The organism is Cecembia lonarensis LW9, assembly GCF_000298295.1.
Taxonomy (GTDB): domain Bacteria; phylum Bacteroidota; class Bacteroidia; order Cytophagales; family Cyclobacteriaceae; genus Cecembia; species Cecembia lonarensis.
Genome location: NZ_AMGM01000034.1, coordinates 1 through 42,602 on the forward strand (window position 1 = coordinate 1; position 42,602 = coordinate 42,602).

Here is a 42,602-nt window from a genome sequence, read left to right on the forward strand (position 1 = left end):
AAAGTAGCAAGAACCAAGAGACAGTCACGAAGACTGTCTCTTCGTATTTCAAATATTAGGCTTGAATTTTTCCACATAATTCTCCACGGGAGGTAAAGACTTTAAATAGGCAAAAATGGCCTCCAGATCACGTTCTTTCATGCCGGCATACATTACCCAAGGCATGATGGTTTGGAATTCACCTGGACCCACTTTTTCCGGCACATAATGCTCTCCATACATTTTGAATCTTTGCACAAACATTTCAGAAGTCCAGTTTCCAATCCCACTAGGATGGGGGGTGAGATTGGGAGTTGTCAGTATTCCATCAGGAAATTCAAAAGACCTACCTCCGGCCAATTTTTCACCAACATAACTTCCATTTTCAAATGCCGTGTGGCAATCTGCACAGGCAGAAGCATTGACCAGATAGCCTCCATAGGCCACTTGATCATTAGGGTCAGGTTTTTTGGTAAAAGAAGCTTTGGCTGGCATGGTCCTTAAAATCAAATTGAAGGGGAAATCCGCTTTTGATTTGGGATGATTGGTTTCTATGGGGTCTAATGTTCTCAAAAAGGCAATGACAGCTTCCACATCTTCAGGATCAATCAAGCCATAACTATGATACGGCATGACTGGGAAAATTGGGCTTCCGTCTTTCCTTACCCCTGTTGTGATAAGACGAAACAATTCTCCATCGGTCCAATCACCGACACCATAAGGAGTAATATTTGGGGAGATAAATACACCTGGGAAACCCATGGTCTGATCAAATCTTTCACCACCTGAAATTTCTGTTCCCGGAACTGGTGGACCAGAGAATAGGCTGTAGTCCCTCACTGAATGACAATCTACACACATCATCACATGGTAAGCCAGATATTTTCCATGCTCGACTTTCTCAGGGGTAATTTCTACTTTGAGATCTTCAGGAGCAGGTCCCACATTGGGTAGGGCAAAACTGATGTAAGAAACCGCTGCAATGATTACGATGAACAATACACTGACAGCATAAGCCAGAATTTTTAAAAACTTTTTCATAATGTCGACGGGTTTGTTGGTTTTGAATGTGGGATCCAATTTCCGTAAACCTGCTTTCAAATGAATCACCCATTTGGGTGATTTTAAAAGCTGACCAAAAAATCAGAAGCTTCTTAACTTATGAATCAAATCGGTTCTGTTCAGTGCATTGGTCTTGGAAAACACGTTTTTTAAATGGGTCTTTACTGTGTTTTCACTCACAAAAAGTCTGGCAGCTATTTCACTATTGGTGAGTCCTTCTTCCACAAGTCTTACAATCTCACTTTCTCTATTGGTGAGTGGACTCAATAGTTTGGTATTAATTTTTTTGAAATCCAGCTCTAAGCTGGGCCGGATGATTTCTGGCTGAACCAAAACAGGGCTGAGTTTTTCCTTTTTTCTGAATTTAAAAAAGTAATAAACTGTACCCAAAGAGGCCATGACAAGAAAGATAATCAGAAAAATGAATCGGCTTTTTTGAGACTTTTCTTTAGCCAATTGTAATTCCTGCATTTGGATGATTTTGTCTTTTTCAATCGTCTCAAATCTTGCCTGCATTTCTTCAATCGCCCATTGGCGCTGTTCATTATTGATGCTGTCATTGATACTGTTATAAGCCTTCCAATAGGCAACCGATTGGGAGGGCTGATTGAGTAATTCATAGGCAGTTGCCATTTCCCTATTTACCTGTCTTTGAAGCTCTAACCTTTCGGTTTCTTTAACCATTTCATAAGCCTCAAGCAGTTTTTGCATGCCTATTTCCGGAGCACCGGAACGCAATTCTATCATACCTAAATAGGTCAAGGCGGATATTTTTTCGAAGACATTAGAAGGTTTTAGCTTTTTTAACCCATCATTCAGGAAGGTTTTGGCATCCTCGTATCTATCTAAATTGTAGTAGGCAACGCCTTGGCCTATTTTTACCTCTGCAAGATTGTGTTCCTGCTTGGTGTTTTGTAATAATTTTTCAGCATCAGAAAATTCCTGAAGACTTTTATCATAATCATAGGTGTAAGAATGGAGTAAGCCTAAGTTATATTTGGAGTTAATGATGCCTATGGTATCTTTATTTGCCATCTTTATTTCTAGGGATTGTTGATAGATGTCCAACGCCCTTTTAAAATTTCTTCTTTGTCTGTGGATGACGCCGAGGTTATTGAGACTTTGTGCAATTCCTTCCTGATAATTTATTTTTTCCGAAAGTGTAAAGGCATCTTGATAATAAGCTATGGCCTCTTTTAGTCTGCTTTGATAGTAATGGGCTACTCCTAATGCGTTGATTAATTTGGACATACTTAAACTATCCTGAATTGCAAAGGAAATTTCATAAGCAGCCTGAAGTGAGCTTACGGATGCCTCAAAATTGTCCATAAATTCTTCTGCAAGTGCTTTTTGGTAAAGCGTCCAAATTTCCCCGCTGGGAAATCCCAGCTCTTTGGAAAGCTGTATTCCCAATTCGCTGAAGTATAGGGCGGAATCCAAATTTTTATCCAGATAGTAAAAAGCCAAGTCCCTATAAATCCAAACCATTTGAGTATCCCTTTTACTTTTTTTTAAATCATCGAGTAATTGAGGGATTTCATTTTGAGCGGATAATCTAAAGGTTATCAGACTTGTAAATGTCAATAGATAGAAAAATCTTGAAAAATAGGACTTTTGATTTTTAATATTTCTGGACAAATCAACCTTTTCCATGGTTATTTATTGATTTAATAATGAAGTAAAATCAGATTTTCAAAACTTTTATTTCGGTTTAATTTGTTTATAGAGAAAAAAATACTGAAAAATATGGAGTAAATAAAGCTTTTGTTAGTTTTTTTCGGCCGCGTTTCCTTTCTTTAAAAAATCAATAAGTGCTTTAATTTGGTGGAATTTGGTTTCATTTTTCCCATCCTTAAAAATCAACTCAAAGGGGTTCTCTTTCAAAATTAAATTTTGGTCTTCAGGTAATGTAGTGATATGGTTTTTTATTAAGGCCAGTTCAAGCCATTTTTTGATTGAAGCAGGGCCATCAATGTTGATTTTTAAAATTTCAACTTTCCTTTTGATTTTTCCGGAATCCCGGTCAAAATAAAGTTGATGGGATGGGAGTAAGAGGTCTAAGTTTTGCTGAATAATCAAATCCTCAGGTAAACCGGAAACCAATGGGCTGCCACATGGCATCAGCCAGAATTCATCTGCAGTTTCTATGGCTATTTCCAAGTCATGGGTGGTGATCAAAATGGCCTTGTTTTCTTCACGGGCGATACTTTTTAACAGGTGCATGATTTCCAAGCGGTTTACCAGATCCAAATGGGCGGTAGGCTCGTCCAATAATAAAATTTCTCCATCCTGTGCCAAGGCCCTGGCAATCATTACTTTTTGCAATTGTCCGTCACTCAATTCAGTAAGGGGTCGATCGGCCAAATACAGAATATTTGTTGCTTTAATGGCATTGTCCACCTTATTTTGATCTTCAGGCGCTAATTTTCCCAACCAGCTGGTATGTGGGATGCGCCCAAGCTCCACCAATTGTCTGACGCTAATTGAGCCCAATCGGATCTTGTCTGTGAGCACTATTGCGATTTTCTTGGAAATTTCCCGCAGACCGTATTGCTGAATGGGCTTGCCTTCCAAGTAAATCTGCCCATGAAGAGGTGGCAACTGACCCATGATGGTTTTGATCAAGGTGGATTTTCCGACCCCATTGGGCCCCAGTAGACAGGTAAGTTTTCCTTTTTCCAATGCAAAATCAAGATTTTCGGCAATGGTATTGACCTGTTTTCCCTTTAGGTAGCCTAAGTTCAGGTTGGACGCGGTCAATATGATTGGATTACTTGCCATCAGAATTCTTTGGAAAAATTTCTACGTAAAATCAACCATATCACCATAGGCGCCCCGATAAGGGTAGTTACCGCATTGATGGGCAAGGTCTGTGCAGATCCCGGGAGTTGGCTGATGGCATCGCAAAGTAGCAATATAATCGCCCCCACCAATGCAGACCCTGGAAGTAGAACTTTGTGGTCTGCCGTTTTGAATATCAATCTGGCCATATGGGGTACTGCAATTCCAACAAAAGCAATTGGGCCACAAAAAGCTGTTGCACTTCCAGCCAAAATTCCCGTGCTGATGATCATTGCCCAGCGTAAACCTGAGATATTAATGCCCATGCTTTCTGCATAAGCTTCTCCCATTAACATGGCATTGTAGGATTTCACCCTATATAGTACAGGAATAATCCCAATGAGCGAAGCAATAGAGAAGCCGGTCAATTGAGCATAGGAAGTGCCTCCCAGACTGCCCATGGACCAAATGGTAAATAATTTCAATTGCTCTGCCTCAGAAAAGTAAGCCAACACAGAAATCAATGCCGAAACTGCAGAACCAAACATTAGGCCGACAATCAGTAGGGTCATGCTGTCTTTTACCTTCCAGGCGGTTAAGCTGATGAGGAGAAGTACCAAAATACCCCCCAAACTGGCAGCCAGAATGATGGACCATATGCCCAAGCCTCCCTGATAAATGGCCCAACCAAAAGCGGAACTTGCCATCAACAAGATGGCAACACCCAAACCTGCACCTGAACTGATGCCCAACACATATGGGCCAGCCAATGGATTTCTAAAAAAAGTCTGCATTTGTAAACCACTTACCGATAAACTGACCCCTGCCAAGATAGCGGTCAATGCCTTGGGAAGGCGATATTCTATCAGGATCGTTTCCCATGAGGTTTTTGGAAGCGGTTTTCCTATCAGCCTACCTGCAATTTCCGAAAATGGGATTTGCACCGAACCTATGGAAAGGTTCAGTACAAAGAGCAGCAAACAAAGCAGCAGGCCCAAAAGGAAAAGCAGGTATGGGGGATTATTTTTCATCCAATCGGGTGTAAAAATAAAGACTATAATTGGGCAATTGCTCCGGATAAAGAATTTTGATCAAGTCCTGCAAGATCAGATCAGGGCGTAGATAACCCAGTTCGAAATACTCAATACCACCTGTCGCCCCTTTCTTGAGTGTGTAAGTATATACCTTGCCTTCCTGAAAAGCTTTGAAATATTGATACCTAGGATCAGCCTGTCCCATATCAAATAGTGTTTTATGGTCTGCAGCGCCAATCCAAATGCTTGCGTCTTGGGCTTTTTCAAGTACGTATTCATAACTCAACTGAAGACTTCCTGTGCCTGGTTGGGTCTTAAAAATATAATCTCCACCAGCCGCCTCTAATAATTGAGCACCCCAACTTTCCGCCCCAGGAGCATACCAAATGTCATTGTACATGATCCCCGATATTACTGTTGGTTTGATGTTTTCCCCATCTTGAATAAGTTCAGAAGCGTTAAGATAGGCCATTTTTATTGCTTCAAAAATGCTGTTTGCCTTTTCCCATTTCCCTAACAATGTACCTGTAAATTTGACCCATTCTGCCCTGCCCAATGGGTGTTGTTCCAAATATTCCCCATTAATCGGAGCGGCAATCCCCGCCTGTTTGAACAATTCCAAACTTCTCAAGTCTTCTCCTAAGGTTGAAATCATGATCAAGTCTGGCTCTAGGTCCACGGCCAATTCAAAATTGGTTTGGGCCCCTCTGCCCAAATCCTTTATCCTATTTTGGGCAATTAAGTCACGTACCTTTTCCGAAGAAATCAAGTCGAGGTTAGGGAAGCCCACCAATAGTTCTGATTGATCCAGGTACTCCAGATGCGGGATATGGGTGGTGGAAGTAAGTATAACCTTTTCTACAGGCAAAGTAATGACTGCGTCAAACTTTCCTTGCGGTTTATCACTCTCTTTATCCTCTTTAATCAAATATCTAAAGGGTTCATGGCTTCCGGGGAAGGCCTGCGAAACTTCGATCAGTTTGTATCCATTGCCCTGAAAAACCTTGAATCCCTTGGCAAATTCCATAGGGATTTCTTCCAGATCAACATCCAATTTCCCTGGTGGAGCATGGCAGGAAAAAAGAAGAAAGGAAATAGAAAAGATAATTAAAAGGATAGTCTTTGATAGTAAGCCACTCATGTTGAGGATTTAAATTTTAGTCTCAAAGATAGTCAGTTAGATTAATTTTAATATGTTTGCAAAAGGAAAACGGTTCCCGAACCTTTTTGAAGCTCGGGATTAAAAGGGAATCCGGTGTAAAACCGGAGCTGTCCCCGCAACTGTAACCCCATCCTGCACTGCAGGTTAGTGACTTGCCATCCGCTAAGCCATTGCTCCGATTGATCGGTGTGAGAAGGCCGGTAAGTCCAGGGAAGCCAGGAGACCTGCCATTTTTCTCCATATTCAAAGCTTTCGGGTGAAAGGCTGAGGTAAAATCTACTGATATGACTACTTTCTTTGCTGTATTTTCATCAAGAAAGCAAGCGCATTCATTTCATTCTATCTCAATGATTTACACGATGTGGCTTTGGATTAAATAAGTGTTTCACTTCATTTAATTCGAAAGGCATTGATGGTTTGGTTGTTTTATCTAGTTCTGGGTTTCAATTCCTTGGATTCGCAGGCAGCTTTTAGCGAAAAGGCTGTAAGTCGATTTCTTGCGTCTTCAGTATTGCTTGATGAGCAGGCAATAGGAGATACAGTAGGATTGGAAGTGGTGGAGGTATTTTCTCCATCTTTGGATAAGTATACCTATGGGCAACAGGTGAAAACCATCAATCAGGAAGATCTAAGGGACTTTCAGGGTTTGGGTCTGTCTGAATTGTTACAGCAGCGCACAGGGCTTTTTTTGAGGCAATATGGTCCTGGCATGTTGGCCTCACTTGCCATAAGGGGGACTTCTGCCGGTCATAATGCGGTTTTTTGGAATGGACTGCCCATCAACAGTCCCTCTTTGGGGCAAACAGATTTTTCCATTTTGCCGGTAGGGGCATTTGATGAAGTGCAATTGCACTTTGGGAGTGGAGGCGCTTTGTACGGAACGGATGCTATCGGTGGTGCGGTTCATCTGAATTCCAAACTGAAGTTTGGGCGGGGGCACTCGCTTCAGACGGATAGCAACTTCGGTAGTTTTGGAAGGTGGAACCAGGAGCTTCAATATACCTTTTCTAATGATAAAATTTCTTTGCGGACAAGGGCTTACAGAAATATAGCCGAAAATGATTTTCCATTCCGGAATTTATCCAGACCAGGTACCCCTCTGGAAAGACAAGAACATGCAGCTTTCCAACAGGAAGGATTCTCCCAAGATCTGGCCTTTCAAATTAAGCCGAATCAGTTGATAAGTAGCTCCTTTTGGTACAATCAAACCGAAAGGCAAATTCAGCCGGTCATGGGTTCCAATACCCAAGATTTGCAGGAGGACAGGAACCTGCGTTGGGTCTTGGATTATTTCAATTTTAAGGAAAATAAAACCTGGAATTTTAAAACCGGATTGGTCAAGGATCAATTGAACTTTAATGCCAGCGAAAACAGTACAAGCCAGTTCTTTCTAATCGGGGATTTGGACTGGAGTATCAGTCCTGTTATCTCAAGCAAATCAGGAATACGCTATACCCATGTCCAAGGTAGATTAAGTTCCTACGCAGCGGAGGAAAATAGAATAGAGCTTTATCAAAATACCAATTTACATTTGAGGGAGGACCTTAATGTTTCTATTAACCTTCGTCAATTTATTTATGATGGGACATTTGCACCCTTTACCCCAAGTCTAGGGGCTGAGTGGAAGATTTTTTCCCAATCCAAAAATGAATTGAAACTACAAGTAAATGGTGCCAGGAGCTTCAAAATCCCCACTTTAAATGACAGGTTCTGGGAACCGGGAGGAAATAGGGATTTATTGCCGGAGTCTTCCTGGAGTGCTGAGTTGGGCTTCTCTCATTTATTCAGAATGGAAAATCTTCAGGTCAACCAACAACTCACTCATTACCGGATGTGGGTGGACAATTGGATCATATGGTTGCCAAGAGGGAATTTTTGGTCTCCCGAAAATATAAGAGAGGTTCATAATAAAGGATTGGAATATACTTTAGATGCCATTTATAAAATGGGTAGTTGGGGTTTAGAAATCCAGGGAAATTACAACTGGGTAAGGGCAATCAATCAGACCAATACCTCTGAAAATGATAGGAGTATTGGCATGCAACTGCCCTATACACCCATCCATAAATTTCAATCACTTTTAGGTGTAAGCCGTGGACTGTTTCAAAGCTATATCAACTATCACTTCACCGGGTCCAGATTTGTCACCACGGACAATATATCCCAATTGCCTGACTATGCCCTTTGGGATTGGGGCCTTAGGATGGGAGAGTGGGAGTTAGGTGCAATTCAAGGGAGGCTGGGCTTTCAGATAAATAATGTTTTTAATACTTCTTACGAAGTGTTACGCCTTAGGGCCATGCCGGGAAGAAATTATCAATTAAATATACAAATCAGACTATGAACAGATTAAAGCAACTCTTCGGGAAATTTGGAATGGTATTCTTGTTACTGTTTTTTATCAGCGCCTGTATGGACGATAATCCACCAATTCCATTAGGAGAATTTGAAAAAGGGGTATTGATTATGAATGAAGGAGCTTTTGGTGCCAATGATGGTGAGGTGTTTCATTATGATCCTTCCTCAGGTGAAATCAAGGCAAATATTTTTGAAAGCAAGAATGGAAGACCCTTCGCAGGGCTATTACAAGATATGGTTGCAGCAGAAGGTAGGTTGTATCTGGTTGCCAATACAGGAAAAGTAGAGATCGTGGATCCTAGGGATTTTGCCAGTATGGGAGCTGTAAGTTCGGGATTGGATATCAGTCGGTCCATAGTTGCAGCCAATGAGAAATTATACATTTCAGATTGGGGGCCTTATGATGCCAATTTCAATAGCCCAGACTCTTACATAGCAGTTGTAGAAAGCCTTAATGGAGGTGAAATCAGCCAAAAAATCCCGGTATCCAGTAGACCGGAAGGCATGTTTATGGTTGGAAATCAGCTATTGGTTGCCTGCACTGCAGGTCAGAAACTGGATGTGATTTCCCTGAATACCGATGAAAAAACCAAGTCATTGGAAGTAGCAGGAAGGCCAACTGGGTTTTTTGAGGCAGAAGGGAGGCTATATTTGTTTGCTAGAGATGGCGAAAATGTGTTTTTCCATGAAATCAATAAGTCCAGTGTAGAAGTTATAGGAACAGTCACTGTTAACTTACCATTATCAACTTCTAATTTTGCCCTGATGGGTAATGGTGAAATGTTGATCATAACTTCAACGGGTTGGCCGGATTATAATGATGCCATTGCTAGGGTAAGCCTCAGTAACGGACAGGTATTGAATGCCTCTGTTTTTACTGGTTCTGGGCTTTATGGGATCGGTTTCCATAAAGATCGGGGAGAAATTTATGTGACGGATAATAATGGTTTCCAAGGTAATGGCACAGTGATAATTCTAAATAAGGAAGGTCAACAGCAAAAAACCTTTGTAGCGGGACGGGGGCCTTCAGGTTTTAAATTCAATTAAGGTTTAAACCATAGTAACAGATGAAACGGATAATTCCTATTTCATTGGCCTGGTTGGGGGGAAAAGATTCAGCCTATGCCCTGTACCACCTGAATATGACTCGTGGCTATCAAGTTGTTCGTCTGCACACCACATTTGGTGAAGAGACAAAAAGGGTGGGACTGCATGGTATCGATGAATCTTTGATTCAAAAACAGGCAAGTCTGCTCGGTCTTCCTTTGTATAGTATTTATTATCCAGCGAGTGGGGACAATCAGGCTTATGAAAAAGCCATGGCAGAATATTTAGAACAGCTTAAGCTTGAAGGGATTTTTCATCTTGCCTACGGAGACATCTTCTTGGAGGACCTCAAGCAGTATAGGGAAAAGCAATTGGAGAAAGCAGGTGTTCAGCCTGTTTTCCCGCTTTGGGGAAGAAATACGCTTCAATTGATCAATGAATTCATCCAATTGGGGTTTATGACAGCGATCTGTGCAGCAGACGCCGATAAGGTCGGTGAAGGCTGGTTGGGAAAGGTATTGGATAAAGAATTTCTAGACGCTTTGCCCCCTTCTGTAGATCCCTGTGGAGAACATGGGGAGTTCCATACTTTTTGTTTTGATGGCCCCATTTTTTCAGAAAAAGTACCCATTGAAATGGGTGATACCTTGAAGAAAAGTTATTCTTTTAAGGATAATAAAGGTAAGATACACAGCAAACAATTTTGGTTTAAAAACATTAAGCTGATAGATTAGCATTTAGTAGTGCCTCTTCTTTATTGTCAAAATCTAATGGTTAAATCGCAGAAAGATGTCAAATAATGCCTTATATATCGTAACCGGTTCAAGTAAAGGGATAGGACAAGCCTTGGTACAACAACTTCTGGAGAATCCGGATAATCAGGTTATCGGAGTAGCCAGATCCCAAGAAGCGTTGCCTCATCCTAGGTTCCAAGCCATAACCATAGACCTTTCCAATTTTCAGGAAATTTTGGACCATATCAATGGAATATTTCCGGAGGGGGACTTTTGGAAAGTGGTCCTGGTCAACAATGCGGGATGGATAGGGGAGATTGAGCATTTGGGGAAGATGTCACCGGAAAGTATATATAAGACTTTTGTCCTGAATACCATTGCGCCCACCCTATTGATGAATGCCTTTATCAAAAAATATGGGGATCAAAAAGATAAGCAGAGGCTTATCATAAATATAAGTTCTGGAGCGGCAAAGAAAGCCGTTGATGGATGGGCCTGCTATTCTTCTTCCAAAGCGGCCATTAATATGCTGAGCGAAGCAGCAGCTCTTGAGGCGGAGTTGGATGAAACCGGAATAAGGGTATTTTCTGTGGCACCTGGGGTGGTAGATACGGCTATGCAGTCTGATATTCGTGCGGCTGACAAGAAAGCGTTTTCCTTATTGGATAAATTTGTAGGCCTAAAGGAAAACCAACAACTCAGTACGCCGGAGTATTCTGCTTCAAAACTTATTGAATTGATGGATAAGCCCAATAAATTTCCTGCAGTTTTGCAGGATGTAAGGGAATATTGATTTTCATAGCTGTTACAAATTAAAGATTTAAAAAAATAAATGTTGCGCTGCCGAACAGTTAAGGTCCGCTACCATTGACAGAACTTCACGCCCGTCACCCTGACGAAGGAAGGGTCTCCCAAAATATGGGGGATCCTTCATCCTTCCCGCTTAGCGGGACAGGCTGTTCCTCGGATTCAGGATGAGGGTGGGGAATGTCATTACCTTTCTGTAAATGCCAAATTTTAAAAACTCAGCATGACGCGTAATTTTGTCATTACCCTTTCTGTATTTTTTCCAAAATGTTAAAAACTCAGGATGACGGATCAAGTGACGTCATTGCCTTTCTGTAAATAACAAATTTTAAATGTTTATCCGATTTTTTTGGGATAATCAAAGAACCAGACCTTAGCTTTTTTGGGGCTGATTTCTGACCAGTTTTCAATGTCCAATTTGAAGCCAAACTGTCCTGAAGTGGGCAGGTTGTCTATTGCTCCTCCCAGATGATGGATCAGCTCGTTGAATCCAGGGTTGTGTCCAAAAATAAACAATGTATCGATAGCTTTCTTTGTTTTTTTGACCTCATTGAGAATACTGTTCACTGAAGCATGATAAAGCTTTTCTGTAAACGCTATATTATTTTTTGGGAAGTGGAGGTTCTCAGCGGTAATAAGAGCGGTACTTTTAGCGCGTTCTGCATCTGATGAAAGCATGGCATCCGGGTAAATTTCTTTCTTTTTCAATCTTTGGGCCATTCGAGGAGCATCACGGTAGCCCCTTTCTGCTAAAGGTCTCACATGATCATTCAAAAAAGGATCATCCCAGGAGGATTTGGCATGTCTGATTATCACTAGCTTCTTCATTTTAGCAATTTAACAAAATTATTTTTTGTTTTTTAAGGAAGTATATTTACATTTAAAATACATTTAACCACATAATTCTAATATTTATCATGCTTACCGGAACAGTTAAATTCTACAATGATGCCAAGGGATTCGGATTTATAGTTGATGACGAGTCACAAAGCGATGTTTTTGTCCATGCCACTGGCTTAGTAGACAAAGTAGCCCAGAATGACAAAGTAACCTATGAAGTAAAGGATGGGAAAAAAGGCCCAAATGCTATAAATGTTAAAAAGTTACAGTAATAGTATTTATTCAGGTTATTAAAAAAGGCCCTTGAGTGGGCTTTTTTATTTTCTTATATTCTTTTTCTCGATCCGGTTCAATTCGGACTGAAGTTTTTCTTGATTTATCCATTGACCACGTAGCATTACACCACTTATGTTTCTCAATTGATTTAAATCTTCCAAGGGATTTCCTCTGAGTAGGACAAAATCTGCTGATGCATTTTTTTCAAGAACTCCAAAATCACCCTCCTGGTCAAAATAGCGTGCAACATTTCTCGAACCGGATCTCAAAATATCCAAGGGTCTCATTCCAGCATCGTGCATGGATTTAATTTCATTATGAATAGAAAAACCCGGCACATTGAATACCTGAGGAGAGTCAGAACTCAATAGGATTGGTACATCTGCATCATATAGCGTTTTTAATAGCATCTGTCGGAATTCAAGGTATGGTTTGACATTTTCTTCTTTAAGTACACCTTGGTTTTCCAATAATTTTTTCTGATTTACCCATTGTTGTACCTGAATTCCCGGCATGTATTTCATATCCTCTTCCAATCTGAATTCATCGGCAGGTATATATCCGAAAAATCTTTCAAATAACGTAAGTGTCGGGGCTATCCAAGCTTTTGTATCTAGGGTAAGTTGAACCAATTGAGGAAGTTTGCTTAAGTCTGCTTCTTGTACTAAAAGCATGCTGAAAGGACCTGCAATTTGTGGGTCTAAACGTGATTTGTCGACAATGAGAGCCTCAATATAGCCATCAATATGTTCTACAGAATGGTATCCATTATTTAGGGAATTTTCAAGCCCTACATCAAGGGAAACATGCCCTCCAAATTTAATCCCTACCTCTTTGGCAGTATTGGCTATGGCGAGGAAACGGGGCATATCCAATCCAGGATGGAGCTTCAAGTGGTCAAATCCCGCTTGATGTTGTTCCTTGACCATTTTAGCACCTATTTCCGGTGATTCAACAGACGAACCGTTAAGAGATGGGCCGGCTGCAAAGATTCTTGGGCCAGTTATTTCACCTATTTCGATTCTCTTCTTTAATTCCAAATGAGATGGGTGGCCTATCATTCCCCTTACATTCAAGATCCCATTGGCTAAATAAAGCCACATCACATCTTCGATGTAGGAAAAATCATTGGTATCCGTTGTAGGTATATGGGAATGCATCTCTGCGAGTCCTGGGAAAACATAGCCACCCATACCATCAATAGATACGAGTTCTCTCAATCCAACAGGAATATTGCTTTTTGGATAGAAATCAATGATCAGACCATCCTTGATATGTATGGTTTGATCTTTTTTTACCGATGTATCATCCAAGGTGAGGATATGGACATTTTTCACCAGTAGTTCTTGGGCTTTCAACCCTGTGGACAGGAAAAACACCAAAATTGTAAGGGATATCATCGTGTTGAATGTTCTCATATGGTGCGGGATTTATTTTTCAAAGAAAGCCAATCTGTATGAACAGGAAGTTCTTGAGGATCATCTTTTCGGATATATGTATGGGCGCCGAAATAGTCTCTTTGGGCCTGAATAAGATTTGCTGAGGAGTTTTCGGTAATCCGGCCTAATAAGTAATTCAACCCGGCAGACATGGAAGGTAATGGGAAATCATGCTGTAAGCCCAAACCAACCATGTAGGCAAGGTCCGGTTTCCATTCTTTGATTTTTCCCATCATGGCTCGATCCTCTATAATACTTGGGCTATTTTTGAAAAGTGTAGCCAACTCTTCCATCAAACTGGAACGAATGATACAGCCATTGGTCCAGACTCTGGCAATTTCTGAAAAATTTAATTCCCAATCCAAAGCTTTTGACACTTCCTGCATCAAATGAAATCCTGTTTCGTGATTGATGATTCTGGAAAGTGCATAAGCATTTTTTAGATGGTCTAATAGCAGTACTTTGTCTTCAGCAAAAGCCCCAAAGCGGTGATTATATAACTTTGCAAACCTTGTCCTATCTGATTTATTAGCTGATAATTGTCGCGCAGTCACAGCCTCAAAGAGTGCACTATAGGGAATTTGAAATTTAAGGGCAGTAGAGATAGACCAAGTTCCAGTACCTTTTTGTTTGGCTTGATCTAGAATAAGATCCAATAAGAATTCATCATTTTCTTTAGTTTCAAGTATGTCGATTGTAATTTCCAACAAGAAGCTTCTCAGTCCACTGGATAGCCAACCTTTCAATACCTTTGCGGCGTCCTGAGGACTCAGCTTTAATCCAAAACGGAGTAGATGTACCGTTTCTGCGATAACTTGCATCTCGGCATATTCAATGCTATTGTGCACCATTTTAACAAAATGACCTGCTCCATCAGGTCCCACATAAGTAACGCAAGCTTTACCTTGGGCATCTTTAGCAGCAATTTTTTGAAAATAAGGATGCAGCATTTTATATGCTTTTTGATGGCCTCCAGGCATCAGCGAAGGGCCTTTTCTCGCCCCTTCTTCACCACCTGAAACACCCATAGGTAGAAAAGCAATGCCTTTTTCAGTAAGTTCTTGAACTCTTTTGTTAGAATCTTCATAGAATGAATTGCCACCATCTATAAGGATATCCCCTTCTTTTAAAAATGGCAACAATTGATCGATTTGCTGGTCAATGGACTTCCCTGCCGGAATCATCAATAGGATTTTTTTTGGACTTTTAATATCAGCTAAGAAATCATCCAGCTTATCAAAGCCTTTAAGTAATGGAAATCCTTTGTTGGAACTGGCGAAGTCACTTGCGACATGCTCTTCCTTTCCAGGCACATGTCTATTGTAGACGGCTACAGGAATGCCTTTCTCAACAAAATTCAAAGCAAGACTTTTCCCCATTACCCCCATGCCGATTATGCCAATATGTGAGGGTGCTTGAGTGGTATGCATATAGTCAAATATTATTTTTGCCATCTCCTCTGGGCTATTGTTGATGTCCAAATGAAGCCCATATGCCGGCTGTTCCCAGGTTTCTAATTGAGAGTCAAGGAGTCCGGGTGGCATGTAGTGATTTTTTCGCTTTTTCAATCTTTCTTCCAGGATCAACCGCTCTCCCTGAAGATGTATCCAGTAAATTTCAGGAATGGATTGAAGGATTTGCCTGTAACTTTCCTTCAATGCGGAGCATGCCAAGACAGCACCTCCACCTCTCTCCCAGTCTTGTATTTTTTCCGCCAAATGCTCGAGCCAAGGTATTCGGTCATGGTCACTGAGGGGGATACCCTGGGACATTTTTTCCACATTTTTACCAGGGTGAAAGTCATCTGCATCAAAAAAAGGCAGATGGGTTTTTTCTGAAAGGAGCGTGCCAATGGTAGTTTTACCACTTCCTGAAACACCTGTTACGATAAATATCATGTTCTAAGTTAAGAAAATTAATTATTTTCACCTTGCTATCTTTATGGTTATGGATCCCCAAATAGGAATTGAATCAGCTCATTTTTACTCAAAAAAAGTTGGAGACTTACATTATCGGGGCCTACTGATTTGCAACGGTCAAAGTACGGTATTTCAAGTAGCGGCTTTAATGGCAAAAGAAAAGGTTTCCTGTGCCTTTATAGGAGGTTCAGAGGGTGAAATTGAAGGCTTTGTTACTGATATTATACTCAGAGACCGCGTCTTGGCAAAAAACCTCAAGCCTGGTATTGCAGTCAGGGAAATCATGGATACGGGTATTTTTCATATTGAAAAAAACGCACTTTTATACGAGGCACTGCTACAGATGTTTCAAGCCAAAATCAGGTACCTGTTGGTGAAAGAGGACAACCATTTTGTTGGTTGGATCAGTAGAAATAAGATTTTAACAGAGCAGTATCAAGGCCCTTTTATTTTTATACAATCTTTAAAGCAGGCATTGGATGTGGAGGAGTTAAAGCAAAAATGGCGTATAGTGCCATTGATGGTACACCAATTGGTGGAAAAGGGTATCCGTGCCTCCATTATCAATCAAATTGTTTCGGCTGTGACCGATACGATTACACAGCGGGTAATAGAAATTCAGTTTGATCAAATGGGGCAAGCACCGGCAAATTTTGTATTTATTGTTTTGGGTTCAGAAGGAAGGGGAGAGCAGACTTTAAAGACAGACCAGGACAACGCCATCATCTATGAGGATAAAGCCAATGAAAAAAGAGAACTTGTCCGTGCTTATTTTCTTGAGTTTGCGGAAAAGGTATCCACCGAATTAAATGACATAGGCATTGATTTTTGCAAAGGGGACTTTATGGCCAAAAACCCAAAATGGACCCACTCGCTTTCCCACTGGAAAAGAAATTATGAAAATTGGATTCAGCAATCTACTACTGAGACCATGATGAAATATGCTACATTTTTTGATTGTAGGGCTATTTTTGGGGATTATGATTTGTGGGAAGAGCTAAAGTTGTTTATGGGGCAGCAACTCTTGAATCCAACAGAGAAATTCTTTATGAATTTAGGGTGGAACGCCCTTCAATACGAGCCTCCGTTGACTTTTTTTAAACGCAACATCAAAACTTTTAAAATTGACGGAGAAGAGCATTTCAATATAAAAAAAGCCATGACCCCAATAGTAGATTTAACCAGGGCTTTTGCATTGAAGCATAGGATTTTTGAAACCAATACAGGAAAACGAATGGAAGCTTTACGGGATCTGGGCATATTTTCAGAAAAAGAAACCAAAGAACTCTCACATGCCTACTATTACCTCATGTCATTAAGGTTAGAAAAGCAGGCACTTCAAATCATTGAAAAGGGTCAAAGACCAGTCAATTATGTTGCAATCAATCAGCTTACAAAAGTTCAGGTTGTAACTTTGCTAGAAATATTTAAAGTAATTAAGGAGTTTCAGCTTAAGATTAAAATTGAATTCACAAAAAATATATTTTAATTAATCAAATTTATCTTTTATAAAAAATTTATAAAAGTGTATGATTTTTACACAAAGTTTTTTTATTTTGTAAAAAATAAAACCAAAACGCGCAACTATGCTCAGCAACTATCCCCTTTCTGATGTTGAAAAAGCCTTTCAGGCTGAGTCTGGAATTACTTCTATCAATTCTAAAATCCCTTATCTTACTGTTGATAACTTTCCTAAACTAGGGTTGATTACAGCATGTAGATTTCTGGAGTGGGCTGCGGAAAACCCTCAGGGGGTAATCAGTTTGCCTACAGGAAAGACCCCTGAATACTTCATCAAGTGGAGTCAATATTTATTGGAAAACTGGGAGAGTAAAAGGGGGAAGGAAATCAGGGAAAAGTATAATTTGGGAAAGACCAAAAAGCCAGTGCTTAGTGAACTTACCTTTGTACAGATTGATGAATTTTACCCGATTTCATCCAAACAAAACAATAGTTTTTTCCACTACGTCAATAAATTTTATTTAGAGGGTTTCGGACTTAGTAAGGAAAAAGCCATCTTAATCAATTCAGATGAAATTCCATTGGCTGGAGGCAAGCATTACAAAGAAATTTTCCCTGATCTTAAAGTGGATTTATCATTAAGGTTTAGGGATCCCCTAAATCCTCTCGAGAAAATGCAACAGGAATCAATTTATCTAATAGATCAGTGGTGTGCTGAATATGAGCAGCGTATCAGGGATTTGGGTGGTATTGGTTTTTTCCTGGGAGGTATTGGTCCAGATGGTCATATAGCTTTCAATACTAGAGGGTCCCACCTTTTTTCTCCCACCCGATTGACAGAGACCAATTTTGAAACGCAGGCAGTAGCTGCAGGTGATCTAGGAGGCATTGAGGTTTCCGCTAACCGATTGGTTATTACAATAGGTTTGGAAACAATTACATATAACAAAGAAGGAGTTGCGATCATTATAGCAGCAGGTGAGGCCAAGGCACAGATTGTAAAAGATTCATTGGAAAGTAACTTGAGTAACGTATACCCTGCAACGGCACTTCAGAAATTGAAAAATGGCAGGTTTTACCTTACCAAAGGTGCAGCAGTACGTTTGACCGATTCTGTGGACAATTATTATAAAGCCGGTGAGTGGACTTGGGAAAAAACGGAGCGTTCTGTCATTGAGCTTTGCAAGAAATTAGGGAAATATGGGCATAGACTAAAGCTTGAAGATCTTAAAAATGACAAATATACCTCGCTAATTCCTAACCTTTCCGAAGACACGGTTAATCAGGTAATGCAGAGCACTGTTGAAAAAATCAATAAGGGCACATCAAAGGAGAAAAATGAGGTCATATTACATACGGGCCCTCATCATGATGATATTTCTCTTGGTATTTTGCCCCATATCACCAATCAGTTGCAGGAGAATACCAATGAAGCACATTTTTCAGTACTGACATCTGGCTTTACTGCAGTTACAAATACTTTTGTGATTGATACATTGCTTCATACAAAAAAATTGCTGGATGAAGGTCAAATTCAGATGGTGCATTATGATGATTTTTTTGAAATAGGCTATAAACTCAAAACGGATAAAGACGTTTACCATTACCTGACGAAAGTTGCTGCTGAGGATACAGAAGGCAGAATGAGAGGCTTGTGCCACAGGGTAGTAAGGGCCTTGGTGGAAATTTTTGAAGTAAAGAATAAGCAAAAATTAAGAGAGACCATCAATGATGTCATCAGTATTTTGAGAAACAGCTATGATGGAGAAAAGAATCCCTCGAAAATTCAGAAGCTGAAGGGGATGATTAGGGAGTTTGAGGAAGAGCTTGTATGGGCGCATTTTGGCGTACAGGTCAAAAATGTTCATCACTTAAGACTTGGTTTCTACACCGGGGATATATTTACCGAGCAGCCAGATAAGAAAAGGGATGTCGAACCAATTGTTGACATGTTTCGAAGGGTCAACCCAACAAAAATCTCCTTGACCTTGGATCCGGAAGGCTCAGGGCCTGATACACATTATAAAGTATTACAGGCAACCGCCGAAGCGGTAAGGCAGTGGGGAGAGGAAAAGGACTTAAGCGAATTAAGGATTATTGGTTATCGAAATGTCTGGTTTAAATTTGAGCCTCATGAGGCCAATGTTATAGTCCCTGTTTCATTAGGGGACATGTCCGTCATGGAGGATTCTTTTGCAAACTGTTACCTTAGTCAAGTCAATGCCTCATTCCCCAGTTATTCCCATAATGGTAAATTCAGTACAGTGGCAAAGAGGGTTTGGGTGAGTCAATTGAATGACATACAATTACTTCTAGGTAAAAACTATTTCTACCTTCATGATACCGCCAAAGTAAGATCAAGCCATGGTTTGATATTCTTTAAGGATATGAACGTGGAGGAGTTTTTGGCACATGCAAGAGAGCTTGAAAAATCAATTGAGGGAATGTTGTAAAAAATTCAATTTTGAATGCTTGGTAAGGAAGGAAGGTTTGTTTCTTTCTTCTTTACTTTTCTATAAACCTATTAACCATAAGCGAAATGCTCACAACCTCTCAAACCATTTTGGGTCTTGATATTGGAGGAACTACCATGAAGGCAGGTGTACTGGTTCATGGTAAGTTGGAGGATATCAGAAGCATCGATACGCCCTCTTTAGAAAGCCAGGAGTGTATTTTAGAAACCATTGTTGACTTTATATCCAATTATTTGGTTTATGATTTTTCGGCCATTGGAGTAGGGATTCCTGGATTGATTGATACAGAGAAAGGAATAGTGCTTAATTTGGCCAACATTCCGTCTTTTACCAAAGTACATTTGAAAGACTTTTTGCAAGAAAAATTTAACAAGCCTGTTTTTATTAATAACGATGCAAATTGTTTTACGTTAGGCGAGTATAAATTTGGGGCTGCTCAGATATACAATCATGTAGTGGGGATTACTTTGGGAACAGGCGTGGGAACGGGTATTATCATGAATGGTCATCTCTATTGTGGACATCATTGTGCTGCAGGAGAGTGGTGTTCTGTACCTTATTTGGAAAAAGATTTTGAGTATTATTGCAGTAGTAAATTCTTCATCAGAAAATATGGTAAAAAGCCAAAGTCATTGTACAAAAAAGCCCTGCAAGGCGACTCAATAGCCATTAAAGCTTTTGAAGAATTTGGATTCCATTTAGGTGAACTCATAAAAAATGTTCTTTATGTACTGGCACCTCAGGCAATTGTTTTGGGAGGATCTATCCGAAAGGCTTATCCTTTTTTCAAAGAAAGTATGTTGGCCAGTATCTCGCAGTTTAAATATCCTTCTGTGAGTTCCAATTTAAACATCCTCATTTCAGATTTAGATGAAACAGCCATTCATGGTGCAGTGGCTTTGGTGGACGAATTCTATGTTGCCGTCAAGACAGTTTAAAAAAATGCCTGATTAAGATTTTATTTCACATGTCTAATCAGGCTTAATTTTTCTATTATTTCTCAAAATATTATTTGGATTTCGGGATTAGGTTTCGTCTCTGCAGCAATTTATTTGTAAATTGCACCTTTATTAGAGCTAAGAAAGTTATGATTTACAATTCTATCATTGAGACGATCGGAAATACCCCTATGATTCGATTAAACAAAATCAATAAGGGGATAAAGGGTGATATCTTGGTAAAGGTTGAATACTTCAACCCAGGAAATTCCATGAAAGACCGAATGGCAGTTAAGATGGTAGAAGATGCAGAAAAGGAAGGGATTTTAAAGCCTGGTGGGACCATCATTGAAGGAACTTCAGGAAATACCGGTATGGGGCTGGCTTTGGCAGCCATTGCTAAAGGATATAAATGTATTTTCACGATGGCTGATAAACAGTCTAAAGAAAAAATAGATATTCTTAAAGCAGTAGGCGCAGAGGTGATCGTTTGCCCCACCAATGTAGCCCCAGAAGACCCTAGATCTTATTATTCTGTAGCAAAGAAGCTTAATCAAGATATTCCTAATTCATTTTACCCCAATCAATACGATAACCTATCTAATGCTCAGGCTCATTATGAAACTACAGGCCCGGAAATCTGGGAAGATACAGAAGGGAAAATCACACATTATGCTGCAGGTGTTGGTACTGGAGGGTCAATGTGTGGGACAGCCAAATTTCTTAAAGAAAAAAATCCTGGCATCGTCACAGTGGGCATCGATACATATGGTTCGGTTTTTAAAAAGTATAAAGAAACAGGAGTTTTCGATGAAGATGAAATCTATCCCTACTTGACTGAAGGGATTGGCGAAGATATTCTTCCAAAGAATGTAGATTTTGACATGATTGATCATTTCATCAAAGTAACTGATAAAGATGCAGCGGTCATGACAAGGAGACTTTCAAGGGAGGAAGGCCTTTTTGTAGGTTGGTCATGTGGGGCTGCTGTTCATGGCGCCTTGGAATATGCCAAAGCCAATCTTAAAGAGGGAGACCGGATGGTAATCATTCTCCCTGATCATGGTACGCGATATCTAGGTAAAATTTATAATGATGATTGGATGAGAAATCATGGCTTTCTTGAGGACAAAGCTTATGGGACAGCTAGGGATATTATTGCCTCTAGAAATGGCAATTATGAATTGGTGGTTTCGCAAAAGTCTGACAAAGTAAAAGACGCCATTTTCTTGATGAACAGTAAGAGTGTTTCGCAAATCCCTGTCATGGAAGAGGGGCAAGTGATAGGAAGTATTACAGACAATAAAATACTCAGTAAAATTATAGATAATCCTGCATTGAAGGATGCATCGGTTTCGGATGTAATGGAAGACTCTATGAAATTCGTTGCTTTGGACAGTACTTTGGATGTGCTCTCCTCAATGGTAGACAAAGAAAAAGCAGTGCTGGTGAGAGATGATCAGCATCAGATCCATATCATTACCAAGCATGATATTTTGGAAGCGATTACCAAGCTCTAAAAAGTCTGATGCCATATGAGTAAAGATAAATTAGCTGGCTTAAGGGCTAAGGGATATGATTTTGACATCAATAGTATCCTCGAGAGAGGATTTCGGATGTTTTTGGTCCAACCGCTTCTCAGCATTGCTTATACCTTGCTGATCATTACGATTCAGTTTATGTTTGCTATGTATTTGCCAGAGTGGACTTTTTTATATGCTTTGTTACTAGCACCTCCCTTGTTTACCGGGTTTTATTTTGTAGCCAATAAAATTAGCCAAAACCAAGCCGTTGTTTATCCGGATTTTTTTAAAGGTTTCAGCGTAGCTTGGGCTGTAATAACCATATGGCTAATTGGTCAGTTAATTACTGCCTTGGGTATTTTCGCCTTTGTTATTCCCGGTATTTATTTGGCGGTTGCTTATAGTTTTTCCGTGTTGATGGCCATCTTTGGTGGCTTTGATTTCTGGACAGCCTTGGAAGAAAGTAGAAAACTGATTACCGTTAGGTGGTGGAAGTTTTTTTTGTTTTCACTGGTTTTATTACTCTTCAACGTGATAGGAGTACTCACCCTGTTTATCGGGTTGACAGTAAGTTTGCCTGTGACATTTTATGCCACATACATTTTGTTTGAGGATTTAACCCGGGATATATTTGCCGAGTAAGTAATTTAATCCAAAAGGAAGTTGTTGAAAAAGGTACTTTTCAAGCCTAACCAGCCGAGAAAAAAGAAAATTCCCCAAAATAGGTAAGCCCGATAAAAGTCCACCGTTTCTTTATATCTGGATTCGATGATTTCCGCTTTTTCCAAAGTATCTATTTCATCAAAAATGTTTTCAAGAGCCGTATCATCTGAGGCCCTATAGAACCTTCCTCCTCCAATTTCTGCAATTTCCCTGAGTGTGGTTTCATCTAGATAACTCTCAATCATCTGTGGCCTGCCAAAAAAATCTACCCCATATGGGACCATACCATCTTTGCCAACTGCAATGGTGTAAATCTTAATGTCCAGGGCAGCGGCAAGTTGGGCAGCAAAAATGGGATCAACATTTCCTGCATTATTTTCCCCGTCACTCAGGAGAATCATTACTTTGGATTTAGATTCCGACTCTCTCATGCGGTTGGTTCCTGCAGCCAATGCGCTTCCAATGGCAGTACCTTTAGCATCCATCATATTAAAGGTGATGTCCTTTACCAAGTCAGTAAGCAAGGTATAATCTGTGGTAAGAGGGGCAAGTGAATAGGCCTCCCCGGCAAAAATGACCATCCCGATTCGATCCCCAAAACGTCCGTTGATAAAGTCTATTGCAGTTTCTTTGGCCGCTTCAAGCCTGTTAGGCTTGAAGTCTTGAAGGTCCATGGATTCTGAAATATCCAAGACAATCATGATGTCAATCCCTTCGGTGTATTGCTCAACCCGTTCGTTAGTTCTTTGAGGTCTTGCCAGTGATATTATCACCAACCAAGTAGCCATTAAAAAAAATAAGCCAGGGATTAACCTTAAGTAAGTCCATGGATTACTTTGAGAGACGCTACCGGGTAGGGAAAGCTCCAGTACAGGATTTTTTAAAAATTTAATGAATTTACGAAGCATAAAAAGTAAAGGAATGATCCAAAGCAAATGTAAGGCCCAAAGGTTTTCCCATTCAAATGAACGAAGGGTTTCAGGCGAGAACCAATAAAAAGAAAAAAAATCAGCAATATTATTGACGCTCATCGGTGAGGGTGATTTTTTGTTGGTAGGAATCGGAACAAATTTTCCACAGGTTTTGGCAAGCTTGGGGTAAATCTTCACTTGTTTTCCCCGCATAGATAATCATTTCAATATCCCTGAAATCCTTGACAATTGCTTTGTTTTCCAAGAATTCGGCAATTTCGGTTGTTGTCCACTCCCTGAAGGGTTTGGCTTTAAGATGCTCCATGTAGGTTTTCCATAAGCCCAATAACTCATCAGCATGGTCCATATCGGGTTGTTTTTGGAAGGCTCCTTCAGCTTCTCTCCATCTTTTTTCAAACCTTCTGTACCGTCTTTTTTCCATCCAAATATCCCACTTTTTCTGAAGCTGATTGCCGAAGAAAAAGAAAATGGCAAATGCTAAAACCAAGGCAACTACAAACATGGCTATCCATAGAGGGTAATTGAATTCAGTGGGTATGGGTTGATAGATATTGTTGTCTCTGAATGCCAATTCCTCAGGAATTTGATCAATTACAAGCTGTAATGCAAGGGAGGAGGTAAGTGGCTGATGAGTTAAACTATCATATTTGAAGACTTCAAAAACCGGAATGGAGAATTCCACTACTGGGTCTAATGAGAAGTTGGAAACATAATAGACTGCGCTGTCCAAAGTGATGCCTCCTTGGGTGGAGGATATAAAAGTTTTCTTTTCCAGAAGAACAAAAGGAGAGTAATCAAAGGTTGAGTCTGGAAATACGATATTGTGCCCAGGACCATATTTCGCTTTCAGGACATAGGGTATCCGTTCTCCAAGTTTGGCAGAGTCTTTCATAAACTGTCCTTCCACTTGGACTTCCTGAGCCCAAAGGACGAAGGGTAGGATAAAAGCAATTAGCGTAAAGACGATATGTTTCAATATATTAGCCACGTTTCATGGTACGGTTTCTTCTTTTGAACAATTCAATTAAGGGAAGGACGATGTCTTCTTTGGTATTGATATTGAGGTAATTGATCTGATTTTTTTTGCAGATTTGTTGTAAATGTGTCCTTTCTACTGTAAAGGTATCAGCAATTTTCTTAGAAAATGAACCGAAGGCAGTATTTACCCAGGTGGTTCTTCCTTCTTCCTTGTCGTATACAGGAATGATACCTAATGAAGGCAATGCTGACTCTCTTGGGTCTGTAATCTGTATGGCTACCAAGTCATGCTTCTCGGCAAGCGCCTTGAAAGGTCTTTCATATCCTTCATCTATAAAATCAGAAATAATAATGATGATACTTCTTTTTTTGATGTGGTTCAAGGCAAAGTTAAACATCTCCCTAAGGTTTGTTTTTAGAGATTTATTTTTGTGATGGAATATCCCTTGAATAATCTTAACACCTTGTTTGGGGCCTTTTCCAGGAAGAATAATTTTTTCTTTCTGGTCAGAAAACGAAATCAAACCTGCCTGACTACCTTCAAAAATAGCTGCCAATGTGAGTACTCCCGCAATTTCTTTTCCAAGATCGATTTTCTTTCTTCCTTTTTCCCCAATATCCTGTGAACCTGAAATGTCAAGTAGAAAATATACGGACTGATCCTTATCTTCTTTGAATGTTTTGACAAAGGTGCCATGCCCTTTGGCTGAGACCTTCCATTCAATGGTACGTACATCGTCTCCATATTGGTACGGCCTTAAGTCGTCAAACTCCAAACCAGCTCCTTTGAATATGGAGCGGTAGTCTCCTTGCAAGTGGTTATTAGCCACTTTGCGGATCATAATTTCATATTTGCGGAGTTTTTTGAGAAGTTGCTTCATCTATGACTTATTCGGGAGACTAAGTTAATGTACAACGTGGAATAATAAAAAACGTAATTGAAAAGCGCCCTTTTCTTTTCCTCAATTGGTTAAAATTTAAGATAATTTAAGAATGCAGATATGGAATGGGGTTTCTAAATCTGCTAAATATATTTATTAATCGTATTTTTACGACGTGAAAAAAATAATATCCCTGGTTATATTAATTACCACCTTACTCTCCTGTAACAAGCAACGCTTACCAGATGGAATTTTGGATGAGGATAAAATGGTTGATTTACTCATTGATATCCATCTAGCTGAGGGATTGGTCACCAGTTTTCCCATACATTATGACTCTTCCAGAATATTATATCCCCTATTTGAAAAAGAAATATTTCGAAAACATCAAGTGCCCGATTCAGTTTTTAGGAGGAGCTTTGAATATTACATGAGAGATGCAAAAGTAATGGACAGGCTATATGCAAGGACTATAGATTCTTTGCACGTTATTGAAAAATCAGGCAATCAATAAAACACATGTTGTATCCAAAAAATCTGGAAGAGAAGATAAATTTCCAAAAAATAAGGGAGTTGCTCAAAGAAGAATGTACAAGCACTTTGGGGATGGATTTTGTGGATAAAATGACCTATTCTAAAGACTTCAGGTTGGTCAATAGGTTATTGGATCAAACAGAGGAATTTAAGCAATTGATCTTATCCGGTGAATTATTTCCTTCTTCTAATTTCACGAATATTCACCCATATCTGGAAAAGTCAAAAATTGAAGGTACTTATTTATATGAAGATGAATTTCATGAGGTGAAGTTGGCATTGTTTACGCTGAGTAGGTGTATTGAGTTTTTTTTAGATCATGAAGCCGAATATCCACAATTGTTCCAATTGTTAGGTTTAGTGAACCTTAACAATGATCTTTTGAGGGCGATTGAAAGCATCATTGATGAAAAAGGTAAGATTAGAAATAATGCATCTAAAGAGCTTTCAATTATCCGTTCTCAAATCTTATATGAAGAGAATAGGCTTAGGAAGGTTTTAGAGCGTATTTTTAGAGAAGCCAGGTCAAAAGGGCTTACGCCTGATGATGCTTCCATCACGATAAGGGGTGGAAGAATGGTAATCCCTGTTTTGGCTGAGAATAAAAGGAAAATCAAAGGCTTCATCCATGATGAATCTGCCACTGGACAGACCGTTTTTCTTGAGCCTGCGGAAGTTCTTGATATCAACAATGAGTTGAAAGATCTTGCCTATATGGAACGTAGGGAGATTCAGAAAATTCTCACAAAACTTACTGATGAACTAAGACCCTATATTCCAGAGCTTCGCAAAGCGTTTCATTTTTTAGGTTTGGTGGATTTTATCAGGGCTAAAGCCCGATATGCACTAAAGACAGGAAGTAATAGGCCTAACTTGGAAAAGCAAAGGCAGCTTAACTGGTCAAACGCAAGACATCCGTTGTTAGAGGCAGCGCTTAAGCAACAGGGTAAACAAATTATTCCGCTTAATATTCAGTTGGATCATAATAGGAGATTATTGATAATATCTGGACCCAATGCTGGAGGTAAATCTGTCAGTTTGAAAACGGTGGCCATGGTTCAGTATATGCTGCAATGTGGACTTTTAGTGCCCATAGAATCATATTCTACCTCTTGTCTTTTTGATCATTTTTTTATTGATATAGGTGATGAACAAAATATTGAAAATGATCTCAGTACTTATAGTTCTCATCTGATGAGTATGAAATACTTCACCCAATTTGCTGATAAGAAAACAATATTATTTATCGATGAATTTGGAACAGGTACTGAACCACAATTTGGAGGAGCGATAGCTGAAGGTATTTTGCTCGCGCTTAATAAAACTGGGGCATATGGTGTAATTACCACGCATTATGGTAATCTTAAACAAATAGCTGCAAAGAATCAAGGCTTGGTCAATGGGGCAATGCGTTATGATGTTGATAAATTGGAACCCTTATATCAACTTGAAATCGGGAAACCAGGCAGCTCATTTGCTTTGGAGATAGCATCAAAAATTGGAATTTCTAAAGATATTATTGAGTATGCAAAAGTGAATATAGGGGAAGAAAGGGTGAAGTATGATAGACTCTTGACCAAGTTGGAAAATGAAAAAGTCAAATACGAGCAAATTCTTTTGGAAAATCAAAAAAAGGAAAGGCTTTTGGATCAACGCTTAAAGGAATATGGACTGCTAAAAGAAGAGCTTGAAAAAAACAAAAAGCAATACATACAGGAAGCGAAAGTAGAAGCAAAAGCTTTATTGGATCAAGTCAATAAAAAAATAGAAGCGTCGATTAAAGAGATAAAGGAAAGCAAGGCAGATAGCAAGGTTTCCAAAAAAATCAGAGAAGATATTGAATTCTTGAAACGGGAAGTAAAACCGGATCAACCTGTGGTTTCTGTTGCTGATGTTAAAGTGATTGGAGGAGAGATCAAAGAGGGAGATTTTGTCAGATTAAAGGATAATGGCGCTCTTGCTCAGGTTTTGACTTTAAAAAAGAAAGAAGCAGACATTAGTATTGGGGACCTGAAATCTACTGTGAAGATTAGCCGGCTAGAGAAAGTCTCCCATGGAGAGGTTAAAAAAGAAAAGAAATCCTTTGCAAAAAGAACGGGTTTTGATACCCACACTAAAATGATGGATTTCTCGCCCAACTTGGATATAAGAGGTAAAAGGGGAGAAGAAATACTTCCTATTGTTCAAAATTTTATTGATGATGCCTATATGTTGGGTTTGAGAGACCTCAGAATTGTCCATGGTAAGGGTGATGGTATTCTAAGGGATATTGCCAGAAATATTTTAAGAGGTATGAAACCTGTGGCCAAACTTGAAGATGAGCATGCAGACAGAGGAGGGGCAGGGGTTACCTTAGTGACTTTAAGGGCATAGAAAAAAAAAGTCTGGGCAATATTCCCAGACTTTGACAAATAAGGTTGGTGGTTTTTTTAATTGCCTTATTGTTTTCTTCTCAAGTTAAAGGTGTAGCTTCCTGCTACCGCTTGAACTCTAGCTCCAGCTGGAGCTGGTATATTAAATTGTAGGGTTAAATTATTATTGTTTCTGGTGAAGGAAACTTCCTGTCCTGAGGCCGGAGCAGATCCGCTAAGTACAAAAATATCCACCCTTCCTTGAGCAAAATTCCAGTTGCCGTTGGCATCAAAAAGACTATTGCTGTTGGCTGTTTGGTAGGTCCTATTTGTGTTAAATGTGATTTCAAAGTTTTGGTAAATATTCGTCTCTGAGCGGCCATCCCTTTGGACTGACCCCCCCCCAGCCACAGTCCAAGTTTCAGAGGCATTACCTGCAAGGTCTTCCGTAGCCAGCTCTTCCGGTGTTTTTTGAGGTTCAGGGTCTGTTCTTGTTTCATCACAGGAAAACAAAAAATAATTAGACCTAAAAGGGCTAAAAGGTTAAAAAAAGTGTTTTTCATATTAAATCGATTTTAGTATTTCTGTAAAATTAGATAATTGATTCAAATTTCAAAGCCTTTGGCTAAGCTTATAATCCTCAATATGAATTTTGTTTTGACAAAAGCCATATTCCCTTTCATCATTGGAGCAAATCAAAACAGTTTTGCCTTTTGCAAAGTCTCCTATCAATTCAAGATACCAATGTAGTCCTTTTTCATCCAAGTTAGAAGTGGGTTCATCCAATAGAATTAAGGGAACGTCAGAGAAAAGGCATAATCCCAGCTTTAGCCTTTGCTTCATACCCGAACTGAACTGACTGATGGGCTTGGATTTATGGGTACTGAGGTACATTCTGTCCATCATTTTAGTAAAAGAAATACCTTCAACAGTTTTTTTGAACTTGAAATGAAACTGAAGCAATTCCGATAATTGGAATTCTTCTGGGAGTTCCATGTAGGGGGCGCTGATTACCAGATAGTTGAAGATTTCTGATTCAGGAATGTTTTGTTTTTTGTAAGTGTAAGTGATTTTGCCTTCCGTAAGAGGGTTTAAAGCGGCCACGCATTTCAACAAAGTAGACTTGCCGGAACCATTACTTCCGGTGATGGCAAGAGCTGAACCTTCTGAGATAGTTTTGTTAAGATTTTTAAAAATCCAGTCATATTGAAAGCGTTTTCCCGCAGAATCCAGCTTGATTTCCATTGAAATTAATTGATATACCCTTTCATCACGCCTCTTTCTGAAGATCGGATAAAGTTTACAATTTCGTCCCTTTCTTTGGTTGCCGGAAGGTTGATTTCAATTTCTTCCAATGCCCGGCTATTATTAAGACTGTTTAGGAAGAGGTATCTGTATACTTCTTGGATGAGGCTGATGGTTTCGGATGAAAAACCTCTTCTTCTTAGGCCTAAGCTATTGACGCCTGCATAACTTAAAGGTTCACGTGCAGCTTTGGTGTAAGGTGGCACATCTTTCCTTACAAGCGATCCACCGGAAATCATGGAATGTATACCAATTTTTACAAATTGGTGTATGGCACTGCTGCCTCCAATAATAGCCCAATCATCTACCACCACATGTCCTGCCACTTGTACTGCATTAGCTATAATGACATTATTTCCGATAATGCAATCGTGCGCAATATGAACGTAGGCCATCAGTAAGCAATTGCTGCCAACCTTAGTTGTTTTTTTATCCAAAGTTCCCCTACTGATGGTCACACATTCTCTGATGGTAGTATTGTCACCTATTTCTACGGTTGATGCCTCTCCTTGAAATTTCAGGTCCTGAGGGATTGCAGCTATGACCGCACCTGGAAAAATCTTGCAGTTTTTTCCAATTCTTGCTCCAGGGTAAATGGTGACATTTGAGCCAATCCATGTTCCTTCTCCAATTTCTACATCTTCATGGATCATGGAAAATGGATCGATATGTACATTCGGCCCTAAAGTGGCATTTTCGTGGATATGGGCTAGTTTACTGATCATGATTCTTTTCTTACAATGCTGGCAGTCATTACGGCTTCACAAACCAAAGTGTTCCCAACGAAAGCTTCTCCTTTCATTTTGGCAATTCCTCTTCGTATTGGAGCGAGTAACTCACATTTAAATACGAGTGTATCTCCTGGAAGCACCATCTTTCTGAATTTACAACTTTCAATTCCGAGGAAATAAGTCCAATAATTCTCCGGATCATTTACGGTACTTAAAACCAAAATACCGCCTGTTTGGGCCATAGCTTCCACCTGTAAAACTCCTGGCATCACAGGGTTGTTAGGGAAATGTCCCATGAAAAAGGGCTCATTGATGGTTACATTTTTGACACCTGCTACTATGGTGTCGTCTAAATAGATGATTTTGTCCAAAAGTTGGAATGGATACCTATGGGGCAAAATGTTGCTGATTTGGTTGATATCCATTACAGGGGGAAGTTTTGGGTCATAATGAGGGATGTGGTTAGGACCTATTTTCTCCCATGCCCTTTTCAGTTTTTTGGCAAAAGCCACATTGGCTGCATGGCCCGGTCTTGCTGCCAAAATCTGCGCTTTTATAGGTCTGCCTACCAACGCGAGATCACCTACCACGTCAAGGAGTTTATGCCTGGCTGGTTCATTTTTGTATCTTAATTCCACATTATTAAGAATCCCCTCTTTGCGTACCTCAACTTTTTCTTTATTGAACATTTTGGCCAGATGCTCTAACTCAGAATCTTCTATAACCCTATCTACTACCACAATGGCATTGTTTAGATCACCACCTTTGATCAGGTTTTGGTTGTAGAGCATTTCCAGCTCATGTAAAAAACAAAAGGTCCTACATGAAGCAATTTCATTTTTGAACTGACTGATGTCTGTAATGGAAGCATGCTGACTTCCCAAAACGGGGGAGTTATAATCTACCATAACCGTTACCCGATAATCATCGAGGGGTAGTGCCGCCAATTCCACTTCTCTGGAAGCATCTCGGTAACTGATACTTTCAGGGACTTCAAAAAATCTTCTTAAGGCATTCTGCTCTTCCAATCCGGCGTCTTCCAATATTTCAATAAACTGCATGGAAGAGCCGTCCATAATTGGGGGTTCCGGTCCATCCAGTTGCATCAATACATTATCAATTTCCAAGCCTACCAAGGCTGCCAGTACATGTTCTACTGTAAAAACCCTCGCCCCGCTTTGCTCCAAAGTAGTTCCTCTTGAAACATCGACTACATTATCGACATCTGCATCTATAATAGGCATTCCTTCCAGATCTATTCTCTGAAATTTAAAACCATGATTGGGCGGTGCCGGTAAAAATGTCAAATTTGAAATTACGCCTGTATGCAAGCCGACTCCTGAAACTGTAACCTGTTTTTTAATTGTATGTTGTTTTACCCTCATCGGATTTGTTTTGTGCTAATTTTATTTAGCATGCAAAGTTATTGTTTTTTTTCCAGTTCTTTAATCCGATCCTGTAGTGCAGGAAGATTTTTGAATATTGAGTAGGACTTAAGGAAGTCTTTGATCTCAAGCCCCATGTAGCCAAAAATTGTTTTTCCTGGATTTTCTATGCTTCTGGTAATGCCTGTTTTTGCTCCGATCGTTGTCTTGTCAGCAATCTTGATGTGCCCGACAAGTCCGACTTGTCCAGCAATAACACAGTGGTTGCCAATTTCTGTTGAACCGGAAATGCCGGTTTGGGAAGCAATAACAGTGTGTTCGCCGATGATTACATTATGTGCAATTTGTACCAAATTATCAATTTTAGCCCCTTTTTTGATCAAGGTACTGCCCATGGTGGCACAATCGATGGTAGAATTGGCGCCTATACTCACATGGTCTTCAATGATGACATTACCTATTTGCGGAATAGGTTTGTAACTGCCGTTTTCCTGTGGCGCAAAGCCAAAACCATCCGAACCTATCACCGCTCCCGGATGAATTTCGCAATTGTTCCCTATAATGCTGTCATTACATATTTTGGCACCTGCGTGTATAATGGTATTGTCCCCTATTTTTACATTGTTGCCGATGTATGCATTTGCATGAATTTTAACGCCTTTGCCAATGATGCAGTTTTTTCCAACATAGGAAAAGGCGGCTCTATATCCTTCTTCTCCTTGTTGACTGGAGGCATCAAAATAGGAAGGCTCTTCTATTCCCAGCTGACTGGCTTTACTAAAGTTGGCATACGCTTCCAATAACCGGGTGAATCCTGTATAAGCATTTTTGACCCGGATAATCTGACAAGAGAACGGTTTCGAAGCTTTGAATTGTTCCGAAACAATGACAGCAGTAGCATTGGTTTCGTAGAAGTGAGATTCATATTTGTCATTGGCTAAAAAGCTGATTCCTCCTGGTTGACCTTCCTGAATTTTATCTATCCTTCTAACCTTTAGGCTACCATCTCCCTCTACTTTTCCATTGAGTATTGCTGCAATTTGGTCTAGCGTAAATTCCATACTATTTTAGTAATATCTGCCTACAAAATTAAACTTTTCGATTGGCAAACGTAGTGCTTTTTGACAATTTTGCTCATTGCCTTGATATTTGGCAGATCGGCCGCCTGTGCAACATCAATGATTTTTCCTTTTTTTGTCAAAATATGAATTCTCTCCTTGTTCAGATAAGCGTAATTACTAATCGATCCATGGGTGAAGAAATAGTGCAAGTCTTTGGCGGGAATATTTAATTTTTTCAATGTTTTTGTCCTCATAGCCACCAACTCTTCCTGATCAAAGGCCTCATTTCTTAGTGTGATTTTGAATAGGCTCCTTGTCAGAAACATTTGGGAAATATTGCGTAAGATGTAATCGGACTCATTTTTCCACATTTTTATAGCTCCCCAAATGTCAAAATCATCCAGGCCAAGGAAAGCTTTCAGCAGACTTGGAGACTTTTCAAAATCTGCTAGGCGAAAATCATTTTCTAAAAAGTGAACCAATTCATCTGTGGCCTTGATTTTGCCCCTACTTTGTTGAATTTCTTTTGCCCGGGTGATGAGGTTGATCAGCATTTTTTCCGCAGATACTGTAGTCTTATGCAGATAGACTTGCCAGTACATCAGTCTTCTGGCGCTTAAGAAGTTTTCAATACTATATAAACCCTTTTCTTCAACGACCAATTGGTCGTTTTTAATATTCATCATTTTGATTATTCGATCTGCACCTATAGTTCCCTCTGATACTCCGGTAAAAAAGCAGTCTCTCTGTAAATAATCTAAACGGTCTATATCAAGTTGGCTGGCTACCAGCTGGTGAAAAAACCTCCTTTCATATTGGTTTTTAAAAATTTTCAGGGCCAGTTCCAATTTACCGCCAAATTCCACATTGAGTGCATCTATGATCAATAAAGAAAGGGATTCATGGGGAATATTCTGAAGGAGGCTAAATTCAAGGGCATGAGAAAATGGACCATGCCCAACATCATGCAGCAAAATGGCGATTAAAGCCGCTTCATATTCATCATCAGAAATTTCATTCCCTTTGTTTCTTAGGTTATCCAAAGTGATACTCATCAAATGCATTGCCCCTATGGCATGGTGAAATCTGGTATGCAGCGCCCCAGGATAGACGAAGTCAGTTAAACCAAGTTGCTTGATTCGACGTAACCTCTGAAAGTAAGGATGATCAATAATTGAAAAAATCAGTTCGCTTGGGATGGTTATAAACCCATAAACGGGGTCATTCAGTATTTTGTGACTTTTCAATGTCTCTGACATTTGATTGGTTTCAAAAGTAATTATAATTTTAAAAGAATTAAACCGAATGATATGCAAAAATCTAAAATCCTATGGGCTGACGATGAAATAGATTTATTGAAGCCTCATATTCTTTTTTTGCAGCAAAAAGGCTATGATATAATAACGGTCAATAGCGGTGTGGACGCTATTGATTTGGTCGAAGATCAGAATTTTGATGTGATTTTCCTGGATGAAATGATGCCCGGAATGACAGGGTTGGAAACTCTTCAGCAAATAAAAATGATCAAACCACAAATTCCAGTTGTCATGATCACCAAAAGTGAAGAGGAACATATTATGGATGATGCCATTGGAGGACAGATTGCTGATTATTTGATAAAACCCATCAACCCCAATCAAATTTTGTTGTCTGTCAAAAAAATCCTTCAAAATAAGCAATTGATTTCCGAGAGAACCAATTTGTCATACCGGCAGGATTTTATGAATATCAGTATGGCCTGTGATGATGCTTCCACCCATCAAGAATGGACAGACATTTACAAAAGACTGACCTATTGGGAGCTTGAGATTGATAAAACGGAGAACAAGAGCATGCAGGAGGTCTTGGAAACCCAAAAGACGGAGGCCAATTCCACTTTTGCTAAATTTATCAAAACCAATTATTTGGACTGGATCAATGATTCCCGGTCTGAAGCACCTCTTCTTTCCCATAAATTAATGAGGGAAAAAGTGTTTCCCATGCTTAAGGAAGGTAAACCCTTGTTTTTTGTTGTTATTGATAATTTGAGATTGGATCAATGGGAAATCTTAAAACCTTTGGTTTCTCCCTATTTCAATATGCAGGAGGAAAGCACTTATTTCAGTATTTTGCCTACTACCACTGCGTACGCAAGAAATTCGCTTTTCAGCGGTTTAATGCCTTCGGAAATGGCGAGGTTTCACCCCGAACTTTGGGAAGGAGAAGATTCTGACGAAGGGAAAAATAATAAAGAAGAGGAATTCTTGGCGGAGAACCTACACCGAAATAGGTTAAATATCAAATTCAGTTATCATAAGATTCTGCAAGCCTATCAAGGAAAAGCTGTTTTGGATCAGCTGCATAATTTGTTGAACAATGATTTGAATGTATTGGTATACAATTTTGTGGATATGATTTCTCATGCCCGTACTGATATGAAAATGATCAGGGAACTAGCCCCAAATGAGTCGGCCTACAGGTCATTGACAAAAAGTTGGTTTGAACATTCATCATTATTTGAATTATTTAAGAAAATCAATGACTTGGGTGCAGAAGTTATCGTAACCACAGATCATGGAACCAAGCGGGTGCATAAACCCTATAAAATCATCGGTGATAAAACTGTGACTACCAATCTTAGGTACAAACAAGGCAAGAATCTAAATTATGAAAGTGGGAAGGTTTTTGAGGTTTTAAAACCAGAAGATGCAAAGCTTCCAAAATTTAATGTATCCACGAGTTATGTTTTTGCGGTGGAAGATTATTTCTTTGCATATCCAAACAATTACAATTATTATGTAAATTACTACAAAGATACTTTTCAACATGGAGGAGTGTCTTTGGAGGAAATGATAGTGCCGTTTGTTCATCTTGTTCCAAAGAATATTTGACCATTTTGAAAATTATCCGTTGTGAAAATCTAGCACAGCTAGATCAGGTTGCCGAAAAAGTCATACAGTTTTGTAAAAGGGATAAAGTATGGGTGTTCAAAGGGCAAATGGGAGCAGGGAAAACCACATTGATTAAATCCATTTCAAAAAAATATGGGATTGATGATGTTGTTTCTTCTCCTACATTTTCAATAGTGAATGAATACAGGAATGCTCAGGATGAAATATTTTACCATTTTGACTTTTACAGGATTGAAAAACCTGAAGAGGTATTGGAAATAGGAATAGAAGAATATTTCTACAGTGGTCGAGTATGTTGGATTGAGTGGGCTGAGAAAATTCCGGATTACATACCCTTGGATTTTGTCCACATCAAAATTGAAATAGAAGAAAACGGGGCCAGGAATATTGTATTACAAAGGGTCATTAATGGCGAAATCCATGGTTGAATTAACAGAAAGCATTGTATATCCAAAAGAAGCGCCTGCTAAGGTGAAGATTTCTAAAAATTCTTTGGTCATTGGCATACCGCGAGAAGTGGCCGCTCAGGAGAAAAGAGTGGTGCTCACACCTGAAGCAGTGGGGCTCTTGGTAAATAATGGACAAGAGGTGGTTGTAGAAACCTTGGCAGGACAAAATGCCAAATTTACGGATAAAGAGTATTCGGATGCTGGTGCAAAAGTTGTTTATTCAGCCAAAGAGGCATTTGATGCGGAAGTCATTTTGAAAGTGGAGCCGCCAACCTTAGAAGAAATAGGCTATATGCGTGGAGGAGCTTGCCTGATTTCCGCCCTTCAGTTAGGTAAACAACATGCTGATTATATCCAAGCTTTAAATACCAAAAGAATTACAGCAGTTGCCTTTGAGAACTTGGAAGATAAAGTAGGCGGTATGCCCGTTGTAAGGGCCATGAGTGAAATTGCGGGTAGTACCGTAATGCTCATAGCTGCAGAATATCTCAGCAGTGTGCATGATGGTAAGGGCTTGATTTTGGGAGGGGTCACCGGTGTCCCCCCAACAGAAGTGGTGATAGTTGGGGCTGGAACAGTTGCAGAATATGCTGCCAGAACAGCTTTAGGTTTGGGTGCGACTATCAAAGTTTTTGACAATCATATTTATAAGTTAAGGAGAATAAAACAGCTCTTGGGTCAGCAGGTCTATACCTCAACAATAGACAATTATACGCTTGGCCAAGCACTGAAGGAAGCTGATGTGGTTATCGGTGCTTTAAGGGCGGAAAAGGGAAAAAATAAAATTGTCGTAAGCGAGGAAATGGTTGCTGCTATGATGGATGGTAGTATCATCATAGATGTAAGTATAGACCAAGGAGGCTGTATAGCAACGGCAGAAATGACTTCTCATGACAACCCATCCTATGTAAAACATGGTGTCATCCATTATTGTGTGCCTAACATTGCCTCAAGAGTTGCTAGAACAGCCTCTGTAGGACTTAGCAACATATTCACGCCAATATTACTTCAAATGGCTGACCTTAGAGGTGCAGAGGAGATGATTTTTAATTATAAATGGTTTATGAAAGGTGTATATACCTATCGAGGAAGTCTCACTAATGCTTATTTGGCGCGTAAATTTTCAATGAACCACAAAGAGTTGCAATTGCTGCTTGCAGCAAGGTATTGAGCTTAAGTCTCAAGGTTTTGCCTTTGGCTTAGTTCCAGATCCTGTTTCAATAGCTGCGCTTCTTTTTTTAGAGATTTAACTTTTTTTCTAAGACAGTATGTCTCAAAAGCATTCCTGATGATGTTTTTGAAGTAATTTTCTTCCCATGGCTTTGTCAAATAGTGATAAATAAGACCATTATCAAGGGACTCTTGGACCAATTGACTATCTGAATACGCAGTCAATAAGATCCTGATAGGTTCTGGATGTGTATCTTTTATGGATGTTAAAAAGTCTATACCAGTTTCAGTAGGCATTCTTTGGTCAGTAATCACAATATGTACGGCATTATTGCCGAGCAATTGACGGGCCTCTTTGGCCGACTCTGCTAGTAAAATCTCGTAATCATGCTTAAAGGTAGTTCTAAAAGCTTGTAGATTGATTTTTTCATCATCTACATACAAGATCTTAATTTTTTCCATGATGATATCTGACATCTGCGTTATATTGGACCTTTTCTTTTTGTAAAGTATTTATTTGGGATAAGTCAAGATCATTATTTGAGATCTTATCCCAAATATGGGAAATTTTATATTCAAAGCCTTATATCAAGCAAAGTTGTTGCCAAATTTAGTAATACTATCATTTCTGTAAATTAAAAATTCAACCTTGGTGCTTTTTATAAAAATACTATCTCTTTTGTGAAAAGGTTAAAATGGACGTAATTTGCAAGTCAATTAAAGAAAAAGTTAATAGTTTTTAGTTATGATCAATCCATGGCACGATGTGCAAATAGGAAAAGAAGCTCCTGAATATGTGATGGGAGTGATAGAAATACCCAAGGGAAGCAAGGGTAAATATGAATTGGATAAAAAAACGGGTATGCTGTTGTTGGACAGGGTGTTGTTTTCAGCAGTTCATTACCCGGCTAATTATGGTTTTATCCCCCAAACATTTTGTGATGACAAGGATCCCTTGGATATTCTTATTATTTCCCAAATTGATATTCCTTCCATGACTTTGGTAAAAGCCAAGGTAATCGGAGTAATGCGTATGGTTGACGGAGGGGAAGCAGATGATAAGATCATTGCAGTTGCTGCAGATGATCAGTCAGTCAATTACATCAATGACATTGACGAACTGCCTCCACATCTGATGAAAGAAGTGCACAGATTCTTTGAAGATTATAAGAAATTGGAAAGCAAAGAGGTGAAAGTTGAAGATTTCCTAGGTAAAGAAGAAGCTTTCAATATCATCAAAGAAAGTATCGAACTTTACGATAAGAATTTTAGAACACGTGTTTGATTAAATTTGCCTGAATTTTGAAATTCAGGCATTTTTACTTTATATGAAGATAGGCTGGTTGTTTATATTTTTAATTTTTACTTATTCTGCTTTTGGGCAAGCGGATGATAAGGGCAAATTAAAATTTACAGGTTATTTGGAAACCTATTATGCATATGATTTTAATCAGCCTGATGATCAGAATAGGCCTGATTTCCTATATAATTTTTCCCGACATAATGAGTTAAGTTTTAACCTGGCAATGTTAAAGGTAGCTTATGAGTCAGATGGTATCCGGGCTAATCTGGCCTTAATGGCGGGCACCTATGCACAATTCAATTTGGCTGATGAGCCAACATGGGCACAATTTGTAAATGAAGCTTCGCTTGGTATTAAATTGCATGAAAAACTCTGGCTGGATGTGGGGATAATGCCTTCTCATATAGGTTTTGAATCATGGATAGGCGCAGAAGGCTGGCATTTAAGCCGAAGTTTACTAGCAGAAAACTCTCCTTATTTCCTTACAGGAGCTAGGTTGACTTATGCGCTAAAAGATAATTTGGATTTGACATTATGGGCAACCAATGGCTGGCAAAATGTCCAAAGAGCTGAAAGAAGCAGAGGTATCGGAATTGGGCTTGGTATTAATCACAGACCAATTGAAGGATTGGAAATCAATTATGCAAATTATTTTGGGAATGAAGGGCTTGATCCGATCAGGCTATTGCGTTTTTTCAATAACTTCTACACCCAGTATCAAATTGGAGCATGGGGGCTCACTTTTGGAGCAGATTACGGTATTCAGGAAGCCTATTTTGGCAACCCTAATAACTGGTATGGTTTGACTTTATCTCTAAGAAGAGAGGTCAGCGATAAGTTTTTTCTTGCAGGAAGGGCAGAGCATTATTCTGATCCCCGGGGAATTATTTTGAGTAGAGGGCTAGAGGTTTCTGGTTTGTCCTGTAATCTTGACTATCGATATAATGCCACCACTTTATTTAGATTAGAAGGAAGGCAGTTTATCAGTCCTAGGGGTGTTTTTTCATTACCCGGAGGGACATTCAGTAAGGGCAATACTGCAGTTACTGCTTCTTTTTCTTTGAACTTTTAGCTTTTTGCAAAGCGCTGACTTTTTTTTGCGGTAATTTTTTTAGCAGGTAATTTACGAATTCATCGTAATTGACATGTTCATGGTTACTGATGGTAAAAGAAAGCTGATCATCAAATGCTATGGTAAGCTGTTTGAACTCTCTTTTATTGGATATTACCTTATCTTCATCCCATACCATGACCTGATCCAATTCATAGGATTTGGCAAATCCCTTTAAAGGAACCCGAGTGGTGATCTTATCTTTGCCTGCAGCTATGAATTTATAACCTGCCATCATTTTTACCATGAGCATGATGATGACAAAGGTCAAGATAACAGCCGAAATAAGGTAAAATGCCAAGCCAAAACTCCTTTGTGTCGCGAAATGATTGAGTGTATAGGTCAAACCACCTATCAAGACCAATAACACAAGAATTAAGGCAGCATAGGTGTTTGTTTTGGGCCTACAATGAATCATACTGGACTCAATTCTAACTTTAGTTCCTGGAGTTTATTTTTTGAATGGCTGACCAAATCTTCAAAGAAGTCTCCAAAATGTAATCTTAAAAACTCATGGTGTTCATCCAAAAAAATATGCGCGGTATCTAGATTGGATTGGAATTTAGTCCTTTTTGCCATTCCTGTCATTGCCTGTCTGATTCCGTCGAGATCTCCATAGCCCCCTAACCAGTCCCAATAGCGCATGTAGGCAAAGGTTTTCATAAATTTTTCCGGTACCACATTTCTGAAACTATCTATAGTTTCGTATACATCCTGTACAAAATCCTCCAACGGAATATGGTGGTAATTATTCCAGTATTTTGCCAAGAAATAATCGAAATACATGTCGGTGATAACCGTAGAGTAACGTCCATACTCTGGCTTTAGGATTTCTTGGGCTTCTTTAACTACCGGATGGTTGTCCGTGTATTTATCAATGGCCCAGTGAAGCTTTACGCCGATGACTATTTCTTTTTCATAGGATTTCTCTATCGATCCTCTTACGAAATCACCGATAAAGTTTCCAACCAAAACCTTTGGCTCACCAAAAGACAGATATGCGTGTGCTAGATAATTCACGTTTTTATAAACAGTGATTAAAGGGGAAAGTTTAAATCTTAATTTTGCGTTAAATTTAACTAAAGATGCCAAATATCACCGAGGAATTAAAAAAATCTTTGAAACTTTTGAAGCAGGAGTGGGAAGAAGACCTTCAACAGTTCAAAAAAAATTTTTATACACTTCCATAGCAGATAAAAAAGAGGAAGGCATCTGTTGGTACCCTGTACAATTAAGGAAGTCTAAATTGGGATATGGCGAAAGATGGATAGTAGACCTAGAAAGACTCGATACTAATCAAAGCCACCTTTTCCAATCCGGCAAGTCTGTTTCCATCTTTTCCAATCTTCAGCAACATATTTCTCCTGATTTAAGAATTAATGGTGTGATCAATCAGATCAAGAAAGATGTGATGATAGTAACCTTGCAGGTGGAAGAACTTCCGGAATGGTTGCATAAGGGCAAGGTTGGAATAGACCTTTTGTTTGACGAAGCCAGTTACAGGGAGATGGAATCTGCTTTAAAAGCTGTCATCAAAGCCGAAAACAGCAGACTAGGTGAGCTTAAAAATATATTATTAGGACAAAAAGAACCAAATTTTGAGGGTGTGTCTCACTTAATTCCCGTAGATCTTAACCCCAGTCAACAGGCTGCACTGCAACTTGTGTCTGCTGCTAAGGATGTGGCTATTATCCATGGACCTCCAGGCACAGGCAAGACGACTACATTGGTACAGGCGGTGATAGGTAGTCTTCAGCAACATGCACAGGTCTTGGTGTGCGCTCCAAGTAATGCTGCTGTTGATTTGTTGGTAGAGAAAATACGGGAAAAAGGAATATCAACCTTAAGAATTGGGCATCCAGCGAGGGTGGAGGATCATATCTTGTCACAGACCTTAGATGCTAAAATTACCCTTCATGACAGTTATAAGGATTTGAAGAAGCTCAAGAAAAAAGCAGATGAATATAGGAAGTTGGGACAAAAGTATAAAAGAAGTTTTGGCTCTGAAGAAAGGATGCAGCGTAAGAGACTTTTTGATGAGGCCAATAGGCTGAAAGATGAAGCGGAACATTTGGAAGAGTATATAATGTATGATGTATTTCAGCAAACCCAAGTCTTTGCATCTACTTTGGTCGGTGCGTCGAATTCCGTTTTGAAGGGGATGAAGTTTCCAATTGTTTTTATTGATGAAGCCGCACAGGGACTTGAAGCAGCCTCTTGGATCCCTATCCAAAAGGCCCTGAAAGTGGTAATGGCAGGGGATCATTGCCAGTTGCCCCCAACCATCAAATCATATGAAGCGGCTAAAGCTGGATTAAGCGAAACCCTTTTTGAAAAGGTAACCAAAAGGCAGCCGCAGGTCACCAAAATGCTTCAACTCCAGTATAGAATGCCGGAATTGATTATGGGATTTTCAAATAAAATCTTTTATCAAAATGAGTTGGGCGCAGCAAAAAATACAGAAAGTCATTTTCTTTCCGAGGGTGAGCCTGTTTTGGAATTTATAGATACTGCAGGCAGTGGTTTTGTCGAAGCTATTGAAGAAGAGTCACTAAGTACTTTCAATCAGGAGGAAGCTAGATTTGCCCTGCAATATTTGGAAGACTTACTCAAGCGTACTGGAATCGCCAAAATCAAGGAAAAAAGGTGGACCATTGGATTGATAGCACCCTATAGGGCACAGGTGAGGAAATTCAATGAGCTTCTTTTTGAAAGCTATGCCTTTCCCAACCTCAGGTCTTTTCCAGAACTTTTGACCATTGATTCCATTGACGGGTTTCAGGGACAAGAACGGGATATTATTTTGATTTCTTTGGTAAGGTCCAATGCTAAAGGAGAGATAGGCTTTTTGGCAGATACCAGAAGAATGAACGTTGCACTGACGAGGGCAAAAAGGAAGCTGGTGGTTATTGGCGATAGTGCTACGCTAAGCCATCATTCCTTTTATAATGCTTTTTTTGATTATGTTGAGGAAAATAATTGCTACAAGAGTGTGTATGAATACTTGATTTGATTGAGCAAAA

General features: G+C 39.5%; 38 protein-coding genes and 1 riboswitch. Of the genes, 18 read left to right on the top strand and 20 right to left on the bottom strand.

Features of this window, described 5'->3' with window-relative positions:
- Nucleotides 1-48: 48 nt before the first annotated feature.
- The 5 genes from B879_RS11395 to B879_RS11415 form a co-directional block, all read right to left on the bottom strand.
- Nucleotides 49-1,020, bottom strand: a complete 972-nt coding sequence (locus tag B879_RS11395) for a c-type cytochrome (RefSeq protein WP_009185333.1) — start codon at nt 1,018-1,020, stop codon at nt 49-51.
- A gap of 102 nt (nt 1,021-1,122) precedes the next feature.
- Nucleotides 1,123-2,694: a LuxR family transcriptional regulator gene (locus tag B879_RS11400; protein WP_009185334.1), complete on the bottom strand. Its 1,572-nt coding sequence runs from the start codon at nt 2,692-2,694 to the stop codon at nt 1,123-1,125.
- A gap of 114 nt (nt 2,695-2,808) precedes the next feature.
- A complete protein-coding gene (locus B879_RS11405) occupies nt 2,809-3,822 on the bottom strand; it encodes an ABC transporter ATP-binding protein (protein ID WP_009185335.1) in 1,014 nt (337 codons plus the stop codon).
- Complete coding sequence (locus B879_RS11410) at nt 3,822-4,853, bottom strand: iron chelate uptake ABC transporter family permease subunit (protein ID WP_009185336.1); 1,032 nt, start codon at nt 4,851-4,853, stop codon at nt 3,822-3,824. The genes B879_RS11405 and B879_RS11410 overlap by 1 nt, the downstream gene beginning before the upstream one ends.
- Nucleotides 4,843-5,997 (bottom strand): ABC transporter substrate-binding protein, encoded by a 1,155-nt coding sequence (locus tag B879_RS11415; RefSeq protein ID WP_009185337.1) that lies wholly within the window; start codon nt 5,995-5,997, stop codon nt 4,843-4,845. Before B879_RS11415 ends, B879_RS11410 begins: the two co-directional genes overlap by 11 nt.
- Nucleotides 5,998-6,050: 53 nt before the next feature.
- A riboswitch (cobalamin riboswitch) is annotated at nt 6,051-6,264 on the top strand.
- Between the two features lie 166 nt (nt 6,265-6,430).
- On the opposite strand from B879_RS11415, the gene B879_RS11420 reads away from it, so the two are divergent.
- From B879_RS11420 to B879_RS11435, 4 genes are read left to right on the top strand one after another with little or no spacing between them, the layout of a single operon-like run.
- A complete protein-coding gene (locus tag B879_RS11420) occupies nt 6,431-8,362 on the top strand; it encodes a TonB-dependent receptor (RefSeq protein ID WP_009185338.1) in 1,932 nt (643 codons plus the stop codon).
- Nucleotides 8,359-9,423: a YncE family protein gene (locus tag B879_RS11425; protein WP_009185339.1), complete on the top strand. Its 1,065-nt coding sequence runs from the start codon at nt 8,359-8,361 to the stop codon at nt 9,421-9,423. Before B879_RS11420 ends, B879_RS11425 begins: the two co-directional genes overlap by 4 nt.
- Before the next feature lie 20 nt (nt 9,424-9,443).
- Nucleotides 9,444-10,157 (top strand): Dph6-related ATP pyrophosphatase, encoded by a 714-nt coding sequence (locus tag B879_RS11430; RefSeq protein ID WP_009185340.1) that lies wholly within the window; start codon nt 9,444-9,446, stop codon nt 10,155-10,157.
- A 55-nt stretch (nt 10,158-10,212) separates the two neighbouring features.
- Complete coding sequence (locus tag B879_RS11435) at nt 10,213-10,950, top strand: SDR family NAD(P)-dependent oxidoreductase (protein WP_009185341.1); 738 nt, start codon at nt 10,213-10,215, stop codon at nt 10,948-10,950.
- Between the two features lie 350 nt (nt 10,951-11,300).
- On the opposite strand, the gene B879_RS11440 is transcribed toward B879_RS11435, so the two are convergent.
- Nucleotides 11,301-11,792, bottom strand: a complete 492-nt coding sequence (locus B879_RS11440; protein ID WP_009185342.1) for a SixA phosphatase family protein — start codon at nt 11,790-11,792, stop codon at nt 11,301-11,303.
- Nucleotides 11,793-11,881: 89 nt separating this feature from the next.
- On the opposite strand from B879_RS11440, the gene B879_RS11445 reads away from it, so the two are divergent.
- Entirely contained in the window at nt 11,882-12,076 is a 195-nt protein-coding gene (locus tag B879_RS11445) for a cold-shock protein (protein ID WP_009185343.1), read from the top strand.
- 45 nt (nt 12,077-12,121) lie between these two features.
- On the opposite strand, the gene B879_RS11450 is transcribed toward B879_RS11445, so the two are convergent.
- Nucleotides 12,122-13,498, bottom strand: a complete 1,377-nt coding sequence (locus B879_RS11450) for an amidohydrolase family protein (RefSeq protein ID WP_009185344.1) — start codon at nt 13,496-13,498, stop codon at nt 12,122-12,124.
- Nucleotides 13,495-15,417, bottom strand: a complete 1,923-nt coding sequence (gene gnd, locus B879_RS11455) for an NADP-dependent phosphogluconate dehydrogenase (protein WP_009185345.1) — start codon at nt 15,415-15,417, stop codon at nt 13,495-13,497. Before gnd ends, B879_RS11450 begins: the two co-directional genes overlap by 4 nt.
- A gap of 169 nt (nt 15,418-15,586) precedes the next feature.
- Here gnd and B879_RS11460 point away from each other — a divergent pair, with 169 nt between their 5' ends.
- From B879_RS11460 to B879_RS11480, 5 genes are all read left to right on the top strand, one after another.
- Complete coding sequence (locus B879_RS11460; protein ID WP_238542124.1) at nt 15,587-16,927, top strand: DUF294 nucleotidyltransferase-like domain-containing protein; 1,341 nt, start codon at nt 15,587-15,589, stop codon at nt 16,925-16,927.
- A gap of 97 nt (nt 16,928-17,024) precedes the next feature.
- Nucleotides 17,025-19,352 carry a PIG-L family deacetylase gene (locus tag B879_RS11465; protein WP_009185347.1) on the top strand — a complete coding sequence of 776 codons (2,328 nt, stop codon included), beginning with the start codon at nt 17,025-17,027 and terminating at the stop codon, nt 19,350-19,352.
- An 86-nt stretch (nt 19,353-19,438) separates the two neighbouring features.
- Nucleotides 19,439-20,311, top strand: a complete 873-nt coding sequence (locus tag B879_RS11470; RefSeq protein WP_009185348.1) for an ROK family protein — start codon at nt 19,439-19,441, stop codon at nt 20,309-20,311.
- A 149-nt stretch (nt 20,312-20,460) separates the two neighbouring features.
- Complete coding sequence (locus tag B879_RS11475; protein ID WP_009185349.1) at nt 20,461-21,831, top strand: pyridoxal-phosphate dependent enzyme; 1,371 nt, start codon at nt 20,461-20,463, stop codon at nt 21,829-21,831.
- 15 nt (nt 21,832-21,846) lie between these two features.
- Nucleotides 21,847-22,476: a hypothetical protein gene (locus tag B879_RS11480; RefSeq protein WP_009185350.1), complete on the top strand. Its 630-nt coding sequence runs from the start codon at nt 21,847-21,849 to the stop codon at nt 22,474-22,476.
- A gap of 5 nt (nt 22,477-22,481) precedes the next feature.
- Here B879_RS11480 and B879_RS11485 read toward each other — a convergent pair whose 3' ends face one another.
- The 3 genes from B879_RS11485 to B879_RS11495 are packed head-to-tail and all read right to left on the bottom strand — an operon-like array spanning nt 22,482 to nt 25,288.
- Nucleotides 22,482-23,528 carry a vWA domain-containing protein gene (locus B879_RS11485; RefSeq protein ID WP_009185351.1) on the bottom strand — a complete coding sequence of 349 codons (1,047 nt, stop codon included), beginning with the start codon at nt 23,526-23,528 and terminating at the stop codon, nt 22,482-22,484.
- Complete coding sequence (locus B879_RS11490) at nt 23,515-24,417, bottom strand: hypothetical protein (protein WP_157231601.1); 903 nt, start codon at nt 24,415-24,417, stop codon at nt 23,515-23,517. Before B879_RS11490 ends, B879_RS11485 begins: the two co-directional genes overlap by 14 nt.
- Entirely contained in the window at nt 24,410-25,288 is an 879-nt protein-coding gene (locus B879_RS11495) for a DUF58 domain-containing protein (protein WP_009185353.1), read from the bottom strand. Before B879_RS11495 ends, B879_RS11490 begins: the two co-directional genes overlap by 8 nt.
- Before the next feature lie 175 nt (nt 25,289-25,463).
- Here B879_RS11495 and B879_RS11500 point away from each other — a divergent pair, with 175 nt between their 5' ends.
- Together B879_RS11500 and B879_RS11505 are read left to right on the top strand one after the other, a co-directional pair.
- On the top strand, nt 25,464-25,802 hold the full coding sequence (locus B879_RS11500; protein WP_009185354.1) for a DUF4296 domain-containing protein: 339 nt from the start codon (nt 25,464-25,466) through the stop codon (nt 25,800-25,802).
- Nucleotides 25,803-25,807: 5 nt separating this feature from the next.
- Nucleotides 25,808-28,195, top strand: a complete 2,388-nt coding sequence (locus B879_RS11505; RefSeq protein WP_009185355.1) for an endonuclease MutS2 — start codon at nt 25,808-25,810, stop codon at nt 28,193-28,195.
- Nucleotides 28,196-28,260: 65 nt separating this feature from the next.
- On the opposite strand, the gene B879_RS11510 is transcribed toward B879_RS11505, so the two are convergent.
- The 6 genes from B879_RS11510 to B879_RS11535 form a co-directional block, all read right to left on the bottom strand.
- On the bottom strand, nt 28,261-28,686 hold the full coding sequence (locus tag B879_RS11510) for a hypothetical protein (protein WP_009185356.1): 426 nt from the start codon (nt 28,684-28,686) through the stop codon (nt 28,261-28,263).
- Nucleotides 28,687-28,785: 99 nt separating this feature from the next.
- The gene (locus B879_RS11515) at nt 28,786-29,418 is read right to left on the bottom strand and encodes an ABC transporter ATP-binding protein (protein ID WP_009185357.1); all 633 of its coding nucleotides are present in this window, start codon (nt 29,416-29,418) and stop codon (nt 28,786-28,788) included.
- Nucleotides 29,419-29,423: 5 nt separating this feature from the next.
- The gene (gene lpxA, locus B879_RS11520) at nt 29,424-30,203 is read right to left on the bottom strand and encodes an acyl-ACP--UDP-N-acetylglucosamine O-acyltransferase (protein ID WP_009185358.1); all 780 of its coding nucleotides are present in this window, start codon (nt 30,201-30,203) and stop codon (nt 29,424-29,426) included.
- A complete protein-coding gene (locus B879_RS11525) occupies nt 30,200-31,594 on the bottom strand; it encodes a bifunctional UDP-3-O-[3-hydroxymyristoyl] N-acetylglucosamine deacetylase/3-hydroxyacyl-ACP dehydratase (protein WP_009185359.1) in 1,395 nt (464 codons plus the stop codon). Before B879_RS11525 ends, lpxA begins: the two co-directional genes overlap by 4 nt.
- 38 nt (nt 31,595-31,632) lie before the next feature.
- Nucleotides 31,633-32,655 (bottom strand): UDP-3-O-(3-hydroxymyristoyl)glucosamine N-acyltransferase, encoded by a 1,023-nt coding sequence (gene lpxD / locus B879_RS11530; protein ID WP_009185360.1) that lies wholly within the window; start codon nt 32,653-32,655, stop codon nt 31,633-31,635.
- A gap of 20 nt (nt 32,656-32,675) precedes the next feature.
- Nucleotides 32,676-33,914, bottom strand: coding sequence for an HD domain-containing protein (locus B879_RS11535; RefSeq protein ID WP_009185361.1), 1,239 nt, complete (start codon nt 33,912-33,914; stop codon nt 32,676-32,678).
- 51 nt (nt 33,915-33,965) lie between these two features.
- Here B879_RS11535 and porX point away from each other — a divergent pair, with 51 nt between their 5' ends.
- Genes porX through B879_RS11550 form a run of 3 tightly spaced genes read left to right on the top strand, consistent with a single transcriptional unit; the run spans nt 33,966 to nt 37,166 of the window.
- Nucleotides 33,966-35,525 carry a T9SS response regulator signal transducer PorX gene (porX, locus tag B879_RS11540; RefSeq protein ID WP_009185362.1) on the top strand — a complete coding sequence of 520 codons (1,560 nt, stop codon included), beginning with the start codon at nt 33,966-33,968 and terminating at the stop codon, nt 35,523-35,525.
- A 5-nt stretch (nt 35,526-35,530) separates the two neighbouring features.
- On the top strand, nt 35,531-35,974 hold the full coding sequence (tsaE, locus tag B879_RS11545; protein WP_040400566.1) for a tRNA (adenosine(37)-N6)-threonylcarbamoyltransferase complex ATPase subunit type 1 TsaE: 444 nt from the start codon (nt 35,531-35,533) through the stop codon (nt 35,972-35,974).
- Complete coding sequence (locus tag B879_RS11550; RefSeq protein WP_009185364.1) at nt 35,967-37,166, top strand: alanine dehydrogenase; 1,200 nt, start codon at nt 35,967-35,969, stop codon at nt 37,164-37,166. The genes tsaE and B879_RS11550 overlap by 8 nt, the downstream gene beginning before the upstream one ends.
- A gap of 2 nt (nt 37,167-37,168) precedes the next feature.
- Here B879_RS11550 and B879_RS11555 read toward each other — a convergent pair whose 3' ends face one another.
- Complete coding sequence (locus B879_RS11555) at nt 37,169-37,642, bottom strand: response regulator (protein WP_009185365.1); 474 nt, start codon at nt 37,640-37,642, stop codon at nt 37,169-37,171.
- A gap of 268 nt (nt 37,643-37,910) precedes the next feature.
- Here B879_RS11555 and B879_RS11560 point away from each other — a divergent pair, with 268 nt between their 5' ends.
- A complete protein-coding gene (locus B879_RS11560) occupies nt 37,911-38,450 on the top strand; it encodes an inorganic diphosphatase (RefSeq protein WP_009185366.1) in 540 nt (179 codons plus the stop codon).
- A gap of 136 nt (nt 38,451-38,586) precedes the next feature.
- A complete protein-coding gene (locus B879_RS11565) occupies nt 38,587-39,540 on the top strand; it encodes an outer membrane beta-barrel protein (RefSeq protein WP_238542125.1) in 954 nt (317 codons plus the stop codon).
- Here B879_RS11565 and B879_RS11570 read toward each other — a convergent pair.
- The gene (locus B879_RS11570) at nt 39,512-39,997 is read right to left on the bottom strand and encodes a hypothetical protein (protein WP_009185368.1); all 486 of its coding nucleotides are present in this window, start codon (nt 39,995-39,997) and stop codon (nt 39,512-39,514) included. The genes B879_RS11565 and B879_RS11570 overlap by 29 nt on opposite strands.
- Nucleotides 39,994-40,599, bottom strand: a complete 606-nt coding sequence (locus B879_RS11575; RefSeq protein WP_009185369.1) for an acyl carrier protein phosphodiesterase — start codon at nt 40,597-40,599, stop codon at nt 39,994-39,996. The genes B879_RS11570 and B879_RS11575 overlap by 4 nt, the downstream gene beginning before the upstream one ends.
- A gap of 13 nt (nt 40,600-40,612) precedes the next feature.
- On the opposite strand from B879_RS11575, the gene B879_RS11580 reads away from it, so the two are divergent.
- On the top strand, nt 40,613-42,592 hold the full coding sequence (locus B879_RS11580) for an AAA domain-containing protein (protein WP_009185370.1): 1,980 nt from the start codon (nt 40,613-40,615) through the stop codon (nt 42,590-42,592).
- Nucleotides 42,593-42,602 lie beyond the last annotated feature (10 nt).

Bases quoted from the DNA above. Each gene is read 5' to 3' on its own strand.
- B879_RS11570 (WP_009185368.1), bottom strand. From the start codon at position 39,997: ATGATTCATTGTAGGCCCAAAACAAACACCTATGCTGCCTTAATTCTT.
- B879_RS11515 (WP_009185357.1), bottom strand. From the start codon at position 29,418: ATGGAAATCAAGCTGGATTCTGCGGGAAAACGCTTTCAATATGACTGG.
- B879_RS11470 (WP_009185348.1), top strand. From the start codon at position 19,439: ATGCTCACAACCTCTCAAACCATTTTGGGTCTTGATATTGGAGGAACT.
- B879_RS11475 (WP_009185349.1), top strand. From the start codon at position 20,461: ATGATTTACAATTCTATCATTGAGACGATCGGAAATACCCCTATGATT.
- B879_RS11505 (WP_009185355.1), top strand. From the start codon at position 25,808: ATGTTGTATCCAAAAAATCTGGAAGAGAAGATAAATTTCCAAAAAATA.
- B879_RS11485 (WP_009185351.1), bottom strand. From the start codon at position 23,528: ATGAGCGTCAATAATATTGCTGATTTTTTTTCTTTTTATTGGTTCTCG.
- B879_RS11555 (WP_009185365.1), bottom strand. From the start codon at position 37,642: ATGTCAGATATCATCATGGAAAAAATTAAGATCTTGTATGTAGATGAT.
- lpxA (WP_009185358.1), bottom strand. From the start codon at position 30,203: ATGATCAGTAAACTAGCCCATATCCACGAAAATGCCACTTTAGGGCCG.
- B879_RS11460 (WP_238542124.1), top strand. From the start codon at position 15,587: ATGGCAAAAGAAAAGGTTTCCTGTGCCTTTATAGGAGGTTCAGAGGGT.
- B879_RS11420 (WP_009185338.1), top strand. From the start codon at position 6,431: ATGGTTTGGTTGTTTTATCTAGTTCTGGGTTTCAATTCCTTGGATTCG.
- B879_RS11440 (WP_009185342.1), bottom strand. From the start codon at position 11,792: ATGAAGAAGCTAGTGATAATCAGACATGCCAAATCCTCCTGGGATGAT.
- B879_RS11450 (WP_009185344.1), bottom strand. From the start codon at position 13,498: ATGAGAACATTCAACACGATGATATCCCTTACAATTTTGGTGTTTTTC.
- B879_RS11480 (WP_009185350.1), top strand. From the start codon at position 21,847: ATGAGTAAAGATAAATTAGCTGGCTTAAGGGCTAAGGGATATGATTTT.
- B879_RS11465 (WP_009185347.1), top strand. From the start codon at position 17,025: ATGCTCAGCAACTATCCCCTTTCTGATGTTGAAAAAGCCTTTCAGGCT.
- B879_RS11445 (WP_009185343.1), top strand. From the start codon at position 11,882: ATGCTTACCGGAACAGTTAAATTCTACAATGATGCCAAGGGATTCGGA.
- B879_RS11560 (WP_009185366.1), top strand. From the start codon at position 37,911: ATGATCAATCCATGGCACGATGTGCAAATAGGAAAAGAAGCTCCTGAA.
- B879_RS11430 (WP_009185340.1), top strand. From the start codon at position 9,444: ATGAAACGGATAATTCCTATTTCATTGGCCTGGTTGGGGGGAAAAGAT.
- B879_RS11425 (WP_009185339.1), top strand. From the start codon at position 8,359: ATGAACAGATTAAAGCAACTCTTCGGGAAATTTGGAATGGTATTCTTG.
- B879_RS11535 (WP_009185361.1), bottom strand. From the start codon at position 33,914: ATGTCAGAGACATTGAAAAGTCACAAAATACTGAATGACCCCGTTTAT.
- porX (WP_009185362.1), top strand. From the start codon at position 33,966: ATGCAAAAATCTAAAATCCTATGGGCTGACGATGAAATAGATTTATTG.
- gnd (WP_009185345.1), bottom strand. From the start codon at position 15,417: ATGATATTTATCGTAACAGGTGTTTCAGGAAGTGGTAAAACTACCATT.
- B879_RS11495 (WP_009185353.1), bottom strand. From the start codon at position 25,288: ATGAAGCAACTTCTCAAAAAACTCCGCAAATATGAAATTATGATCCGC.
- B879_RS11410 (WP_009185336.1), bottom strand. From the start codon at position 4,853: ATGAAAAATAATCCCCCATACCTGCTTTTCCTTTTGGGCCTGCTGCTT.
- B879_RS11405 (WP_009185335.1), bottom strand. From the start codon at position 3,822: ATGGCAAGTAATCCAATCATATTGACCGCGTCCAACCTGAACTTAGGC.
- B879_RS11395 (WP_009185333.1), bottom strand. From the start codon at position 1,020: ATGAAAAAGTTTTTAAAAATTCTGGCTTATGCTGTCAGTGTATTGTTC.
- B879_RS11435 (WP_009185341.1), top strand. From the start codon at position 10,213: ATGTCAAATAATGCCTTATATATCGTAACCGGTTCAAGTAAAGGGATA.
- B879_RS11400 (WP_009185334.1), bottom strand. From the start codon at position 2,694: ATGGAAAAGGTTGATTTGTCCAGAAATATTAAAAATCAAAAGTCCTAT.
- B879_RS11525 (WP_009185359.1), bottom strand. From the start codon at position 31,594: ATGAGGGTAAAACAACATACAATTAAAAAACAGGTTACAGTTTCAGGA.
- B879_RS11415 (WP_009185337.1), bottom strand. From the start codon at position 5,997: ATGAGTGGCTTACTATCAAAGACTATCCTTTTAATTATCTTTTCTATT.
- lpxD (WP_009185360.1), bottom strand. From the start codon at position 32,655: ATGGAATTTACGCTAGACCAAATTGCAGCAATACTCAATGGAAAAGTA.
- B879_RS11550 (WP_009185364.1), top strand. From the start codon at position 35,967: ATGGTTGAATTAACAGAAAGCATTGTATATCCAAAAGAAGCGCCTGCT.